46 protein-coding genes (1 of these 46 running past the window's edge) are annotated in these 57,671 nt (G+C 59.7%); 17 read left to right on the top strand and 29 right to left on the bottom strand.

Annotation, left to right across the window (positions count from 1 at the left end; genetic code table 11):
* A protein-coding gene (locus HDF15_RS20675) for a TonB-dependent receptor (protein WP_184259021.1) crosses the window boundary here: on the bottom strand, positions 1–2,610 show its 5' portion. It extends 417 nt beyond the left edge of the window; the window shows 2,610 of its 3,027 coding nt (coding positions 1–2,610); the start codon lies at positions 2,608–2,610; the stop codon falls past the left edge of the window.
* A 351-nt stretch (positions 2,611–2,961) separates the two neighbouring features.
* On the opposite strand from HDF15_RS20675, the gene HDF15_RS20670 reads away from it, so the two are divergent.
* Positions 2,962–3,888 carry an N-acetylglucosamine kinase gene (locus HDF15_RS20670; protein ID WP_184259019.1) on the top strand — a complete coding sequence of 309 codons (927 nt, stop codon included), beginning with the start codon at positions 2,962–2,964 and terminating at the stop codon, positions 3,886–3,888.
* A gap of 235 nt (positions 3,889–4,123) precedes the next feature.
* Here the strand turns inward: HDF15_RS20670 and HDF15_RS20665 are convergent, their stop codons facing one another.
* Together HDF15_RS20665 and HDF15_RS20660 are read right to left on the bottom strand one after the other, a co-directional pair.
* Positions 4,124–5,752 carry a multicopper oxidase family protein gene (locus HDF15_RS20665; RefSeq protein WP_260331209.1) on the bottom strand — a complete coding sequence of 543 codons (1,629 nt, stop codon included), beginning with the start codon at positions 5,750–5,752 and terminating at the stop codon, positions 4,124–4,126.
* A gap of 438 nt (positions 5,753–6,190) precedes the next feature.
* Positions 6,191–7,744, bottom strand: coding sequence for a phospholipase C (locus tag HDF15_RS20660; protein WP_184259015.1), 1,554 nt, complete (start codon positions 7,742–7,744; stop codon positions 6,191–6,193).
* A gap of 372 nt (positions 7,745–8,116) precedes the next feature.
* Between HDF15_RS20660 and lgt the strand changes: the two genes are divergently transcribed.
* From lgt to HDF15_RS20645, 3 genes are all read left to right on the top strand, one after another.
* A complete protein-coding gene (gene lgt, locus HDF15_RS20655; protein WP_221314539.1) occupies positions 8,117–9,001 on the top strand; it encodes a prolipoprotein diacylglyceryl transferase in 885 nt (294 codons plus the stop codon).
* A 94-nt stretch (positions 9,002–9,095) separates the two neighbouring features.
* On the top strand, positions 9,096–9,833 hold the full coding sequence (locus HDF15_RS20650) for a glutaminyl-peptide cyclotransferase (RefSeq protein WP_221314538.1): 738 nt from the start codon (positions 9,096–9,098) through the stop codon (positions 9,831–9,833).
* Between the two features lie 100 nt (positions 9,834–9,933).
* The gene (locus HDF15_RS20645; protein WP_184259013.1) at positions 9,934–10,311 is read left to right on the top strand and encodes a Fur family transcriptional regulator; all 378 of its coding nucleotides are present in this window, start codon (positions 9,934–9,936) and stop codon (positions 10,309–10,311) included.
* Here HDF15_RS20645 and HDF15_RS20640 read toward each other — a convergent pair.
* From HDF15_RS20640 to HDF15_RS20625, 4 genes are all read right to left on the bottom strand, one after another.
* Positions 10,232–10,891: a hypothetical protein gene (locus tag HDF15_RS20640; protein ID WP_184259011.1), complete on the bottom strand. Its 660-nt coding sequence runs from the start codon at positions 10,889–10,891 to the stop codon at positions 10,232–10,234. The genes HDF15_RS20645 and HDF15_RS20640 overlap by 80 nt on opposite strands.
* A 238-nt stretch (positions 10,892–11,129) precedes the next feature.
* On the bottom strand, positions 11,130–11,282 hold the full coding sequence (gene rpmG / locus HDF15_RS20635) for a 50S ribosomal protein L33 (protein ID WP_184259009.1): 153 nt from the start codon (positions 11,280–11,282) through the stop codon (positions 11,130–11,132).
* 3 nt (positions 11,283–11,285) lie between these two features.
* Positions 11,286–11,513, bottom strand: a complete 228-nt coding sequence (gene rpmB / locus HDF15_RS20630; protein ID WP_014263328.1) for a 50S ribosomal protein L28 — start codon at positions 11,511–11,513, stop codon at positions 11,286–11,288.
* Between the two features lie 10 nt (positions 11,514–11,523).
* Complete coding sequence (locus HDF15_RS20625; protein ID WP_311733164.1) at positions 11,524–12,732, bottom strand: GTP-binding protein; 1,209 nt, start codon at positions 12,730–12,732, stop codon at positions 11,524–11,526.
* A gap of 121 nt (positions 12,733–12,853) precedes the next feature.
* Between HDF15_RS20625 and HDF15_RS20620 the strand changes: the two genes are divergently transcribed.
* The 3 genes from HDF15_RS20620 (at position 12,854) to HDF15_RS20610 (ending at position 18,860) form a co-directional block, all read left to right on the top strand.
* A complete protein-coding gene (locus HDF15_RS20620) occupies positions 12,854–14,677 on the top strand; it encodes a Na+/H+ antiporter (protein ID WP_260331207.1) in 1,824 nt (607 codons plus the stop codon).
* A 140-nt stretch (positions 14,678–14,817) separates the two neighbouring features.
* On the top strand, positions 14,818–15,675 hold the full coding sequence (locus HDF15_RS20615; RefSeq protein ID WP_184259005.1) for a fumarylacetoacetate hydrolase family protein: 858 nt from the start codon (positions 14,818–14,820) through the stop codon (positions 15,673–15,675).
* Between the two features lie 275 nt (positions 15,676–15,950).
* Positions 15,951–18,860 (top strand): FAD-binding and (Fe-S)-binding domain-containing protein, encoded by a 2,910-nt coding sequence (locus HDF15_RS20610; RefSeq protein WP_184259003.1) that lies wholly within the window; start codon positions 15,951–15,953, stop codon positions 18,858–18,860.
* A 168-nt stretch (positions 18,861–19,028) separates the two neighbouring features.
* On the opposite strand, the gene HDF15_RS20605 is transcribed toward HDF15_RS20610, so the two are convergent.
* Entirely contained in the window at positions 19,029–20,372 is a 1,344-nt protein-coding gene (locus HDF15_RS20605; RefSeq protein ID WP_184259001.1) for a TonB family protein, read from the bottom strand.
* Entirely contained in the window at positions 20,365–20,763 is a 399-nt protein-coding gene (locus HDF15_RS20600) for a BlaI/MecI/CopY family transcriptional regulator (protein ID WP_184258999.1), read from the bottom strand. Before HDF15_RS20600 ends, HDF15_RS20605 begins: the two co-directional genes overlap by 8 nt.
* A gap of 253 nt (positions 20,764–21,016) precedes the next feature.
* Between HDF15_RS20600 and HDF15_RS20595 the strand changes: the two genes are divergently transcribed.
* On the top strand, positions 21,017–22,300 hold the full coding sequence (locus HDF15_RS20595; protein ID WP_184258996.1) for a glycosyltransferase: 1,284 nt from the start codon (positions 21,017–21,019) through the stop codon (positions 22,298–22,300).
* A 93-nt stretch (positions 22,301–22,393) separates the two neighbouring features.
* On the opposite strand, the gene HDF15_RS20590 is transcribed toward HDF15_RS20595, so the two are convergent.
* The 9 genes from HDF15_RS20590 to HDF15_RS20550 all read right to left on the bottom strand — a co-directional run bounded on the left by HDF15_RS20590 (position 22,394) and on the right by HDF15_RS20550 (position 37,912).
* On the bottom strand, positions 22,394–24,589 hold the full coding sequence (locus HDF15_RS20590; protein WP_184258994.1) for an acetylxylan esterase: 2,196 nt from the start codon (positions 24,587–24,589) through the stop codon (positions 22,394–22,396).
* 249 nt (positions 24,590–24,838) lie between these two features.
* On the bottom strand, positions 24,839–26,266 hold the full coding sequence (locus HDF15_RS20585) for a glycoside hydrolase family 28 protein (RefSeq protein WP_184258992.1): 1,428 nt from the start codon (positions 26,264–26,266) through the stop codon (positions 24,839–24,841).
* A 53-nt stretch (positions 26,267–26,319) separates the two neighbouring features.
* A complete protein-coding gene (locus HDF15_RS20580) occupies positions 26,320–29,877 on the bottom strand; it encodes a TonB-dependent receptor (RefSeq protein ID WP_184258990.1) in 3,558 nt (1,185 codons plus the stop codon).
* Between the two features lie 528 nt (positions 29,878–30,405).
* The gene (locus tag HDF15_RS20575; protein ID WP_184258988.1) at positions 30,406–31,578 is read right to left on the bottom strand and encodes a TIGR03118 family protein; all 1,173 of its coding nucleotides are present in this window, start codon (positions 31,576–31,578) and stop codon (positions 30,406–30,408) included.
* 377 nt (positions 31,579–31,955) lie between these two features.
* Entirely contained in the window at positions 31,956–33,185 is a 1,230-nt protein-coding gene (gene ilvA, locus HDF15_RS20570; RefSeq protein WP_184258986.1) for a threonine ammonia-lyase, read from the bottom strand.
* Between the two features lie 70 nt (positions 33,186–33,255).
* The gene (locus HDF15_RS20565; RefSeq protein ID WP_184258984.1) at positions 33,256–34,701 is read right to left on the bottom strand and encodes a hypothetical protein; all 1,446 of its coding nucleotides are present in this window, start codon (positions 34,699–34,701) and stop codon (positions 33,256–33,258) included.
* A 146-nt stretch (positions 34,702–34,847) separates the two neighbouring features.
* Positions 34,848–35,966: a D-alanine--D-alanine ligase family protein gene (locus HDF15_RS20560; protein WP_184258982.1), complete on the bottom strand. Its 1,119-nt coding sequence runs from the start codon at positions 35,964–35,966 to the stop codon at positions 34,848–34,850.
* A gap of 211 nt (positions 35,967–36,177) precedes the next feature.
* A complete protein-coding gene (gene ychF / locus HDF15_RS20555; protein WP_184258980.1) occupies positions 36,178–37,278 on the bottom strand; it encodes a redox-regulated ATPase YchF in 1,101 nt (366 codons plus the stop codon).
* A gap of 166 nt (positions 37,279–37,444) precedes the next feature.
* Positions 37,445–37,912 (bottom strand): MarR family winged helix-turn-helix transcriptional regulator, encoded by a 468-nt coding sequence (locus tag HDF15_RS20550; RefSeq protein ID WP_260331206.1) that lies wholly within the window; start codon positions 37,910–37,912, stop codon positions 37,445–37,447.
* Between the two features lie 78 nt (positions 37,913–37,990).
* On the opposite strand from HDF15_RS20550, the gene HDF15_RS20545 reads away from it, so the two are divergent.
* From HDF15_RS20545 to HDF15_RS20530, 4 genes are all read left to right on the top strand, one after another.
* Positions 37,991–39,016, top strand: a complete 1,026-nt coding sequence (locus HDF15_RS20545) for an LLM class flavin-dependent oxidoreductase (RefSeq protein ID WP_184258976.1) — start codon at positions 37,991–37,993, stop codon at positions 39,014–39,016.
* Positions 39,017–39,389: 373 nt separating this feature from the next.
* Positions 39,390–39,974 (top strand): DinB family protein, encoded by a 585-nt coding sequence (locus HDF15_RS20540; RefSeq protein WP_184258974.1) that lies wholly within the window; start codon positions 39,390–39,392, stop codon positions 39,972–39,974.
* 77 nt (positions 39,975–40,051) lie between these two features.
* Positions 40,052–41,014 carry a heme-binding domain-containing protein gene (locus HDF15_RS20535; protein ID WP_184258972.1) on the top strand — a complete coding sequence of 321 codons (963 nt, stop codon included), beginning with the start codon at positions 40,052–40,054 and terminating at the stop codon, positions 41,012–41,014.
* Entirely contained in the window at positions 41,011–41,502 is a 492-nt protein-coding gene (locus tag HDF15_RS20530) for a hypothetical protein (RefSeq protein ID WP_184258970.1), read from the top strand. The genes HDF15_RS20535 and HDF15_RS20530 overlap by 4 nt, the downstream gene beginning before the upstream one ends.
* A gap of 72 nt (positions 41,503–41,574) precedes the next feature.
* On the opposite strand, the gene HDF15_RS20525 is transcribed toward HDF15_RS20530, so the two are convergent.
* Entirely contained in the window at positions 41,575–42,549 is a 975-nt protein-coding gene (locus HDF15_RS20525) for a helix-turn-helix domain-containing protein (RefSeq protein ID WP_184258968.1), read from the bottom strand.
* 110 nt (positions 42,550–42,659) lie between these two features.
* Between HDF15_RS20525 and HDF15_RS20520 the strand changes: the two genes are divergently transcribed.
* The gene (locus HDF15_RS20520; RefSeq protein ID WP_184258966.1) at positions 42,660–42,830 is read left to right on the top strand and encodes a hypothetical protein; all 171 of its coding nucleotides are present in this window, start codon (positions 42,660–42,662) and stop codon (positions 42,828–42,830) included.
* A gap of 13 nt (positions 42,831–42,843) precedes the next feature.
* Here the strand turns inward: HDF15_RS20520 and HDF15_RS20515 are convergent, their stop codons facing one another.
* The 8 genes from HDF15_RS20515 to HDF15_RS20480 form a co-directional block, all read right to left on the bottom strand.
* A complete protein-coding gene (locus HDF15_RS20515; RefSeq protein ID WP_184258964.1) occupies positions 42,844–43,245 on the bottom strand; it encodes a PIN domain nuclease in 402 nt (133 codons plus the stop codon).
* Positions 43,246–43,247: 2 nt separating this feature from the next.
* A complete protein-coding gene (locus tag HDF15_RS20510) occupies positions 43,248–43,451 on the bottom strand; it encodes a type II toxin-antitoxin system VapB family antitoxin (protein ID WP_184258962.1) in 204 nt (67 codons plus the stop codon).
* Positions 43,452–43,574: 123 nt separating this feature from the next.
* Positions 43,575–44,888: a TROVE domain-containing protein gene (locus HDF15_RS20505; RefSeq protein WP_184258960.1), complete on the bottom strand. Its 1,314-nt coding sequence runs from the start codon at positions 44,886–44,888 to the stop codon at positions 43,575–43,577.
* A 169-nt stretch (positions 44,889–45,057) separates the two neighbouring features.
* Positions 45,058–45,318, bottom strand: a complete 261-nt coding sequence (locus HDF15_RS20500; protein ID WP_260331204.1) for a hypothetical protein — start codon at positions 45,316–45,318, stop codon at positions 45,058–45,060.
* 1,008 nt (positions 45,319–46,326) lie between these two features.
* Complete coding sequence (locus HDF15_RS20495; RefSeq protein WP_184258957.1) at positions 46,327–47,109, bottom strand: hypothetical protein; 783 nt, start codon at positions 47,107–47,109, stop codon at positions 46,327–46,329.
* A 237-nt stretch (positions 47,110–47,346) separates the two neighbouring features.
* Complete coding sequence (locus HDF15_RS20490; RefSeq protein ID WP_184258955.1) at positions 47,347–47,793, bottom strand: hypothetical protein; 447 nt, start codon at positions 47,791–47,793, stop codon at positions 47,347–47,349.
* Complete coding sequence (gene asnS / locus HDF15_RS20485) at positions 47,790–49,139, bottom strand: asparagine--tRNA ligase (protein ID WP_184258953.1); 1,350 nt, start codon at positions 49,137–49,139, stop codon at positions 47,790–47,792. The genes HDF15_RS20490 and asnS overlap by 4 nt, the downstream gene beginning before the upstream one ends.
* A 111-nt stretch (positions 49,140–49,250) precedes the next feature.
* Positions 49,251–50,135 (bottom strand): sugar phosphate isomerase/epimerase, encoded by an 885-nt coding sequence (locus HDF15_RS20480; protein WP_184258951.1) that lies wholly within the window; start codon positions 50,133–50,135, stop codon positions 49,251–49,253.
* Between the two features lie 285 nt (positions 50,136–50,420).
* On the opposite strand from HDF15_RS20480, the gene accD reads away from it, so the two are divergent.
* The gene (accD, locus tag HDF15_RS20475) at positions 50,421–51,281 is read left to right on the top strand and encodes an acetyl-CoA carboxylase, carboxyltransferase subunit beta (RefSeq protein WP_184258949.1); all 861 of its coding nucleotides are present in this window, start codon (positions 50,421–50,423) and stop codon (positions 51,279–51,281) included.
* Here accD and HDF15_RS20470 read toward each other — a convergent pair.
* On the bottom strand, positions 51,278–51,493 hold the full coding sequence (locus tag HDF15_RS20470; RefSeq protein ID WP_184258947.1) for a hypothetical protein: 216 nt from the start codon (positions 51,491–51,493) through the stop codon (positions 51,278–51,280). The genes accD and HDF15_RS20470 overlap by 4 nt on opposite strands.
* Positions 51,494–51,596: 103 nt before the next feature.
* On the opposite strand from HDF15_RS20470, the gene HDF15_RS20465 reads away from it, so the two are divergent.
* The 3 genes from HDF15_RS20465 (at position 51,597) to HDF15_RS20455 (ending at position 55,256) form a co-directional block, all read left to right on the top strand.
* Positions 51,597–52,454, top strand: coding sequence for a class I SAM-dependent methyltransferase (locus HDF15_RS20465; RefSeq protein WP_184258944.1), 858 nt, complete (start codon positions 51,597–51,599; stop codon positions 52,452–52,454).
* Positions 52,455–52,769: 315 nt separating this feature from the next.
* On the top strand, positions 52,770–54,191 hold the full coding sequence (locus HDF15_RS20460; RefSeq protein WP_184258942.1) for a folylpolyglutamate synthase/dihydrofolate synthase family protein: 1,422 nt from the start codon (positions 52,770–52,772) through the stop codon (positions 54,189–54,191).
* A 267-nt stretch (positions 54,192–54,458) separates the two neighbouring features.
* Entirely contained in the window at positions 54,459–55,256 is a 798-nt protein-coding gene (locus HDF15_RS20455; protein WP_184258940.1) for a 1-acyl-sn-glycerol-3-phosphate acyltransferase, read from the top strand.
* A 182-nt stretch (positions 55,257–55,438) separates the two neighbouring features.
* On the opposite strand, the gene HDF15_RS20450 is transcribed toward HDF15_RS20455, so the two are convergent.
* Complete coding sequence (locus HDF15_RS20450) at positions 55,439–57,451, bottom strand: lipopolysaccharide assembly protein LapB (RefSeq protein WP_184258938.1); 2,013 nt, start codon at positions 57,449–57,451, stop codon at positions 55,439–55,441.
* Positions 57,452–57,671 lie beyond the last annotated feature (220 nt).

Below are 57,671 nucleotides of genomic sequence, written 5' to 3'. Positions count from 1 at the left end.
CTCGGTAACGTTGACAGGCAAACCAGTGCGCACGGTAACGATAGCAGTGGCGCTCCAACGACCGAAGACTTCGCTCGCGATCCCCGAGTTGGAGAGGAAGGCCTTGCCGGGTCCAAACGGCAGATCGTATACGGCGTTCGAGTTGAAGACGTGACGAACATCGAAGTCTCCCGAGGCGCGCTCGCAGGAAGGGCACGCAGGGTTCTGGGGGAAGTCCGAGTCTCCGCCACCGGCTGAGTCCTGATCGATCTCGTGCGAGTAGGTGTAGTTCGCCGAGAGCAGAAGGCCATTGGTGAAGGTGCGCTGAAGGCTGGCTACGAATCCCTGATAGGAGCTGTTGTTCTCATTGCCGCGTGACTGGACCTGGCCAAACGCGGGATAGGGACGCAGGCCTGTAGCAGGGTCTTTGAGATTGATGTAGGAGGTGTTGAGCAGGTACGTTCCCTTGCTCCCCACATACGACAGCGTACCGACGAGCTCGTGCGGCAGAGCCTGCTGGACCGACAGCCCCCACTGGGCTACGTACATATCCTTGCGGTCGCGATCGGCTTCGCGCGGCGCGATGATACCGGGAGTATCGCTGAGAAATGGTGTGATCGGATAGGAGAGGTTGGCAATCGAGTTGAGCGAGTACTGCGCGATCTCGTTACTGATGGGGAAGTTCTGATCATCGAGCTGGCCGTCGCCGTGATAAAGACCGAAGCCGCTGCGAAGAACGGTCCTGCCTCCGCCGGCGTCAGGGGCCCAGGTGACCGAGAGGCGCGGATCGACGTCCAGCGTGTTCGGCTGGCCGAAGCTGGCGCCTACGCCGCAGTAGCCTTGCGGACCGCACGTCGCGAAGTCGAAGGGATTGGCGCGACCGAGCACCTCGTGAAAGATGTTGTAGAAGGTGTAGCGCACACCCGCGTTGAGGGTGAGGTTGTCGCGCACCTTCCACTCGTCCTCAACGTAGGAGTAGGTCTCCGTCTTGCGCAGACCGTTCACGGGAAGCTCTGCGGCGTAGGTTGCGGAGCTGACCAGGTTGTTCAGGAAGTTGGCCGCCGAACTGAAGGTGATGGTACCGTTGGCCGTGTTTCCCTGATTCAACTGGATACGCCGCACTTCGACGCCGAACTTGAGCGTGTGAGCGCCTTTAATCCAGGTGAGGTTGTCGATGTACGAATAGGTGTTTCCAACACCGGGCTTGTACTCGTTGCCTGAGAGCGTGGTGAAGCCGGAGATGGAGATGGCATAGGGCGTCTGCAGCACGCTCTGGTCGGTGGTGTAGACGTTGCCGCGATTGAAGCCGAACTTGAGCTCATTGACCAGGCGCGGAGAGAAGAGGTGCAGCGACTCCAGCTCGCCGTTAACCGGGCGAGAGGTTACGAGCTGGCGGTCGTTCAGGTAGGTCTGCCCTTCGATCAGAGGCACATCGCTGTAGGAGGCATCGAAGTTGAAACGGAGATAGACAGAATCCGCAGTCGAGAAGTGGTGGTCGAGCCGCAGCACGACGGAATCTTCGTGGTCCAACTGGCGGCCAGAGCCGATGGACTCCGAGACATTCGTGCTGGTCCCGGAAGGAAACTGTCCCTCGGGGAAGGCGTTCAGGATCGGAATCAGAGCAGGGCTCTGCTGCGCGACCATGGCGCGGAAGGAGTCGCTGGGGACGAGGCCCGGAAGCGTCTGACCCAGGGTCTGCCGGAGGCCTTCATACGCGAAGTAGAAGAAGGTCTTATCGTGAAGGATCGGTCCGCCGAGGCTGCCGCCGTACTGATTGAGGCGGAAGGCAGGCTTGTTCGGATTCAGGGTATCGATGGGCTGGCGCGCGTCGAAGATATCGTTGCGAAGAAACTCAAACAGGCTGCCGTGCAGGTTGTTCGTACCGGTCTTGGAGGCCACTGCAATCTGACCGCCGGGCGTGCTGCCGTTCTCCGCGGTAAAGAGCATGGTGTCGATGCGGAACTCCTGGATGGCCTCGGTCGGAATGGCCAGGCGCACGAAGGGCTGCTGGGCCTGGTTCACGACGTTGGTTGCGTCGATACCGTCGTAGGTGAAGTTGTTGTCGTCGAGGCCGCGGCCCGCAAAGCGGATGCTACGCTGATTGCTTCCGCCGGTATCGACCGCGCCCGGAACCAGCGCGGTGAGAGTGGACCAGTTGCGTCCGTTCAGCGGCAGGTTCTTTACCTGTTCCGGCGCTATACGCGCACCGAGAGCTGCGGAGGTCTCGTCCAGTTGCGTACCGACATCGGAGACCTCGACCTGCTGCGTCATACCCTCAACGGACATCACGACATTGAGCGTGCGCGTGTGGCCCACGGTCTGCTGGATGCCATCGATGATCTTTTCGTGGAATCCGGAGGCGTCGTACGTCACGCGATAGAGACCGAGGGGAAGCTCGGGGATATCGTAGGTTCCGGTCGCGGAGGATACCGTGTCACGCTGCTGCCCCGTGGCGATCTGCAAGGCGGTGATCTTCGCGCCGGCGATGCTTCTGCCGTCGGCGTCCTTCACCGTTCCATTGAGACCCGCACGATCAATCTGCGCGGACAGAAAGGGCGTCAGCAAAAGCGTGAGTACAAGGGATGTAGCCGGAACCAAAAACACACGAAGAAATCGTTTGCTGAGACGCATCTATGCCCTGATTGGAGATTGGATTAATGGCTTGCAAGAGATGAAACATAGCATGTCACTTTCAACGCCTTGTAAACGCACTGGCAGGCCAAGGGCACGTTATTGATAAAAGTGTCCGTTTATCGATAAAGAGGCAGAGGGCTGAAGGGGCAGCAGCAGGGGCCGGGGGAAATGCTCCGAGTCTCGAGATACGAGAGTTGAGATACGAGTTAATGTCTCGTCTCTCGCAACTCGTACCTCGCAACTCAACGCAAACAGCTTTGGTTCTATTTGCTTCCGCGATAGGCGGGACTTACTCTTAGAAACTGGACGACCTGCAATTCAAGAGAAAGTTTTAAGTGAACAGAACCCATGGCTTATTTTCTTGCCCTCGACGCCGGGGGAACCAAGACCGATTTCGTCCTCGCGGATGAAACCCAGCAACTCGGCCGTGTCCGTACAGGCACCATCAAGCGGATGCGAACCAGTGCCGATATCGCCGAACAGAACCTGCGCTCAGCGCTCGACGAGCTGATGAAACAGACCGGAGTGAACCCACGCGAGATCACGCGTACCTGCATCGGCACCGCCGGAGAATCTGTACCGCTGGTCGTGGACTGGCTTCGCGCTGCCTTTCATGAGCATGTCGGCGGAGAGTTGATCCTGGTAGGCGATGTGGAGATTGCGCTGGACGCGGCCTTCTTCGGCAAGCGCGGCGTGCTGGTGCTTTCGGGCACCGGCTCTAATACCGCCGCCAGAACCAGCGATGGGCGGATCGTAACGGCGGGTGGCTGGGGTCCGGCGCTTGCCGATCAGGGATCGGGCCATGGCATTGGGCACGAGGGCCTGCGCAATGTGTTCACCGCGTTGGATGAGGAGCGCGAGACCGCTCTGCTCGCAAAGATCCTGGAGTTCTGGAAGCTCGATTCCATATTCGCGTTGGTTGAGTATGCCAACCAGAGGCCGTCGCCCGATTTCTCCAAGCTGGCGGAGTTGGTCGTCACGTGCGCGAGACAGGGAGATGCCGTCGCTATCGCGACGCTGCAACAGGGCGGGCAAGAGCTGGCGGTCACCGTGGCGAACGTGATTCGCAAGGTGCAGAGGCTGGAAGGCAGCAGCGAACCGGCGGACGTTCCGCGGATTGCGCTTGCCGGAAGCATCATGGAGAAGGTGGAGCCGGTGCGGCGGGCGATGGAAGAGGCTTTGCGGAAGGTCTTCCCTGCGATTGAGGTGCTGCCGGGGGTGGTTGATCCTATTGCGGGTGCGGTTTGGCGGGCGCGTATTGGACAGGCGGCGTAGGAGCTCCTTTCGAACTCCCCCTAATTTGTCATCTCGACCGAAGCATGACGGCTTTATGTCATGCGTAGTGGAGAGACCCCTGTATTTCGAGGGTGTATCCGTCACCCACACCGCTCACGCCAAGCGATATTGCCTGCACGAGCAAAATACAGGGGTCTCTCCACTGCGGCGCAAAAAACGCGCCTTCGGTCGAGATGACAACGTTTGGGTGAGCTTAGAAAGGCCTGTGCACTAGCTACACAACCACTTCGTACGGCCGCATCATGTCGTTCGCCTCATGTTCGAGGATGTGGCAGTGCCACAGGTATCTTCCTGCGTAGCCGTGGAACGGGACGATGATGCGTGTGACCATTCCCGGCGGGCATTGCACGACGTCCTTCCAGCCCGCTTCGTGGGCCTGCGGCAGCATGACGTCACCGGTAACACGCAGCTTTTCGTCGGCCAGGTAGTCATAACTCGCGAAGCTCTGGCGGTCGAGGATCTGGAAGCGCACCAGATGCAGATGGATTGGGTGCGTGTCTTCCGTGAGGTTGACGAGGCTCCAGATCTCGGTGGAGTCCAGCTTAACGATCTCCGTTACCGGTTCGGCCCAGTGCTTGCGGTTCAGCAGCATCACCATCGCGTCGCCGTTGTCGCCATCGAACTCGTTCAGCGTCATCTCGCGTGTGCGGATCGATTGCTTCTCGGGGATGCGATCGACGGGCCGCAGGATTTCCGGCAGTAGACCGACATCCGAAGCCTTTTCTTTGGACACGCGGAACTGCATCAGCTCCAGACGATCGCTCATTAGCACCACGTTCTCGCCACGTGCCTGGCTGAAGTCCACGAGGATGTCGGTGCGCTCGGCCGGAGCCAGCACCAGGCGCTTCATCTCGACGGGAGCTGAGAGAAGTCCCTGGTCGGAGCCGATCACATGGAAGCTCTGGCCGTTCGACAGAGCCAGCGAGAAGAAGCGGGAGTTGGCCGTGTTGGCGACGCGCAGACGATAGCGCCGCGCTTCGACCTCGTGATACGGCCTCACCTTGCCGTTCACCACCATTGCATCGCCCAGGTACTCCTGGGACCAGACGCCTTCGTCCGGCGGGTTGGGATAGTAGAGCTGGCCCTGCGGGTCGAAGCTGCGGTCGTAGATCAGCAGCGGGAGTTCGTACTTGCCGGAGGGCAGCCCCAGCTTGTCCTCGACTTCGTCGCGGATGAGATACCAACCCATGAGCCCGGCAAAGACGTTGAGCCGGTTCACACCCATCGCATGGTCGTGGACCCAGAGCGCCGTGGCGTCCTGGTGGTTCGGGTAGAAGCACAGCTTGCTCTCGCCGGGACCGAACCAGTCCTCGGGATAGCCGTCGCTGTTGGTGGGAACGCGCGCGCCGTGCACGTGTGCGATGGTGCGGGTCTCGGGCGCGTTCTCCATTCCCTGCATGGGCGTGTCCAGGGGGAGAAAGTGTTTTTGGGGGAGATGGTTCCACCAGTCGATCAACACGCCCTGATCGCGGCGCGTCTCGAAGAGCGCCGGAGCGGCGCTCTCGCCGTAGCTCCACATTCGCGAGGGAGGAAGGTCGCGATGCATCTTGCAGGAGACCTCGCGAACATCCACGCGGTAGTAGGGAGCGTCGATGGCTTTGAGGGATTCTTCAGAGCGGCGGCCTTCAGGATGCATCCGCTGCGGGAGCGGCAGGGGATCGACGAAGGACTCCAGCTTCATCGCGTCCAGCGTATGCGGGCCATGAGTGGGTGTGGCGCTCCCCATCTTCATGCCGTGCATGCTTCCCTGTTGCAGTGCCCAGGCTCTATGCCCAAGCAGGCTGCTGCCCGCAGCCGCGATTCCGGCCTGGGTGATGAGTCGTCTGCGGGTCCAGGGTTTCAAAGGCTTCTTCTGCATCTCTTACAGATTAGTAGAGCGGCTCGGCGGAGCCAATGTGATGGTCTTTGTCGTTGCTTTTCTTGTTGTCATTCCGAGCGCAGCGAGCGAACCTGCTTCCTCCCGCTCTTCGTTCATGCCGCCCAGAAAATATGCGCGCTGGAACTGAAGACTGGTGTTAGCTAACGCATAACACTTGTGATGGCACTGGCAAAAAACGGGAGACAGCAGGTTCGCTCGCTACGCTCGGAATGACAACAAGAAAAACAAAAACGGCGTAACGGCAAAGGTAATCGCCAAGGCAACGCAGAAGGGCACGGCCAGCACCGTGCCCCTTCCGATGTTCTTGCCTCGCATCAGTCTGCGGGTGATACCGGAGGAAAGCAGATTCCCTGCGGGAATGACAAGCAAGAAAAGCAAAGGCAAGAGCCGAGTCGATTAGGCTTACTTTGCGGCCAGGCCTGTCTCCGGGTCCAGGAGGACTCGCTTCGCGTTCTGCGGCTTCTTCTTGCTGAAGTCCAGCATTCCGTTCAGCCCGCCCGCCTGGGCGTCGAACGATCCGCCGCCAACCCGCTTACCTGCCAGGAAGGAGTCTTCAATCAACCGCAGGATCGAGGTCTGGTCCGTGACCGTGTGGTCCACGTAGTTCGGCTTCGCCCACGGAGAGATCACCAGCAGGGGCAGGCGCGGACCGAAGCCGCAACGACCCTGCGCGTGCTTTGTCGCCGGATCGACGCCGCCCAGCGCCGTCTCGCCGTTGCCGCACTTGCCGGGACCGGTCAACTGGTCCATCTTGGTGGCCGAACCGTTTGCGATCGGGCCCATCACGTGGTCATACCATCCATCCGAGTCGTCATAGGCGATGATGACCACCGTGTGGTCCCAGTCCGGCTGCTGCTGGATCAGGTTGATCATCTCCACCACGAACTTCTGCTCGTCCAGCGGGTCGGAGTAGCCGGCGTGGCCGTCCTGATAGGCGGGAGCCTTCAGGAAGCTGACCGCGGGAAAGTTGCCGGACTTGAGTGCATCGACGAAGTCATGCGTATCGTACTGGTGGTTCGCCGCACCGTCGTCGTTGGTGCCGATCGTCTTCGTGGACTTCGGACGAACGTGCTCAGGGTTGGCTGTCGACTTGTAGTACTGGAAAGGCTCGTGGTGCGGCACATAGTCCCGCTTCTGCGCGCCCGCCACGGAGGCGGAGCTGCGGCGGCAGCCCGTGGTTCCATTCGAATTCACCGCCGTAAGATCGAAGCCGCCCTGAAAGAAGCCCCAGGAGATCTTCGACTCCGTGAGCATGTCACCGACGTTGCGGCCCGTCATGTGGACCAGCGCATCGGACGTGCTGGAGCAGACATCGCCGGAGGGCTGGGGATCGGCGATCAGAGTGAAGCCGCCGTTGCCGTCCGGCGCAATGCCGCCGCCGGCGTTCTGGTCGTTGACCACGCCGTTGGTCTGTCCTGAGATCAGGTTGATTGCACCCGGCGTCGACGGCCCAAAGTTCGTGTCGAACTGGCGGTCGCTCATGGCGAAGTGCTGCGCGTAGTTCCAGAACGCCGTCACGGTATTGCCGTCGTAGTAGCCCATCGTCAGGCCGGTGGTGGAGGGCACGCCCGCCTTTTCTCCGGGGACGCGGGGGCCGTCCGCGCTGCCGACGGACTTCGGAAAGAGGTCCATCTTGCCGTTGTCGTAGGCGAGCTGCTCGGCCTGATAGTTGTGGTCCTGGTCGGCCGTGATGGCCTGGTCGCGCCGCAGGCGGAACGGGTTCGACTTGCCCAGCCCGTTCTGCTCGTTCAGGGAGTTCGGATTGTTGGTCAGCAGATCGCCGGTCAGGCCATCGACCCTGGGGGTTCCCGGCAGGGCTGTGAACTGGGGATCGCCCGGCGAGTTCAACGCATGAGGATAGGTGGCGAAGTAATGATCGAAGGAGACGTTTTCCTGAAAGATAACGACGACGTGCCGAATTGCATCCTTTGGCTGCACCGTTTCAGCCCCGTACATGGGTCCAGATCCCAGAAGCCCTACCAAAACAGCTGCCACTCCACGATGCAACGACTTCACCTATTCATTCCTCCCGTCCTCGGAGCCCTGCGTTTGCTGCCCTGCCGCGCTCAAGGTAGAACGTGATTATACGGTGGCGAGATCAACGCCATAGAAACAGGAATGCCACGGGAGCGTGCCTCTTCTTCAACCTTTACGCAAATGAGAATTCATTCGCATTGACATATCCTGCTTCCCGGTGGAAGATGCTGGAATGAGGTCTTTGACCGTTAGACGCACGTTTTCGCAAAGGTTCGCAGGCGCGGCGGCGACTCCCGGCATGCTGTACTTCTCCCTCGCGACTCCGGCGCAAGCACTCGGCTGGCCTGTTCGATGAATCTTTCTTCCCTCGCCATGGCCGCTCCACGGCAGTACTGGGTCGACAATCTCGATCCCTGGATCATTCACTTTTCGGGTGGCCTTGGGATTCGCTGGTATGGCATCGCCTACGCCCTGGGAATTCTGCTTACCGCGTATCTTTTTTCGAGGTGGTCGCGCCAGGGACGGCTTCCGGTTTCGCTCCACCAGGTCGACACGCTGATTATCTATGGGGCGGCCGGGCTGCTCGTCGGCGGCAGGCTGGGCTACTGCCTCTTGTACGACTTTCACGAGATCAGCCATCATCCGCTACAGGTCTTCGCCGTCTGGAACGGCGGCATGTCCAGCCATGGCGGCATTCTGGGCATGGTGCTGGGGATCTGTGTCTTTGCCTGGCAACGGAAGCTCAATCCATGGTTCTTTCTGGATGCTGCCGTCGTTGCCGGTCCGCTGGCGATCGGCCTGGGGCGGATCGCCAACTTCATCAACGGCGAGCTGTGGGGACGTCCAACGACCGTTCCCTGGGCTGTCATCTTTCCGCGATCGCCGCTGGTCAACGGCATGGAGGTGCCTCGCCATCCCAGCCAACTCTACGCCGCGGCGATCGAAGGCCTGCTGCTGTTTCTCGTGGCGCGATGGCTCTATCGCAGCCATCCACGGCCGGGATTCACGACCGGTGCGGTGTGTGCGCTGTATGGCATCGGCCGTTTCATCGACGAGTTCTGGCGCGAGCCGGATGTAGGCCAGCCTGTATTCTGGGGCTGGATGAGCAAAGGCCAGTTGCTGACGATCCCCATGATTGTGGCCGGAATCGCGCTCGCAGTATGGCGCGCCCGCAGGACCGCACAAGATTCCCCGGACGCCTGGAGCACTGAACGTGATACCAAAGCAGCACACTGATTCCAGCAGGCCTGGTCAGCGCAAGAGAGGGGGTTGGCTACTGCCTGCGACTCTCGGGCTTGTCTTTCTTTCCTGCGCACTTTCCAGCTCACGGATGCATGCTCTCCCGGCGGATGCTCCCACGAAGGCGGACAGCTTCCACATCGTCCATGTCTATCCGCACGATCCACGGGCCTTCACCGAAGGATTCGTCTATGCGGACGGCATGCTGTATGAGAGCACGGGGTTGAAGGGGCACTCCACGTTGCGGGCGATCGATCCGAAGACCGGTGCGATTACGCGGAATCTCAATATTGCGGACACCTACTTTGGCGAAGGGATTACGGTCTGGCAGAACGAGGTGATCCAACTGACCTGGCAGACCCAGACAGGCTTTGTGTATGACCGCTCCAACTTCCATCTCCTGCGCACCTTTCACTACGACGGCGAAGGATGGGGGCTGACGCAGGATGGAACGAGCCTCATACGGAGCGATGGATCTCCGACGCTGCGCTTTTTCGATCCTCACACGTTCCGCGAGACCCGCCGTCTGAAGGTGACGGAGAACGGAGTCCCCGTTCAGAACGTGAATGAACTGGAGTACATCCACGGAGAGATCTTCGCAAATATCTGGCACTCCGACCGCATCATTCGCATCTCACCACAGACGGGAAAGGTCGTTGGCTGGCTCGACCTCAGCATGCTGCTGCCGCCCGATCAAAGGACCGACCCGGAGGCGGTGTTGAACGGCATTGCGTATGACGCGAAGACCAACCATCTCTTCCTCACCGGCAAGCTTTGGCCGCACATCTTCGAGATCGAGTTGAATGCTCCAAGGCAGAAAGAAAAGTAAGAGAGGCCAGCCGCGAGTCGATTCGCGTTAATATAGAACCAGCTATACCGCGATCAACCAGTGAAACACTCCAATTGAATTCAGTGGAGGAGAGAGAGTCATGCCTATACAGTCACGTAAAACACGTCAGAAAGATGCGATTCGAGCGGCCTTCATTCATGCGGACCGCCCCCTCTCGCCGGACGAGACGCTCTCTTATGCTCAAAAAGAGGTAGAGGGCATCAGCATTGCCACGGTGTATCGCAACATCGGTTCGCTGGTGGAGGACAAGTGGCTCACGCCGGTGGAGATTCCCGGGGAGTCGACGCGCTACGAAGTGGCCGGCAAGGAACATCACCATCACTTCCACTGCAACGAGTGCGGCAAGGTGTTTGAGATGCAGGGCTGTGGCGTACCGGTTAAGCCGAAGTTGCCGCGCGGCTTTCGCGTGACCGGCCATGAGTTCTTTCTTTACGGGGTGTGCGCGGATTGTAAGTAAGCCGTCCCTTGGCTGGCGCGATGCGGCAACCCGCGGCGCCTGGAATGGGCTGTGATCTCTCGACCTGTGCAGCTAGCTCATTCCAGGCTTCGGCGATCAGGCAGTGACTCGTAGCGGCACCAGGCCAGCCGACGAGGCATGCCTTTCGATGCTCCGGCCCGAGCGTGCGAAGAACCCAGGCCTCGTAGGCTCCGATCCATCGCAATGTCTGCGCGAGCAGAGAAAAATCCCTGGCTCTTGGCAGGGCGGTCATCTCCCGCGCCTGCCAGAGATCGGACCTTCGGGCTTCGCGAGGGATGAACTCAAAGCGGTTCAGGAAGATTCCCGTCCCCGCTCCGAAGTAGATGCCGAACCCCCAGAGCCTGACGCTGAGATCGTCTGCTACCGCGAGGGTGTACTGGCTGGAGCCCGCTACGCCGTCGGGCGGACGTATGCGCTCGAAGCCGTGGGCCAGGAGCAGATTGCCTTCAGCGCGTTTGATGTCCTGTCCCCAGAGCCAGCACTGCTGATGCAGGAGCGCGCTGCCACACTTTCGAATGGCGTTCGAAAGATATTGCCTGGGCGGTGGGCTGACGGGCATGCGGTGGGGACCTGGTTGAGATTGTGGGGCGTTTGTTGCTTGGTTGGGATTGCGTCGTTTGGATTGGGCGATTTCGTTGGAGATGGTTTCGTTAAGTGCACGGCTCCCTCCGTCCGCTGACGCTAAAGCGTCAGCGTTGTCGCGCTTCGCGCGATGTCCGACCGTAGAGGCAATACCGGCATGAAACGCGACACAAAACACGAGCCACGACAGAAGCATCAGGACAAGAGAACAGACTCTAGGCTTTCGATTCCCGATAAGGAACGTGCTTCCGGATCACGGGATCGTACTTGCGCAGTTCGAGCTTGCCGGTCTGCAGCTTGGGATTCTTGGTCGTCGTGTAGAAGTGCCCTGTGCCTGCGGTTGAAACCAGCTTGATGATCGTTCGCATTGCTTAACCTCTCTTTGCTGCTTTGAGCAGCGCGGCTTCTATCCCGAGCTTCTGGATCGTGCGGATTCCTCGTGCGCTGACGCGCATGCGCACGAAGCGATTCTCGCTGGGGATCCAGATGCGCTTCAGTTGCAGGTTGGGCTCCCAGCGGCGGCGCGTCTTGTTGTTGGCGTGCGAGACGTTATTGCCGGTGACCGTTCGCTTGCCCGTGATGGGACATACCTTTGCCATGCGTCTTCTCCTATGCCTCTACAGGTTCGCGATCGCGGAACATCTCCGCAAACGGATCGCTGAGTTTTTTCCATGCCTGCGGACCGCCTGCCATCTCTGCAGGCGTAAGCAGCGCGGCATTCATCTGTGCTTCGAGGGCCGCACGATCCATATCGGCGCCGATGAAGACGATCTCCTGGCGGCGGTCGCCGAACTCCGGCTCCCACACCCTGCCGATGTACTCCTTGGTATCGGGGTCGTGCTCTTCGTCGGGGTCTCCCGCGGCGAGCCATTGCGCCTGCGGCTCAACCGTAAGCGTTGCGCCCGCGATCGAGAAGAGGATCAGGTCGTCGTTGCAGGAGGCGAGCCAGAGGAAGCCCTTGGCGCGGAGCACATTGGGGAAGCCGCCGTTGGTCAGCTGCTCAAGGCGGTCGGGATGAAACGGCCTGCGCGCGCGGTAGACGAAGCTTGCGATGCCGTACTCTTCGGTCTCAGGCGTGTGGCGATTATTCAACTCGCGAATCCAGCCGGCGGAGCTCTCGGCCTCGTCCATGTCGAAGAGACCGGTGTGCAGAATGCTATAGAGCGGAACCTCGCCGCGCACGGAACGAACCTGCTCCGCGCCGGGGTTCAGGTGTTCGAGGATAGCTTCGAGCCGCTTCAGTTCTTCCTCGCTGACAAGATCGGTCTTGTTGATAACCAGCACATTGGCGAACTCGATCTGGTCGATCAGCAGGTCGGAGAGCGACCGCTCGTCGTCCTCGCTCAACGCCAGCTCGCGGTCGCGAAGGTCGTCAATGGAACGAATGTCCTGCAATAGCTTGGCGGCATCGACCACGGTGACCATCGTGTCGAGCTTGGCGACCTCAGAGAGCGACTTGCCGGTCTCGTCGATGAAGGTGAACGTCGCCGCCACGGGAAGGGGTTCGGAGATGCCGGTCGACTCGATCAGGAGGTAGTCGAAGCGGCCTTCGCGCGCGAGGCGCGAGACCTCCTGCAGCAGGTCGTCGCGCAAGGTGCAGCAGATGCAGCCGTTGGTCATCTCGACGAGCTTCTCTTCGGTGCGACTCAACCCCGCGCCGCTCTGCGCGATCAACTGCGAGTCGATGTTGATCTCGCTCATGTCGTTCACGATTACGGCAACGCGCATTCCCGCGCGATTGTTCAGCACGTGATTAAGCAGGGTCGTTTTGCCGGCACCGAGGAAGCCGGAGAGCACGGTGGTGGGGAGGGTTTTCACGGTTCCACTCATAATAATGAGAATACATAAGCAATAGTGGAGTTGCAAATTTCGTGATTGCTTGTTTTTCGTCGTCATCCTGAGCCGTAGGCGAAGGACCTCCGCATTGGCGCTGCCACCTATGCCTCGGCTGCGCAAAGAGAGTGCGGCCAGCTTTGCCTGCACAGGCAGTATTCGCTTCCTCTGGCATCGTGCAGAATGCGGGGGTCCTTCGCGTACCGCTCAGGATGACGACGAAAAACAGGCAACAACAACGACGAGAAATAAGCAACAACAGCGGCAGCAACAGGAGATACTGGAACGCACAGCTTCGTTGTCTGTTGAAGACAAAAAAGGACAGTCCGCCGAGGAGGTCACGATGCACGAAGGAATACGAGGGATAGAAACAGTCTTTCTGCTGTTGCTGCTCTTTGTGGTGATCTTCGGCGATCTGGCCCGCAGGCTGAAGGTGGCCTATCCGATCGTGCTGGTCATCGCCGGGCTGCTGGTCAGTTTTATACCCGGCCTGCCGAAGATCAGCCTGAACCCGGACATGGTCTTCCTCGCCGTGCTGCCGCCGCTGCTGTTTCACGCCGCCTGGGAGACCTCGTGGCGCGACTTCCGCTACAACATCGTGACCATCTTTCTGATGGGGTTCGGCCTCATCGGCTTTACCGTGCTCGGCGTGGCGCTGGCCGGGGAACGGCTATTTTCGCTTCTGTACTGGCGCACGGGATTCGTCCTGGGCGCGATCGTAGCGCCCACCGACGCCATCGCCGCAACCTCCATCGCAAAACGAGTGGGGCTGCCGCAGCGGATCACCGACATCCTGGAAGGAGAGAGCCTGGTCAACGATGCCACCGGCCTGCTGGCGCTGGAGTTCGGCGTAGCCATGGTGGTGAACGGCACAACGCCCTCGTTCGGCGCAGGGGCACTGCGGTTGATCTACCTGGTGGTGGCGGGTATCGGCATCGGAATCGTCGTGGGTTGGGTGGTGCACTGGTTTGAGCTCCACATCGACGATGGGCCGATCGAGATGACCCTCGGCCTCGTGACCGCCTATGCGTCCTATATCGCGGCGGAAGAGGCCCACGCCTCCGGTGTTCTCGCGGTGGTCGCTTGCGGCCTCTACCTGAGCCGGAAGAGCGCGAGCTTCTTTTCGCCGGGCGTGCGGCTGCAGGCCTATGCTCTCTGGAACGCGATCGACTTTGTGCTGAACGGCCTGGTGTTCGTTCTGATCGGACTACAGCTCCCGTTTGTCCTCGCCGGGCTGCACAGCTACAGCAAGGTGACCCTGATGGTCGATGCCGCGGCAGTCAGTGCGCTGGTCATCGCGTTGCGGCTGCTGTGGATCTATCCTGGGGCGTATCTGGCCTATTTCATCCGCAGACGGCTGCTGAAACAGGACGAGCCGATGCTTCCGGCAAAACAGATCTTCGTCACAGGATGGACCGGGATGCGCGGCGTGGTCTCGCTGGCAGCGGCGCTCTCCATTCCCGAGACGATGAAGAACGGCCAGCCGTTTCCCAGCCGTAACCTGATTATCTTTCTGACCTTCAGCGTGATTCTCGTGACGCTGGTGCTGCAGGGGCTGACGCTTCCGCCACTCGTCCGGGCACTGGGGCTGGGCGGAGCCGGCGAACCGGACCGAGAAGAAGGTGAAGCACGACGGTTGATGCTGGAAGCGGCCCTGGAGCATATCGAAGAGGCCCGCGAAAATGACCTGCCGGAGTTTGCGAGGTTCTATGACGATCTCGCCGAGCATCATCGGGAGCGTCTTGCCGCAGTGCTCGGCCACAGCGATACCGGGACGAATGCGAGGCAGTTTGCACGCCAGCAAGCGGTCGCACTGGAGCTGCTGAAGGTACAGAGAAAGATCCTGGTCCACCTGCGCGATGAGGGACGCATCAGCGACTCGGTACTGCGAAGACTGGAGCGTGAACTCGACCTGAACGAGACCACCTGAGGGCACCGCTCCAGTGGTCGAACGTGACGGCGATATCATGAAGCTGGATATAGAAGTGCCGGGAACCTGCGAACTCCCGGCCGGTCGCAGGGGCATCCCTGGACCATATTTGATTCGACCGATTGCAAAGGAGCAACGACTTGAAACTGTTACGCTACGGCCCCGCAGGCCAGGAGAAACCCGGCATCCTCGCACCCGATGGAACCATTCGCGATCTTTCCAAGGTTGTTCCCGACCTGAGCGGCAAGTTCCTCTCTCCCGATTCGCTCAAAGCCATCGCCCAGCTTGACCTGAACGGCCTGCCCGTCGTCGAGGGCAATCCGCGCTTCGGCTCGTGCGTTGCGCAGCCCGGCAAGTTTCTCTGCATCGGCCTCAACTACTCGGACCACGCTGCGGAGTCCGGCATGGCCGTGCCCGCCGAGCCCGTGCTCTTTATGAAGGCAGGATCATCCATCTCCGGGCCGGACGATAACATTGTTATTCCAAGAGGCTCGCTGAAAACCGACTGGGAGGTGGAGCTCGGCGTCGTCATCGGGACCACCGCGAAGTATGTGTCAGAAGAAGACGCGCTCTCGCGCGTTGCCGGCTATTGCCTGATCAATGACGTCTCGGAGCGCGCCTTCCAGCTCGAAGGCACAGGCCAATGGGTGAAGGGCAAGAGCGCCGACACCTTCGGTCCCACAGGCCCGTGGCTTGTCACCTCTGATGAAGTCCCCGACCCGCAGGCACTCGATATGTGGCTGGAGGTCGATGGCCATCGCTACCAGAATGGCAATACCCGCACGATGGTCTTTGGCGTCAAATTTCTCATCAGCTATCTCAGCCGTTTCATGAGCCTGCAGCCCGGCGATATCATCTCGACCGGCACGCCTCCCGGCGTCGGCCTCGGGCAGAAGCCGCCGGTGTATCTGCGTCCCGGCAATAAGATCCGGCTGGGCATCGGTGGTCTTGGGGAGCAGAACCAGCTTGTGGTTGCCGATCCCGGAGAGAAAAGCTAGTTCGACGATTTTGCTTTTCTGGTTGTCATTCCGAGTGGAACGAGGAATCTGCTTCCTCCCGTTTTTTTGCCCATACCGGCACGAACGCCAGGCATGGCAAAGCTGCACCCTTCGTAACTTGCTCCGCGCTTTCTCGGTGATGCGGACGAAGAACGGGAGGAAGCAGGTTCGCTCGCTGCGCTCGGAATGACAACCAGAAAAGCAAGTGCAAGTGCAAAGCAAAGGCGCACCTCGCATTCAGAGGACGTATTTAAAGGCCACGGAAAGGTCGACGAATGTCTACACAGCCGCTGACGATTCTCCACGCCCCTGCGGCGAAGACACCGTTCAATCCCTTTCCCGCAGCCACCGATCTTGAAGCGCATCTACGCCGCGCCGTTCGCGGCGAGGTGAGGTTCGACCAAGGCACGCGCGCCCTCTACGCAACGGACGCTTCGAACTATCGGCAGATTCCCATCGGCCTGGTGCTGCCGCTCGATAGCGCAGACATCGAAGCCACGCTGGCGGCATGCAGGGAGTTCAACGCACCTGTTCTCGCTCGCGGTGCGGCGACCAGCCTTGCAGGACAGTGCTGCAACACGGCCGTCATCCTCGACTTCTCGAAGTACATGCGCCGCGTCCTCGCCGTCGATCCCGAGAGCAGGACAGCGCGCGTAGAGCCCGGTGTGGTGCTCGATCGCGTTCGCGAAGCAGCAGAAGAGCACGAGCTGACCTTCGCACCCGACCCCGCCACGCACAGCCGCTGCACGCTCGGCGGCATGATCGGCAACAACTCCTGCGGCACCCATAGCCTTCTCGGCGGCAAGACCGTCGATAACATCGAGTCCCTCGACATCCTGCTGTACGACGGCACGCGCATGACCGTTGGCCCCACCAGCGAAGAGCAGCTTGAGGCGATCATCGCCGGCGGCGGACGCCAGGGCGAGATCTATGCGGGTCTCAAGAAGATTCGCGACCAGTACGCCACGCTTATCCGCGAACGCTTTCCGCGCATCCCGCGCCGCGTCTCCGGCTATAACCTCGATGAGCTTCTGCCCGAACAGGGCTTCAACGTTGCGCGCGCGCTCGTGGGCAGCGAGGGCACCTGTGTCACGATCCTCGAAGCGAAGCTGCGACTGGTGAAGAGCCCGCAGTTCCGGCGTCTCGTCGGGATTGGTTTCTCCGATGCCTTCATCGCAGCCGACAACGTTCCGCTGGTGCTCGAACACCACCCCATCGCGTTGGAGGGCTTCGACGGTCTGCTCGTCGAGTTCATGCAGCGCAAGAATCTTGCGACCGAAGAGGTGCGCCTGCTGCCCAACGGCAAGGGCTATCTCCTGGCCGAGCTGGGCGCGGACAGTGCGGAAGAAGCCGACGCCCAGGCCCAGGCACTGGCCGCAGCCGCGCTGGAGTTCGTTGCGCGACCTTCCGTTCGCCTCTACACGGAGCAGGAGGCTCGCAAGGTCTGGTTCGTGCGCGAGTCCGCGCTGGGCGCTACTGCCTTTGTTCCCGGCGAGCCTGTTGGATGGGAGGGCTGGGAGGATGCGGCAGTTGCTCCTCAGAAGCTCGGCGAGTATCTGCGCGCCATCTGCACGCTGATGCAGGAGTACGGCTACCGCTCGCCGATGTACGGCCACTTCGGGCATGGATGCGTGCATCTGCGCATCAACTTCGACTTCAAGAGCGAGCGCGGCATCGCGATCTACCGGGAGTTCGTCGACCGGGCTACCGATCTGGTTGTAAGCCTCGGCGGTTCGATCTCCGGCGAACATGGCGATGGCCAGTCGCGCGGCGCTCTGCTGGAGAAGATGTTCGGCGCGGAGCTGATGGAGGCCTTCCGTGAGTTCAAACGGCTGTGGGACCCGCTGGGCCGCATGAATCCCGGCAAGCTGATCGATGCCTACCAGCCGCATGACTACCTGAGGCTGAATACCTCACATGCTCCCATGCAGACCTCGACCCACTTCCACTTCGCCTCGGACGGAGGCTCGTTCGAACAGGCCGCGCTGCGTTGCGTTGGTGTGGGTGCGTGCCGCAAGGAAGAAGCCGGAACCATGTGCCCAAGCTACATGGCGACCAAAGAGGAGAAGCACTCCACGCGCGGACGCGCGCACCTGCTGTGGGAGATGATGCAGGGCGACGTGGTGCGCGATGGCTGGCGCAGCGAAGAGGTACGTGAGGCGCTCGACCTGTGCCTCGCGTGTAAGGCCTGCAAGACCGAGTGCCCGGTCAACGTCGACATGGCGACGTACAAGGCGGAGTTTCTGGCGCATCACTATGAGGGACGCTTGCGGCCGCTTGGAGCCTATGCGTTCGGCTTCGTCGATAAAGGTGCGCGGCTTGCCTCTCTGGCTCCGGGCATCGCCAACTTCATGGCGAGCTGGCCGCTGACCAGCAGGCTCGCGAAGGCCGCGCTGCATATTCATCCCAACCGCACGCTGCCCTCGTTCTCCAGCCAGACCTTCCGCAAGCGATCGAAGACACTGAAACAACCCCCGCAGCCAAGGGGCGATGTCCTGCTGTGGGCGGATACGTTCAACAACTATCTGCACTCCGACACAGCGGTGGCGGCGCACAAGGTGCTCGTCGATGCCGGCTTCCGCGTGCACGTGCTGCAGCAACATGTCTGCTGCGGGCGGCCGCTGTACGACTTCGGCCTGCTCGACTCCGCGAAGAAGTACCTGCTCAAGACGCTGGACGCGCTGGCTCCCTATGCGGAGATGCCGGTCGTCGTACTTGAGCCGAGCTGCGCGACGGTATTTCGCGATGAGCTCATGAACCTGCTGCCAAACGATCCTCGTGCAGCCGGACTGCGCGACCGGACATATCTGCTGAGTCAGTTTCTGGTGAAGCATGCTCCCGAGTACAAGCCACCGGCTATCGATGGCACCATTCTCGTGCAGGGCCACTGTCACCACCAGGCTGTGATGAAGATGACCGATGAGGTGCAACTGCTGCGCAGCACCGGAGCCGATGTGCAGTTGCTAGACTCAGGCTGCTGCGGCATGGCCGGGCCCTTCGGATTCGAGAAGGATAAGTACGAGGTATCGCAGACACTGGCCGAGCGTGTTCTTCTGCCTGCGGTGCGTGGTGCAAAGGCAGGGACTCTTGTGGTCGCGGATGGCTTTAGTTGTCGCGAGCAGGTGGCGCAGAACTCCGAGACGCGTGCGCTACATCTTGCGGAGGTGCTTGCGCGCGGGTTGTAGAGCGATTGAATTAAGGCTAGTGTCTTGTGTTGTTCATTTGTTGAACCATGATGGCCTGCTCAATACAGCGCGAAGCGCGTTCCCCATTCGCAGCATCCACATGTTTCAACAAACAAACGGGCGACCATACTAGGTTTGAAGGGCAAAATCTTATCGGCCCAGAATCTTTTAAAACCTTGCGAAATTTACTGCAATGATAAGGTCGACAGCCACCGGCTCGCCTGATCGCATGGCGGGCTTGAAGCGATACTGCTGTACCGCTTCAATTGCACTCGCATCGAAATCAGGGCTGAGAGAGTCTCTGACTCGAACGTCATGAACGGTTCCTGTCGAATCCACGATGAGACGAACGACACAAGTTCCGTTGAACTTACCCTTTTTCCCGCGAGCAGACTTTGGAAATTCAGGGTCTTTGGAAAAAATCACAACTGGCGCGCTTACGTCTTTGTCTTTGCCGACGTGATAGATCTGGCCATAGGGTTGCGCCTGAGAAGGAGATTGCGGTTCAATCACGACGGCCATCGCTGCTCCACCAGCTGCGATGGAAAGCAGGAAGAGCGTTGAGGGAAGGATCAGACCGTATTTCAAAACAGAGCTAAGAGGCTGCTTCTTGATGTTCATCATCATGACTCGCTTCTCCAGAATGTTGGCATCGAAGATCCCGATGGCGTGAAGTGTGGAGACTCGCGAGGCCATAGCGATCCTGGTTGCAAGTCGTAACAGGGATTGCGTGTAGCTGCGCGAATCGATCAGCCTTTCCGTGGCCATGCCGTCACAGACCATCTCGCGTGTCTGCGCGATGTGAGACTTGAGCATCCAGAGGACTGGGTGAAAGACAAGCAGGAGGCTGGCGACTTCATAGAAGATATTTTTCTGAAAGTCGCGACGCCTTATGTGGGCGCATTCGTGGGCCAGCGCCGCAAGAAAATCCTGCGGCGTACAGCCCTCCGCAAAGCCCACGGGAACGAGGAGCACAGGCTCTCGAAACCCCAGCGTGACAGGGCCGGAAACTCGCGACGAGCTCAAGATACGTGCAGCCTCTACGGAAAACGATCGTTTGCAGTCGCGCCAGATCTCTTCCTGCTCCGGCGAGAGAGAGATGGGGCTGGCTTGTTGAAGCAGCCTTGCAGTGCCCTGCAACGACCAGACGAGCCGCACGGCAAAGTAGAACAGCGAGCCTGCATAGAGCAGCAGTAAGGGCAGTATAAGAATCGCTGGCAGGACGTAGATGCCTCCTACATGCGCGGCGTCACCCTGTGCCGCAACCAACGTAATCGAGGAATTTCCAATACCTTTATCTGGAGCGTGAAGGAAGGCCATCAGCCAGCGAAAGAAAGGCAGCCCAGGCATAAGAATCGCAAGGGCCAGAGTGGAAACCCGGGTGACATGTTCGGCCTGCGGGCCAAGTCGCTTGAGCAGGCGGCTCACCATCCATCCCGCCGCCGCAATCAACGCAACCTCCCAGATAGCGTTGACGACATACGATGCCATAAAAACGCGCAGGCTACTCATCGTGTTCTCCTCCTTCCCGTGCCATCTTTCGGCCCAGATCCGCAATCCGCTCCAGATCAACCTGGCGGTTCTTGACCAGACTCATGACGAGATCTTCAGAGGACCCGCCGAACATGCGTTCTACGAGATCGCGTACCGCCTGGCCGAGGACAGTCTCCCTGGAGGCAACCGTGCGATAGACATAGGCACGCCCCTTCAATGTGCGCTTGACTCTCCCCTTGCGATGGAGAACGTTCAGCATGGTCTGCACCGTGTTGTAGGCAAGATCATTCTTGGGCGACAGGCTCTTCTGCACCTGCAGAACATTGCTTGGCCCTTCGGCCCAGAGCACCTGCATGATCTGCAGTTCGAGAGGGGTAAGGGCGGTGGAACCTTTTTTGCGACCGACCATGAGATCTCCTAAACAAATAGGAGTCTAGGTTCAGCCAGGAGGCTTGTCAACCTAAATTTTTAGGAGATTAATTTTGCCGCCTGCGAACTATCTATCTGCTGTGCGTGGAATAAAGCTCATGACTCGGGGTTTATAGAGATGTGAGTGCAGAGCCTCATGAGCCTTTTGCCGACTCACGGCCCTGACACTCCGGCGAAGCTATATTAACTCGATCTTCGCTGACTGACCTTCCCTCCCCCTACGAAAGGTATTCATGAAGATTCTGATTGCGTCGATTGGTGTTCCTGGACATTTGAACCCTCTGTTGTCTGCAGCAAGCATTTTTGCAAAGCACGGCCATGAAGTTGCCGTGCAGACCTCCAACGAAATGCAGGCCGTGATCGAGGCTGCTGGAGTTACCTTCCTTCCTGAGATTCCTGAAGCGAATACCTCAGGAGGCTACTTCTTCGCTAACTTTCCGGAGAGGCAGGAGAAGACTCCCGGCATGGAGATGATCGCCTTCGACCTCGAACACTTCTTTGCCAGAAATCTTCCTGCACAGGCAGCCAGCTTGAAAGCGGCTCTGCGTGATTTTCCCGCCGATCTCATCCTTGCGGATTCCATGTACTGGGGAACGCTTCCGATGCTTCTGGAGCCGCGTGAACAACGGCCTGCTATCGCTCATATGGGCATCTCGATTCTGAACCTGGGCAGTGGAAAGAATCTTCCCCAACGACCCGGATCTTCTGAAGAAGAGCGGAGCGCGGAACGTCAGCGGAGAGTACGTGTGATGCTGAAGCCCGGTCAGATGGCGGTCGATCGCGCGCTGGCATCGGTCGGCTGCTCCCCGCTGCCGTGCCCTGTGATGGAGAGTCTGTCTTCGCTTTCCGATCTCTATCTGCACCCCGGCATCGAGAGCTTCGAGTATCCGGACACGGACGGTGCTGTCTCGAAGGTGCGCTATATCGGACCTCTGCCTCTGGCGGCAGGACAAGCTCCTCTGCCGGAGTGGTGGGCAGACCTGGACAAGACAAAGCGCCTGGTCCTGGTGACCCAGGGCACCATCGCCAACCGGGATCTTGGACAGCTCATCGGACCGACACTGACCGCTCTGGCCGAGGAAGAAGACCTTCTCGTGCTGGTCACGACAGGCAATGCGCCCGCCGAGTCTATCCCCGTGGAGCTTCCGAAGAATGCGCGTGTAGCTTCGTTTCTTCCTTACGAGCAGGTTATGCCCCACATCGATCTGCTTATCACCAACGGTGGGTACGGCACCGTCAACATGGCGCTGGCCCATGGCATTGCTGTCATCTCCGCCGGTCTGACGGAGGACAAGGAAGAGGTATCGGCCCATATGCAGTGGGCAGGTGTCGGGCTCGACCTCAGAACCAACCAGGCGACGCCGGAAGCAGTACACGCGGCTACAAGAGAGATTCTCGATACTCCGGGCTACCGCGAACAGGCGAAGAAGTTCGCACTGGAGTTCGCAAGCCACGATGCTGAGGCGGAGTTACTTAGCGCAGTGGAAGCTTGCGTTCAGCAGCTGGTAGAAGCGTAAGAAAGCGCACCCGCACGTAAACAAAATGGGGTTCTCGCGCAGGAGGCAATTTGCTCCTGGGCGAGAACCCCGTTTCTATTTCGCTCTGCAGCTTTACTGATTCCGCAAGGTCTCCAGCGGCATCGAGGTTTGGCTCAGATCGTCGGTGCCTTTGAGGGGTTCCGTCTCTGTCAGACGAGTGCCAACAGCTTTAGCCAGATCGGGGATGTCGTAGTGAAGCAGCACGCCGGGAACTATGTCCTCTGACGCGCCGATGGGTAACGGCGCTTCGAGCAGGCCGTGGTAGCTGCTGAGGACGTGGTCGATCGTGATGTGCTTGAGGCGTGCGTCCAGAACAGCGGCGTGCAGCAGCACGAGGCCCATATGCCCGCTGCCGATGGCAGTGATCCTGCTGGCATCGACATCGGGACGGCTCGCGAGGGCATCGATGAGGCGGATCACGTCATCCACACGCATTCCTACCAGGGTGTGTTTTACCAGCTCGGCACGCAGGCTCAGCAGATAGAAGGGGCCGAGGATCGGCGACTTCATGTCGTCCGTTCCAGCAGGGGAAGGAGAGGGCGTAACCGCCAGGACTATGTTTCCTGCGGCGGTGAGCTTTTCAAACTCCGCTTTGTTCGCCTGCGCCCTGGGGTTATCGGCATCGATAGACTCCGGCACCAGGAGCAGGACAGCGGGATGACGTCCGGTGGTCTGCGGAACGGACAGCGTTCCACGAAGAGTTACGTTGGGGGCGGTCTCCAGGTGGAATTCGCCAGTCTTTGCAGATTGAGGGGCGGGCTCCTGCTTTGACGCGCCGGGCTTCGCCTTCGCGCCGGTCGCTTCGCGAATGGCGGAGGCCAGTTTTTCTCCCGTAAGGACAGGATGGTTCGAAGGGATCGCCTGAGCCGCATGTTTCAGGTTGAGAGTAAAGATGGTTTCAGCGTGCGGGTAGCTCGTCGCCACCTGGCCGGTGCTCGTGACTTGCAGAGCATCCTTGGGCAGACCGGTGGGTGCGCCGCGAGGGATGGGCGGCGGCAGCAAGGGGTGATCGGCGTCAGAGCCCGGCTGGAGGTTGCGCAGAAAGAAGCCGACGATATTGCCCATGATCGGGCTCAGAGCCCCGTGTCCACCGGGGCCGGTGATGAATTGCAGGCGCGCTGTCAGCGGCACGGCGTTGGGCGTGTCGATGTTGAGAGCAGGTGCCGTGGGGTGAGACTGAGCTGCCGCCTCTGCCGCAGAGGCCGAGGGCATGCCCGCGCTTGCAGGATCGAAGAGTGAGTAGAAGCGGCGTGCCTCCGAGACCGTTGCACGGGCGCCGGCGAAGGGGAACATGTCGGAGTAGGTCGCGACCGCAGCATAGGGGCGCGGAGCTACAAGTTCGATCCAGTCCGGGAAGTCCAGACCGGCGGCGATAAAGCCGGGAATGGATTGCTCGCCGTCCTGCGGGCCGATGGACGCGAGCAACGTATCGAACGAGGTGTTATAGCAGGCGACGGCGGTGGCGGCCACGCGGGTGTCGAGTGCGCCTGTAAGTGCGGTCATCGCTCCGCCGCCGGAGCAGCCGAAGGCTCCGATACGTTTGGGGTCCACCTCGGGACGCTGACTGAGGTAGTCGATGCCGCGCATGGCGTCCCAGACGAAGTAGCGAGAGATAGCATCGCCGATCAACGAAGGTTGCAGGCCAGCTTCGCCGTGCTCGCCGGTGGGACGCGAGGCGAGGCTGGCCTCGGGCTTGCTGGGGTCGGGATACTGGAGGCGCTCGCCCTGTCCGATTGGGTCGTAGGAGAGAACGACAAAGCCGTTACGCGCAAAGGTGGCTGCGGTAAAGTAGTCGCTCGCCTTGCCTGCCGGGCCGTGGCCGGGAGCGATGAGGATCGCGGAGAGCTTTTCTCCGGTGGGCTTGCCGTCAGGTAGATAAAGAAGCGCCGTGACGGGGAAGCCGGGCTGGCTCTCGAAGAGGACCTTCTCGATGCGGAAGCCGTCGGCCTGGGTGACTCCGAGAGTCTTCGCGTTGAGAGGCGTGCGCTCGGGGAGGCCTCCGATGAGGGAGAGAATCTTCTTGCGAACGATGGCCTGGCGGGCTTCCGCTTCGGCGCGGCTTGCGAGCGCGGCTACAGAGGCGTGGCGAGCGGCGGTGTCCTGCGCGGCAATGGTGTCGAGGTGTTGGACGAGTTCCGCGCGGCCGATATTGGCTGGGCTGTTGGGGTCGATCTTTGCGGGTGCGGCAGGAGCCTGGGCGTAGGCTAAGGTTCCGAGCAGAGCAGTGGTGGCGAAGCTGCGGAAGATCAAGGAAGAGAATCGGTACATCACTTCACCTATGCTTGAGAGGTTTTAAAGCAGTGTGATGCTTGGCCTGAGGAAGTCTTTTGTCTTTGCTTTTCTTGTTGTCATTTCCGAAGGGACTCTGCTGTCTCCCGTTCTTCGGTCGTATCGACGAGAAGGACGGGAGGTAGTTCGGAAGATACAGCCGGCGGTGGCATCGTTAAAAACGGGAGGAAGCAGGTTCCTCGCTACGCTCGGAATGACAACAAGAAAAGCAAAGACAACGGCAAAGGCTTAGTGCAGCATGTAAGGCTGTGCCGGTACTGGAACGGGCTCGGGAACTTTTGCGGCATCGAGAGTAGCCGCACCATTGAGTCCGGTTCCCGTTACGTTGTGGGTGCTAAGCAGAGGTCCGGTAAATCCAGTTACTTTGATATCGCGCACTACCGCGTGCTTGATATTCGCCAGAGAAATTCCCTTGCCGCACGTGCCCGTTACATTCGTCAGCGAGAAGCCTTCGAGCGGCTTGCTCGGATGGATTCCGACGCCATCGACCAGCACCGGCATGTCCGTCACGCGAATATTGCTGAAATGGAAGTTCCGAATCGTCGGAATGCCCTCTTCGCCGGGAACTGGGAACTCGTCCTGCTTGCCGCTGTCCAGAATGTTGAAGCGCAGGAACCCCTGCTTCGCGCCGGAAACTTCAAGGTCGTTCATCGAGATATCTTCGATGAACGCGCCACGGCCCGGGCGGCTCTTGATGTAGATCGCGAAGGTCCGCGCGCCGAGACACTTGCAGTGGTCAACACGGACGTTGCGAATGCCGCCGGAGGTCTCGCTGCCGATGCCGATGCAGGCCCAGAAGTGATCCATGAACGTGCAGTTGGAGATCTGCACATCCTCGGTCGGGCGAAGGATGGTGTAGCCCTCTTCACCGCGGCCTGACTTGAGCGAGATGCAGTCGTCATGGGTGTCGAAATCGCAGCCATCGATCACGACATGCTTGCAGGAGTCGACGTCGATCCCATCCGCTCCGCTATGAACCGTCACGTTCTTGAAGGTGATGTTCTCGCAGTAGGTTGGGTGGATCGACCACATGTCGTTCTGGCTGGTGAAGCAGTCTTCCACGCGCACGTTCTTGCAGCTAACAAACTCCAACAGCGCGGGATTGCGGAATTGGGTTGCGCGATCGACACGGCCTTTGATGGCGGTGTTGCCGATGATCTTGCCTTTTCCAACGATGCCGATGTTCTCGGCATCCATCGCGGAGATGAAGCCGATGGAACCCTTGATCCAGCGACCTTCCCAGCGAACCTGCGTCAGCGGATAGTCGGCCACGTCCGGCGAACCGAGGAGAGAGGCATCGCCATCGAGCCGCAGCAATGTATTGGAGCGCAGCACAAGTGCGCCACTCAGATACTCGCCCGCAGGGACGAAGACCTCGCCGCCGCCCAGCAAGCTGCAGCGGTCCAGCGCCTGCTGCAGAGCCAGAGTGTCCTTGGTCTTGCCATCGCCTACAGCGCCGAAGTCACGCACGTTCAGCTTGACGACAGGCTTGGGCGTAGCAGGCTCAGCATGGAGCTTGGCATGGCTCTCGGCGGAAGACTTCGCCGGTGTCTGCGCTTCAAGAAGTACGGGCAGAGTCGATAACAGGGGCAGAGAGGCCAGGCCTTGCCCGGCTCTCTTCAGGAAGGTACGTCGCGCCCACTCAGGATGATTCATAGTTGCTCTTTCCTTGTTCCGTTCTTGTTCTTACTGCGCGGAAACTACTCGACTTAGAAGGTGAGCTTGACCGCGCCCTGGAAGATTCTGGGAGCGCCTGGACCTGTGGTCGTGTTGTTTCCCTGGGACTGAGTAATCTGTCCGAAGGTAGACGAGAGCAGGCTGGTACTGGTGGGGTTGTTGAAGTTCGGATGATTCAGCACATTGAAGCTCTCAAGACGCAGAACCATCGCCAGCCGGTCGTGCAGCGGGAAGGCGCGGCTCAGGGTCGCATCCAGTTGGAAGAGCCTGGGACCGAAGAAGGCGTTGCGTCCAAGATTTCCATAGGTGCCGATCGCATTCTGTGTAAAAGCAGCGGGCGAGATGAAGAGGGAGTTTGTGCCCTCAACCTGCTGCGTCTTGGTTTTGGTGTAGGGCGTAACGGAGACCAGGTTGGGACGGTCGTTGCCGATATCGGTGAGGGAGTTGTCATTGCCCGAGGTGACGTTGAAGGGCGCGCCGCTGGTGATACGGAGCAGCGGTGCGAGCTCCCAGTGATTGATGGCATAGCCCTGCCAGCCCGAAAGACCGAAGTGGCTTTCGGCTACCAGGGAGCTGTTGATGATGTGGCGGCGATCGAATCCGCAGTTCGCCATGTCGCGGCGAATGTTGTTCGGATCCTCTACAGCCGTGCTGTTGAAGGCTCCCGGGTTGTCCTGGATGTCGAGGCAATGAGACCAGGTGTAGTTCGCGAGGAAGACGAAGCTGGCGGAAGCACGATGCTGGATCGTAGCCACCAGAGCGTTGTAGTGGGCCGTGGCTCCCGGAACCATGAGCACGGTGCCTGCACCGCCGCCCAGATACTTCACACCCTGGCTGGGGTTATCCAACGTGAGGAGAAAACGGCTGGCCTGATTGCCCGTGGTGGAGCATGCGGTACCGGGAGCAGGCGCAGTAGGCAGAGGAGCGCACGAGCCTGCACCAGTTGAAACACCGGGGATATAGACAGCCGGGTTCAGAGGATAGCCATAGGCTGCATGCGTGGTTTTGTTGCCGATGTAGTCGAGCTGGAACTGCCATCCACGCGGCAGCTCGTGCTGCAGGCTGGCCGTGTACTGAAGCACGTAAGGCGACTGGAAGTGCTTCGGGTACACGATGTACTGGCTCTGGTTGCTGAACGTGGTGGAAGAGGGCGGCGTAAACGGCATCGGGAAAGGATTGCCGGGGCTTGTTCCGCCCGACCAGGGGCTATCGAAGCTGATGGGTCCAGTCGCCGTCGCACTGTTGGTGACCTGGGTGGCGAAGGGCGGGTTGGCCAGCACTTCGGAGGCGTTGAACAGATTGGTCTCGTCATAGACCAGCGACGAACCGGCGCGGAATACGGTCTTGCCATCTCCGATGGGATCGTAGGTGATGCCGAATCGCGGCGAGAACTGGTTGAGAGAGTTCTGGGTAAAGTTCTTCGGCACGCCCGGATCGCCGTAGAAGAAGCTCCCGGCGGGAGCATTGGGAAATACGGTGCTGTGTTTGTTGGCCAGGAACGAGGCCATATCGAAGGTAGAGCCGCGACCGAAGTAATCGGTGGGCACATATTCCGGTCCCCAGCGCAGGCCGGCAGAGATCACCATCTTGGGAGTCGCGTGATAGGTGTCCTGAATGTAGAGGCTGGGGATCGGGGCGCGCAATGCGTTCTGCTGCGGCTTGCTCTGGGCGAAGCTGGGCATCGCACCGGTCAGGAAGTCGAGGTTGGCATCGGTGCCCGCTACATCCGTGCTGTCACCGGCGGGAGGGGTGAATTTAAGATTCTGCCCCGGACCCTTCTGGCTGAAGATGCCGGTGAAGTTGAAGGTGCCGTTCGACGTAAATGCATTGTTGACGTTGAGCTGGGCGCGAACGAACTCGCCACCGAAGACGAGCTGGTTCTTACCGAGCACCATGTTGACGTCGTCAGCTACAGAGAAGGCGTTGACGTTGAAGATGCCGGTGGCGCAGGTGCTGCAATAGGTGAGGAACTTGCCACCCTGCACACGCAGACCGATCGGAACCTCCTGAAAGACATCGACGCCCAGGTTTGTAGCGTTAATTCCCTGCGCAGCCGGACCGCGCTCGTTCGATCTCCGGGTTCCTGTCACGTGAACCGTATTCACGAGCTTGGGACTGACGACCCAGGTCTCACCGATGGTGAGAGTCTGTGCACGCTCGGTGTTACCGGGGTTAGCGGTCAGCAGGATATTGGTGGGGGAAAAGAATGCGGGAGTGTTGTAGCCGTCAATGAAGTAGCGGCCATAGAGACTGTGCTTCGGGGAAAGAGTCGAATCGATGCGGGTAATGAACTGGTTCTCCGTCTGCAGAAAGGGGATCGAATAGTTCACCTTGCCGCAAGGATCGGAGGTTGCAGGGAGATACTTCTCCAGGGCCAGGGCCGCAGGAGAGAATCCAGCGGGGTTCGCAACACTGATCGGGCTGATGTGATCGTTCTGAAGCAGAGCGCCAGTGATGGGATTGAAGAGCTGGATCTGCTGGCCTGCCTTGATGCTGGTTACGCAGGCACTGGAGTTCGTGTAGGAGAAATCACCCGCCAGGTTAGCTGCCGTGGGGACGAACGCGGTATTGGTTGCGCTGGACTGCGAGAAGTTCAAACGCTGGTAGCCGGCAAAGAAGAACAACTTGCCTTTGATAACCTTCCCACCCACAGTGCCGCCAAACTGGTTCTGATGCAGCGAATCCTTGGTGGCGGAGAAGAAGCTGTTCGCGTCGATAAAGTTGTTGCGAATAAATTCGAAGGCCGTTCCATGCCACTGGTTCGAACCGGAGCGAGTAACTACGTTGACGAGGCCGGCGGGGTGCAGGCCGCTCTGCGCGCCGAGCGCCGTGGTCTCAACGCTGAACTGCGAGACGGCATCCGGGAAGGGGAAGGCAAAGCTGGTGTTGGACTCGTAGTCGTTGTTATCGCCGCCGTCCAAGCGGTAGTCGGTTTGATTGCCCTGTCCGCCTGCGATGTTCGGCGAGACTGAGCTGAAGAAGCCCTTATTTCCCTGGGTCAGAGCGTTGCCCGGAACAGAGGCTCCGGAGAGTCCGATCAGTGACGTTACCTGACGGCCGTTGAGCGGCAGTTCTGTGAGGGTCTTCTGGTCTACGGTCTGCTTGAACGAGGAGTCTTCCGTCTGCAGGGCGATACCGTCGGCCTGAACCTCGACCTGCTGGCTGGCTTCGCCAACCGGCATCGTTACATTGATGCCGATGCTGCTGCCGACTTCCAGCACGATATTGTGCTGGCTGTAGGTCTTGAAACCCGGCGCGGTGACGGTCAGGTTATAGGTGCCGATATTGATATTGGGAAAGCTGTAGAGCCCGTTCTGGCCGCTGAGCGTGGTGTGCTTCACCTGCGTCGCGGCATCGACAACGGTCACGGGAGCGTTGGGGATCACAGCGCCGCTGGGGTCCGTTACCGTGCCCTGGATGCTGGCTGTACCGGCGATCTGAGCCTTGCCTGTAGCGGTGAACAGGAGCATCGCTGCTGCAAAAAGAGCCACCAACCAATGGCCACGCATCGTACCTGCGGTCTGAAACTGGTCCTTGCCTGACATTCTTTCAACACAGCGATGACCCAGCCGTATGCGATTCGCGTCCATAGGTTTTCCTCCAAATGGGCTGTCAAAAACAACAATGAAAGGCGAATCGTGAATCTCAATGGCTTCGCTTCAACGTGCCAACAACCTGAATTCTGTTCGGAGCAAATAGTAGAGAGGCCAGCAAAGACCTGTCAAGCAGGATAGAAATCGGACAGACATGCGGAGGAGATAAAATGCGAAATATAAGGATAAATTGCGGTTTTTCCAGGGACATCGTAGGCAGGCCCTCTGTCTTTGAGGCTTGTATCTGGTAAGACAGCTATTTGCGATCTCGCCAGCCGTTCCGTGCGGCGCCGCACTGCTGATTTCAACTCCACGATGTCGGCCGTCGGCCGGAGATAGAAGACTACAAGCCGATGAAAAAGAAGTTCAAAACCAACTTCTCCACCACACGATGGGAGGCAACCACCAGATTGCTTTCACTGGATTCTGAAAGCCTCGGATCATCTCCGAACTTCTAACTGAAATGCCGCGAATAAGCATTCGCGGCATTCCAGCTAAGAAAGCACTACAGATGTGCTGCTATTTTTACTGTCCGCCGCCTTCTACAAGCTCTGATGAAATCGCCGTCAGATAGCCGAACAATCCACCCGGGGCTCCGCCGTTCGTTGGAACAGCAGTGAAGTACAGCTCGGCTGCGGGTGAAGCCGCAGGATCGCTGTTCGCTGGAGCCACATTGCCGGGGCTGATGGCCCAGATGCCTGGAATGGCCAGCGTCTTGCCCTTGGCATCCTGCAACAATCCATCGAACCTTCCGGTGACAAGATCGAAAGCCGCAATGACGCCGCTGTTTTCGGTTGTGCCGCCGCCGGCAAATTGCGCAACCAGCAAGTCATGGCTGAAGCGCCCGAAATCGAGCGGAGCAAGAGCCACACCCCAGGGAGCGTTCATAAAATCTCCACTCTCCAGGCGTTGCAGCAATACGCCTTCTGAAGTGTAGATATCCACACGGCCAAGGCCTGGACCATCAGTTTCAACCTGTTTTCCCTCTTCATGAAGGACATAGGTTACGACGATATCGTTGCCGATTGCCTGTACGTTGAAGGGCACAAAATTACGGGGCAGCAGCTCGTCTCGGAAAGCATTTCTTTCTCCCCGCAGCTCCACACGATGAAACGCGTTGTCATAAACATCCACACGGCCTTTGCCAAAGTTAGCCGCATAGAGGAAGCGCTGGTTATCAATAAAGGCACTGGTCAGGCCCGTGTAGCTTGTTCCGTCTGTGTTTTTCGCTACGGTGATGGCATGGGTCGACGGCGCCACTGCTCCCGGTGCGATGGCTACATTCGCATTCCAGGCGACGAGGCTGCCATCGATGGTGCAGAAGAGAAATTCAGCAGCAAAACCGCCGGGCAATAAGAAATCGGTAGGGCTGGCGTTGAAGATCGTTCCCGTGGGAGAACCGATCGGAGTCTTCTTGTTATTCGGATCTGCAGGGGGAATGGTAACGATGAGAGAGTTCTTGGTTCCGGCACCATTGTAGAGAGTGCTGAAACCGGTCAGGTTATCGGAGACCCACCAATCGCCGCTGGAGCCGCGGGAGAGTCCCCAGGGATTGACCAACTGCGGGTCGGTAATGGGAGCCACTCCCGAGACATTGGAAACGAGATTCGTCTGGGTATAGTGCTGTCCGAAAGCAGCGGTAGCTGTAATCGATAAGGATAATGCGGTATAAACAGTGAGACGAGACAATGATTTCACGTACAAGCTCCTATTTGCTCATAAGCCCGCAGACATAGTGCTTGGCCCCTCGTACGGCGCTGTGCCGGAAGAGGGCTGAAATCGAAACGCAGGCGGGGAGAGCTGCATTTGATTCCGAGGGCAGCGTATCCGTCTTCTTGCTAACGGTATCTGTTGCCATCTTTAACACCTCTCGTTAGCGCTTTATTCCTGACTTTTTCTAATCGCTCAAATTTCCAGTGCGATGTGGCGTTCACGTGTTTGTCGTAACGGCGCAGGTCTCCTCATGCCTCTGGCCAACAGGCGAGCGATTATTAGCGGGAAATTTGATCTGAAGAGATCGCAAAAGCCTCAAGTAAGCCAAACCCTCCGGCACGGCTTTTCTGCCACAACCGCACTTACAGGACGCGGCTGTGGCGATAGCCTTCGGCGGTGAGAGCGGCGAGCAGCTCTTCGACCTGCTCGCGGCCGCGGGTCTCCATCGTAATGTCGATGGTCGTATCGCCCAGGTTCACCCCGTAGTAGGCGCGGTTGTACAGCGTATCGACGATGTTGGCGCGGTGCCGGGCGATGATCACCGTGAGATCGGTGAGGGCGCCGGGGCGGTCGAGCAGGTGGATGCGCAGGCGGATCATACGGCCGTCCTGCACCAGGCCTCGCTCGATGATGCGGCTCAGCAGGGTAACGTCGATATTGCCGCCGCTGACGAGGACCGCCGTGCGCATGCCCTTCGGCAGCGAGGTGCGCTGCTGCAACAGAGCGGCCAGCGCGGTGGCTCCGGCACCTTCCGCGAGCGTCTTCTCGCGTTCGAGCAGGGTCAGGATCGAGCTGGCGATCTCGTCCTCGTCGACGGTGACGATCTCATCCACATATTTGTCGACGACGGGGAAGGTAACTTCGCCGGCGCGGCGCACGGCGATACCATCAGCGATGGTAGTCGCGGGATCGAGCGTGGTGGGATGGTGGTCGCGGACGGCTGTCTGCATCGAAGGCAGACGCGAGGTCTGCACGCCGATAACGCGCACGCCCGGCTTCAGTTCTTTGACCGCGCAGGCGACACCGCCGATGAGGCCGCCACCTCCGATAGGCACAATTACCGCTTCAAGATTGTCGATCTGTTCCAACAGTTCGAGCCCGATGGTTCCCTGCCCCGCCATGACGAGGGGGTCGTCGAAGGGGTGGATGAAGGTCATGCCCTGGGCTTCGCACAGCCGGGTAGCCTCTGTGCAGGCCTCGTCGTAGTTCGCGCCGTGCAGCACGACCTCCGCACCGAAGCCGCGCGTGGCGGTGACTTTGACGAGCGGTGTGGTGATCGGCATGACGATGACGGCACGAATGCCGCGCCGCGTCGCGTGATACGCCACGCCCTGCGCGTGGTTGCCGGCGCTGGCGGCGACGACTCCGCGCGCGCCCTGATCCGGGGTCAACGTGGCGATCTTGTTCAGCGCGCCGCGCTCCTTGAAGCTGCCCGTCATCTGCAGGTTCTCGAGCTTCAGGAAGACTTCCTGCCCGGTAATGCGCGAGAGCATCTCGGAACGGGTGCAGGGCGTGAGGTAGATCGAACTGCCGATGCGTTCGCGGGCGGCGAGGGTATCGGCGAGCGTGAGAGCTGGGGTCGTGGAAGGCATTGCTATCTATGGTACCCCTGTGCGCACTTGCTCCCACCACGAGGCTGGCCACAGGCGTGACATCTTCAAATCACTTCACGGCAGGTAGTTGCAGGTGGCCTTCCAGAACAGAGCGCCACCGCTCAAGACTCCTACTCAAGATTACGACAGACGCCTCATCGCGAGAGAGGCCCTCGGCCTTCATCACCTCTTCGATGCGGGGAATCCGCTCTACATCCTCCGATGGCACCGTGAGATACGGAACAGTGTGATCTGTATTGAAATTGCTCAATCGTTTAACAACGATACCGGAGACGAAGTTATAGCCGATGCTCTCCGTTTGAATCGTTTTCATGTCAGTTGAATGAAACTCGCCGGGCAGGGCTTTTGCTGCGAACTCCACGGACTCCTGCTTACTGGCAATTGCATTCAAGTGACGGATAGATTCAACCAGCCCCTGATAGGCGCCGCGCCGCCATGCATAAAGAGAAGTCAGTTCTTGTAAATCTCCTTCGGCGTGGCCATCAGAGAAGATCGCAGCATCTACTCCGCCTGTGCATTTGGAAAGATCGCCCGCGCCAATGACAATTCCGTCTCCTGGCGGGGTAATACTATTTCCGAAGAGAAGTCCATCGTAGTGAAAAAGAGGGCCACCTCTGGGGCACTGATAGGGGGCATTGAAGGCAACGAGGTTGCTGGAACTTCGATTTTGAACCACTTCAAACCATCCTAACGTTGACGATTGATACGGGAATGGAACCCCTTCTTCAATACCAGGCAACAGAGCGGAACTTTTCCGAACGCCGGTCTGATTTTCAATAATAGAGACTGTATTCGCATCGAGCTGTTGATCAGTCATCGGGGAAGAATTCGTAGGGATTTCAAAGAGGTTCGTGTCGGGTTCTTCGCGCCGAAGATTGGTTAGGATAAAGGAATCCTGCTTATCTTCGCCCGGACATACTGTCTTTGAGCTGAGCATAAATCCTAAATCGGATCGCCAGAATTCCGATATGCATTTTCTTCCGTCAGTGTAAGTACGCTCAGAATGAAAACCAAAGAGTGTCATTCCCTCGCTGTTCTTTTCACCTAAGGAGACGTAGTGTACTTGCCCATTCGGCTTCGGACGATCTGGCTGCTCAACCCAGAATCTTTCGGTCCGCTTCAGTTGTTGATTGATTGCCTCAACTGAATCTGTCATGAACTTGCCACGTATAGGTTTGGATAACCTGTACACGTGATCGAATGGAGACTTGGCCAGTAGCGTGATATTGATACTCCGATTGTTCGGGATATCTTCTATTTCAATCGATGAAACTTCTCCGTTGGCCAGATACGTGGCGCGATAGGTGCTCCCATTGCTGGCTCTCGCTAACTGGATGGTCGATTGAGTGATCTTTCCATCTTTCGTGAACGTGGATGATACTGTCGCCGTAAAAGGAGCGCCTATCACGTGGTCTACGTTTTGCGCGAAAGACTGTCTTGAGGAAACGAGGCTTAAAGCAAGTGCCATCGAAGACCATTTAAGACGTTTTCTCATCCCGCACCTCCGGAAGTACGCTCCGTGCTACCTGGGCCCGAGGATCTTCGCGACAAGCAAAGAAACCGCTATTTGCCCGAGAGTATAGCAGTCGGCGGACACCCTTGTGCAGGACGTCCGCCGTTTGAGTTGAGGAGTCTAAATTGCTACCGGCTGAAGTGCGTCTGCTGCTTCTCGCGATGGCGTTCCAGCGCAAGCTCTATCAGGCGGTCGATGAGCTTCTTATAGATAACACCGCTCTCTGCCCATAGCTTGGGATACATGCTGATCGAAGTGAACCCCGGCAGTGTATTGATCTCGTTCAGCACAATCTCCGCAGGCTTGCCCTTGGAGGCTGGAGCCATCAGGAAATCGACGCGTGCCAGGCCCGCACAGTCGCAGGCGCGGAAGGCGGCGATAGCCATCGCACGAATCTTCTTCTCTTCGGCCTTCGTAAGCTTTGCGGGGATGATGCTGACGCTCTCGTCCGCGCCGTTGAGCTCGTACTTGGCCTCGTAGTCGTAGAACTCCTTCGCGGGCACGATTTCTCCCACCACCGAGGCCTCAGGTACATCGTTGCCCAGCACCGCAACTTCGAGCTCGCGCGGCTTGACTCCCGGGCCGCCGACTCCCTGCTCGATGACGATCTTGCGGTCGAAGCTCGCAGCGAGATCCATCGCCGTGGCGAGGTCGGCGCGCGACTTCACCTTGCTGATGCCGACCGAGCTGCCCAGGTTCGCGGGCTTCACGAAGACGGGATATTGCAGCGTCTTTTCGATGAGGCGCGTGGACTTCTTCGCATCGGCGCGCCACTCGCTGCGCAGCAGGGTGACGTGCGGCGTCATGGGCAGGCCCGCGGCGAAGAACATGCGCTTCATTGCGTCCTTATCCATACCCGCGGACGAGCCGAGCACGCCCGAACCTACATAGGCGATGTCAGCGAGTTCGAAGAGGCCTTGGATAGTGCCATCTTCGCCGAAGGTGCCGTGCAGCACCGGGAAGACCACGTCGAGGCCCGTGCCCGCAGCGGGTTCGGCGGCGGCAGCGGCGATAGTAAGACCGGTTTCACGGCTGAGGTCTTCGCTCGGCTGCGATTCTCCGCCGAGCAGCGCCTGGGCGGCGGAGCTCTGCAGCCAGCGGCCCTCTTTGGTAATGCCGAGCTCGACGACATCGTACTTTTTGCGGTCGATTGCTTTGAGGATGGAGCGAGCGGAACGCAGCGAGATCTCATGCTCGCCGCTTTTGCCCCCAAACAGAATGCCTACGCGTAGTTTTTTCTTTGCCATGTCAGTTCAAGTGTCGGACAGAGTGGGGCTGTGGGGATAGCAATACGAGTGGGTGAACCTTGGTGTGTACTCGCCTGGAGAAGTAACGGCAAAGGCCTTGACGCAAAGTGCGCAGAGGAAAGACGCAAAGGACGCCACGATAGCCGTGGCGAAACTTGTCGCTCTTCCTTTGCGCACTTTGCGTCAAGGCTTTTCAGGGTGCCCCGGGTGGCTACACGTTGAACTTGAAGAACAGGATGTCGCCGTCCTTCACGATATATTCCTTGCCTTCCGACCGCAGCAGACCTTTTTCCTTGACGGCCTGCTCGCTGCCCAACGCAAACAGATCGCTCGACGCGTAGCAGTCGGCTTTGATGAAGCCGCGCTCGAAGTCCGAGTGAATCACGCCAGCAGCACCGGGAGCCTTGGTGCCGCGCTTGATCGTCCACGCACGGACCTCCTGTACGCCGGAGGTGAAGTAGGTGATGAGTCCCAGCAGGCGATAGGCAGCGTGAATCAGGCGGTTGAGGCCCGGCTCTTCCAGGCCTGCGGCTTCCAGGAACTCAGCCCGCTCGGCTGGCTCAAGCTGTGCGATCTCAGCTTCCATCGCACCGCAGATGCGGACGACTTCGGAGTTCTCTTCGGCAGCGCGTTGCTCGACGATCTTCGTGTACTCGTTACCGGAAGCGATGCCGTCTTCATCAACATTGGCAACGTAGAGCTGCGGCTTCATGGTGATCAGGAAGAGATCGCGAGCCACCAGCTTCTCGTCGTCTTCCAACTCTGCGGTACGTGCGGGTTTGCCGGCGTTCAGAACGACAAGGAGCTTCTGGATGGTGGAGAGCTCCGACTTCTGCGCAGCGGTGGCGGACTGAGACTTCGCCGCCTTTTCCGCCTTTGCCAGCCGCTTCTCGACCGTATCGAGATCCGCCAACAGAAGCTCTGTATTGATGATGTCCATATCGTGTTGCGGATTGACACCGCCCGCGACGTGGATCACTTCCGGATCGGCAAAGCAGCGGACCACATGCAGAATGGCGTCGGTCTGGCGAATGTGGCTGAGGAACTGATTGCCCAGCCCTTCACCCTTGCTGGCTCCTTCTACGATGCCGGCGATGTCCACGAACTCCATCGTGGTGGGGACGATGGAATTAGGCTTGACCATCGTCACGATACGATCCATGCGCGTGTCAGGCACGGGCACGATGCCGACGTTGGGGTCGATGGTGCAAAAAGGGTAGTTCGCGGCCGCGGCCTTGGAGGCCGTCAGCGCGTTGAAGATGGTGGACTTGCCGACGTTCGGCAGACCTACGATTCCGCAGTTCAGGGGCATTCTGTTCAGTTTCCTTCTCTTCTATTGGAACATGGGCGGGGCGGGAACAAGCAAAAGCCTTGACGCAAAGTGCGCGGAGGAAAAACGCAAAGGACGCCCACGGTACCCGTGGCGAAACTTAGCGCTCTTCCTTTGCGCACTTTGCGTCAAGGCTTTTCAGGGATGCTTACGGTGTGGGAGGCCGCAGGCGTTCCGCCGCGTGTTTGCCTAATTTTTTCAGGGCTTTCGTCATCTTCCTGCGGTCCTCCGGGTCCAGGACCTGCATCAGGGCGTCGATCTCCCTGGCGTGCGCCGCAAATACCTGCTCGATCAGGGTGCGGCCCTTGGGCGTCAGATCGACGATGCGCACCCGGCGATCGGACTCGCTTTCGATCCTCGTTACCAGCCCCCGGCTATGCAGCCGGTCGACCGCAACGCTGATGGACCCCGGAGTCAGAAAGACCTTGGGCCCCAGGACATTCACCGGCAGAGGCCCCTTGTGCAGCAAGGCCTCCAGTACCCGAAAGTCAGAGTCACCTAGGCCGCTGTCGCGCAGCGTGTGCATGGCATACGCGGAGATCGACTGGAAGGCCTTCATCAGGACGAGCCACAGATGCACTCCGTCAGACTTCCTGTCCTTTTCTGGCTTTTGCATCGTTTTCATATATATTGACATCAATATACTTGATAACAAGGCAAGTGCGCCAAAGAAATAGACGCGGAAAGAGGAACGATGCAGATCGGTATCGATAGTTTTGTGGAGACAGTGACCGGCACAGGCCGCCCGGAGAGCGAGCTGGGAGTGCAGCGCGTTCGCGAGCTGCTGGAAGAGGTCGAGCTGGCGGACCGCGTCGGGCTGGATGTCTACGGCGTCGGCGAACATCATCGTGAGGAGTACATCGCCTCCTCGCCCGCCATTCTGCTCGCCGCTGCGGCGGCGCGGACGAAGAACATTCGCCTGACCAGCGCGGTGACGGTGCTCAGCTCCGACGATCCCGTGCGCGTCTTCCAGGACTTCGCGACGGTGGATTTGATCTCAGCTGGTCGAGCGGAGATCGTTGTGGGGCGCGGCTCATTCATCGAGTCCTACCCGCTGTTTGGGTATGATCTGCAGCACTATGACGAACTGTTCGCGGAAAAGCTCGACCTGCTGCTGAAGCTGCGCGAGGAGACTCGCGTGCAGTGGGAGGGCAAGCATCGCCCCTCGCTGACGGGCCAGGGCGTTTGGCCGAGGCCCGCACAGGACGTGTTGCCGATACGGCTCGGCGTGGGCGGAACGCCGGCGTCGTTTGCCCGGGCAGGCATGCTGGGCCTGCCGTTGACGGTGGCGATCATCGGCGGCGAGCCGCACCGGTTTCGCCCGATGATCGACCTGTATCGCCAGGCCGGTCTGCGGGCAGGACATGCGCCGGAGACGCTGGATGTTGCCATCCATGGAATCGGCTTCGTGGCCGATTCCACGGAGCAGGCAGCGGACGACCTGTGGCCGTATCTCTCAATGGCCTTTACCCGGATCGGGCGCGAGCGTGGCTGGCCTCCAACGACGCGCGCGGCCTACGATGCGCAGCGCAGTGAGCAAGGGGCATACTTTATCGGCGACCCGGAGACGGTGGCGAAGAAGATGCGGTATGTCGATGAGGTACTGGGCGGCGTCTCACGCATCACGCTGATGCTAAGTGGCGGTCCGCTGCCGCATGCCAAGATGCTGCGCACGATCGAGATGCTGGGGACGCAGGTGCGGCCATTGGTGAATCGGTAAGACAGTAATTGATTGCGGCGTTTCCAGCGATATACAGCGCTGGATAGTGCCTGCAATTGCGCGAAGCGCCTTCCGTGACGCTTCAGCATCGGGGAGACGGAGGGAGCCGTAGCCTTTAGGCTACGGAATAAGAGCCAGGCGAGAATCGGGCTTTAGCCCCGGGCCTTTTGTTCGCAGCCGAAAGAAGGCCCGGGCCTAAAGGCCACATTTTGCCTAAACCTGAATTCCGTAGCCTGAAGGCTACGGCTCCCTCCGTCTCCGTGACGCTGAAGCGTCACGGAAGGCGCTTCGCGCAATGGGACGACCTACTCCGACATAGGAACCCGCATTAAAAACCACACCCATGTTGTAGGCTGGTTGCGAGGTGAAGACGATGCAGCGTGTTCGAGTGATTTGTGTGACGGCAATTTTGGCTGGATTGGTTACAACCGGGGCGGCGATGGCGCAGGCCCATGCAGGCACACCCCCAACAGCACCTGTAGGCAGCGGCCAGGCCAATGTGCCGACGGGGCCAGCGGCTGAAGTGCAACATTACTACGCCGGTGTAAAAGCCAACATCCTTAAATCAGCCACCGAGATGCCGGATGACGCCTATACCTTCAAGCCCGAGCCCGACATTCGTACCTTTGCCCGGGTCGTGAACCACGTCACCGAAGCCCAGTTGCGGAGCTGCGGCGCGGTCAACCATACCGCCCCTGCCGATCTGTTCAAGGTCCCGGCGGAGACGGCAGACAAGGCCACAATCCTCGAAGCGCTGAAGGCTTCGTTTGCGGAGTGCGACAAGGCCTATGCGTCGGCGACCGATACCAACCTGGCCGAGATGTTTACGCTGGGCAAGGCGAGCCGTTCGCGCGTAGGACTGCTCTGGGGCAATGCGTCGCACGACAATGAGCAGTATGCGACCCTCGCGCTGTATATGCGCTTGAAGGGACTTACCCCTCCGAGCAGCGAGAAGTAGCGGCAGCTAAGCATCTTATTTCTGCGATCGAGCCGTCTATTTGATCTGACTACGATTCACCAGATGAGAGGTTCGGCATGGCATCGGCGTATGGGGCTCGAGTTCGAGCTGTTCTCTGGATCGCACTGGTTGCGGGCCTGGTCTTTGTCGGCCTGCAATTTGTTCGCCCCACGCTGACTAATCCTCCAGTCACGGCGGAGCTTCAGGCTCCGCCGGAGGTTCGCGCTGTGCTGCGGCAGTCCTGCTATAACTGCCACTCGAATGAGACGAAGCTGCCGTGGTTCGACCAGGTAGTGCCCGCGTACTGGCTTGTGAACAAAGACGTGAAAGAGGCGCGGGCGCACCTGAACTTCTCCGAGATCGGCAAGCTGCCCGCGGCCCAGCAGAGGGGTGCGCTGTTCGAGGCCGTGAACATGATCCAGATGGGCGCGATGCCGCTGCCGTCGTATCTGCGGGTACATCCGGGGGCTGCGGTTTCGGCGGAGAACCTGAAGGTGCTGCGCGACTACCTGATGCCGCCCACGCCCGCAGGCGCGACTCCGGCAGCCGATACCAGCGCGGCCGATGCGCAGTACAAGGGCTGGATCACAGCCAGCGGCGCGCCGTTGAAGGTGCAGGCGGAGTTCAACGGAGTCGAGTTCCTGCCGGACTATAAGAACTGGAAGGCCATCAGCAGCACCGATCGCCCCGACAACCACACGATGCGCGAGATCCTGGGCAACGATGTCGCGATCAAGGCTATCGCCGAGCACCACATCAATCCCTGGCCGGACGGTACGGCCTTCGCCAAGGTCGCGTGGGCCCAGCAGCCGGATGGCAAGGGAGCTGTACAGACCGGCGCCTTCATCCAGGTGGAGCTCATGATTCGCGACAGCAGGAAGTACGCCTCAACCAAAGGCTGGGGTTGGGGACGGTGGCGCGGCATGGACCTGAAACCCTATGGCAAGAACGCAGACTTCACCAACGAGTGCATCGGCTGCCATGAGCCGGTGCGCCAGAACGACTACGTCTACACGATGCCGCTGGGAGGTCAACAGTGAGAGTTCGACTGATGCTGTTAGCTCCCGGTGTCATTCTGCTGTGCGGCGTCGTTGGCTGTACCAAGACGAATCCCCGTGTGGTGACAACTCTCAACACCGGCGCGATGCTGGGCAGTGAGTTGCCCTCGAATCCCCTGCAGAACCGCGTCATTACCTCGTGGATCGACAAGAACGCAGGCACGATGTCGACGCTCTACGGCAACGATACGGCCGTGCAATATGCCCGGACGGGAGCGCAGTCGGGCTATCCGGCCGGGTCAGCGCTGTCGGTGGTGACCTGGACGCAGCAGGAAGATCCGCGCTGGTTTGGCGGGAATATTCCGGCGGCGGCGAAATCGGTGGAGTATGTGACGATCGCGCCGGACCAGCACTTTACCTATCAGCGGTATGAGGGTTCGCCGTTGAAGCAGGTGGATGAGGAAGCGGGCGTTGCACCGAACGAGCGGACGGCGTATCTGTTGGCGCAGCGTGCTGCGGTGATGCCGTAGGTTTTGTTTGTCTTTCGTCGTCATCCTTCGCGTACCGCTCAGGATGACGACGAAAGACAAACAAAAGCGCGATCAAACTTTCCGTCGCCACTCCGTCGGCGTAACGCCCGCGCTCTGCCGAAAGGCCCTCGAGAACTGACTCGCACCCGCAAATCCCGTGGCTGATGCCACCTGCTCGATGCTCCACTCCGGCCGTAGCAGGAGTTCCTTCGCGCGCTGTACCCTGCGCTGCACGATGTATTGATGCGGCGTCGCACCCACGCTCTGCCGGAAGGAGCGGGCAAAGTGGAAGGAACTCAGACCTGCCAGCTCCGCCAACTCCTGCAAGCGAATATCGCGGTCGAGGCTCTCTTCGATGTAGGCGAGCACATGCTTGAGGCGCGGTTGGGAGAGGCCGCCCTTCAGCGGAACCAGCGCCGACGAGGTGTGGCCGTACTTGCGGATCAGCGCAATCGACAGGGACATCCCCAGCAGGTCGCCATAGAGAGAGCCCATCGGCCAGCCCGCAGCCATCTCGCGATCCATTTCGGTTAATAGAAGCTGCAGTTGCTCGTCCTGAAACGACCACTGGTTGTCGAAGTCGTACAGGCCTTTGAGCTCCATCTGCTCTGCCGCCTGCCGCAGCAGCGTCGGCTGGATAGAGGTGACGATGCGATGCGAGGGGCCATGCCAGAGCATGCTGTCGCGCGTTCCGGGGCTGAGAAAGATGAGGTTCCCGGCTCCCGAACGCACCCGGCCACTGCGTCCGGAGGAGTGCCAGTCCATCTCCACCGGACCGCTGGTCTGCAGGTGCAGGCAGAAGGTGTCGTGCTCATGCACGGGGATGGCAACGGCCCCGAGGCGATGCTTCTCCATCACCAGGCCGGTCCAGGGTGAACGCGAGTTATCGATGAGCGGACGCCCAGGAAGGAGCGGTACGGACCTCGTTCCGACCAGCACGGATACCCGTTTCGCGGAGGGGAGATCGTGTCCTGCGGAAGAAGAAGACGCAAGCGGGCCTGCCTGCTGGCGCGTCCTGCTGTCCGCCATTTTCCCGGGCCGAGGCATTGGCTGTCTCCTGCTCCATCATAGTTCCCGCAAGAATCGTCAAGCCGCAGCAAGATCAGAGTAATGGCCTAACAGAGTATCCGTTATCTCTTTAGATGAGGTACACGAAGATGGGTCTCATCCAGGGCGTTGTCGATGGCTTCATCATGACGGTAGGCATTACCCCACCCACTCCCGAGAAAAAACGCGGCGCGACGATCTTTATCGCGACAGGGCTAATCGGGACGGTTGGAGGCGTTATAGCCTTATTCGTTTTTCTCGTTACGCGAGGCCTGCACTAGTCGTAGTGTGGCCTTAGGTCACCGGGTGAACCACGCGCAATCCAAGATGCTTCTCGAAGGGATTGAAGTCGTGGTCATGATGCAATAGCGAGTGCCCTTCGCGCAGGCAGAAGGTGGCGATGAGGCAGTCAATCGTCGTGCGAACGGTGATCCCGCGACGCCGCAGTGTCCGATAGTTCTGCGCCGAGGCTACCGCAAGGGCCTCCCCACCCGTAGAAAAGACTTCGAAGCGCGAGAGTTCGCGACGAACCTTTTTGAGATCGGCTTCGGCTCGAATTCCCTGCAGAATCTCGCAAAGGATGAGGTCTGTAAGGCCAAGACGCTGATGGTCTACCTGGGCGTCCAACCAGGCGGTCTGTGCGTTGGTTCTGCCCGCGAGGTAATCAATCCAGACCGTCGTGTCGACGATAACCATGATCAGTCTCGAACGCGGCTCCGGCGGAGTTCTGCGAGATCGCCTTCCCATTGAATCTTGCCGCGAAGCTTGCGGATGCCGGCCTGCGCCTTGGTCTGGATAAGCAGCCGCAAGGCCGCTTCGACGGCAGCCCGCTTGGTGGGTTCACCACTCGAACGCAAAGCTTCGGCCATCAGTTGGTCGTCGATTTCGATGTTGGTTCGCATAAAGACTCCGATGTGTAAGAATGGCACATTTTGGTGTATCCGTGCCACCATAAAGTCCGGTGCCTGTCTTAGCGTGATGCAACTCCCCTAATACAGGCACCAGGGCTTTATGAACTCAGTTCGTTAGTTCGCCCGCTCCAGCTCACGGACGTACTCGATGACGGCCTCGCTCCAGCCGTCGATGTGCGACCACGCTCCGTAGCCTACGCCGTTGCGCGCGCTGGCTACGTTGATCACATAGCCACGTCCCTTAGGCGCAGGTACGCGATCGTGCGACTGCTCGTCCGTGATGACGAGGATGCGGTCGTACTTCTCCTTCACCGCCTCCAGCGCCGCACCGAGATTCGTCCCTCCGTGCGGCTGGCTCGCCTCCATCGCATCGCGCAGCGCAAAGCCACGCCGCGGAGGAACCCGCACTGCACCGACCGAGAAGGTATAGACACTCACCTTCTCCGCGATCTCGCGCAGCAGCACCGCGAGACCGTAGGCCGCATCGGTGCGCAGCATCTCCGAACGGCGAGAGAGCGGCACGACCATGCTGCCTGAGACGTCGACGAGCAGCACGGTGTGACCGGCAAGCTTTTCGCGCTCGGCGACTGCGCGGAACATCGCAGCCTCCAGCTCCTCCTCCCACTGCGGGGCATAACGCGCCGCAGCAAGAAAGCGGAAGGGCAGGACACGGTCGGTCTTCATCGTGCCGAGAGCTGAGACCACCAGCTTCTCGTCGACTCCCGCGGCCTTCATGTTGCGAAGGTTGCGCAGCAGGGCGAGCGCGCCAAGCTTGTTCTCTGCAAGCAGACGCTCCCAGTGCGCACGCTTGTCGACCGCACCGGTCGAGAGTGCGACCTCCCAGGTATCGGGCGTCGCAAGCTCACCGTCTACCAGCCGCTTCCAGACCGCAGCCTGCTCTGCATCACGCGGCTTCGCGTGACACAGGAACAGAACGTCGCGAAGCCGAACGACGCCCGCGCGATCGTACTTCGCGAGCGCGTACTCGTCGAACTTCGGAAACGCCGCGGCGAGACCCTTCTTTACCTGTCCCGAGAGCGGCGCGCGGCCATCGGCCCAGTAGATTGCGACGAACTCAGCGAGCTCGTCAGCACGCTGGATCACGCGAGCCAGCGTCTCCGCTACAAACGCGCGGTGCGTGGCGTGGCGCGCCATCTCGCGGACGAGCAGCAGCGGCGCATGGCGCAGCTTCATCGCCGTGCGGGCTTCGACCGCGAGCGCAGCGACCTTTTCGGCCGCGACCTTCGGCACGAGTTCGCGGATGCGTCCCGCAATGGCGACGCCATCCTCGTAGAACTCGTTCTCCCACAGCATGCAGGCGAGCACGCTGCGCCGCAGCGCAAGCTCCGGGGTGATGGCCACAGCCGGCGCACCCTCATGGGTGCGGGGCCGAGCGAGATGGGCTAACTTCAGGATGTTCAGTTTCATTACGCACCTCCTTATAAAGTGCACTTACAAAAATCGCCGGAGAACAAAGCGGCAACAGCATAGCCAAGTGCTCTGCCAATTGAGCTACACGAGCTTGCGCTTGTGGCAGGATTCGAACCTGCAACACCTTAGTCCGAAGGAGCTGTTACCTACGCCACCGGCGAAGGTGTTAGTCGTCGTCATCGTCGTACTCGTCCTCATCGGGTTCTCCAACAGTGACCGCTGCTTCGCGGAAACCGATGCCGACTTTGAAACCCACGGGTTTCAAAGGACCGGGAGCTACATTGATGGCGAGCTTCTTCATCTCATCCCAGCTGGGACGGTTTTTGTCGTAGTAACCCGTGCATTCGTAAATATTGAACGGGACAACGATATTGGGGTGAACGTTGTTGCAGAACGTAACTAGCTCCGACTCCCGGTAACCAGTCATGATCTGTGCACTCGTACACGTTCTGCATAGCGACACCGAACCTACCGGTGTGCCGCCTTTGACGTAGGCCTTGCCCATAACAAAGCTCTTCTTTCTAACCAGCTCTCTCGCTGGAAGGTGTTACTGGCCGGGGAATAAATCGAGAACAGATCTACGAGGTGCTCTACCCACTGAGCTACACGGACTTACACCCGTGGCAGGATTCGAACCTGCGACCACCCGTTTATGAGGCGAAGTAACTGTTCTCTACGCCACCGGCCAAATTTTTCTCTATCGCAAACGATGCGTATTCCAGGGAACTACCGAGACGAGTTCGGAGGAAGTGCAACCGCGGAACCTTGTGCTTCGAGGCAACGCCTCCGTCCCGCAGTATCTTTTCTCTCCGGCAGGTCTTCCGAGCCTGCTTGGTTAGGTGTGGAAGTAACTCGTCTCTATCACCACTGGAACTTACCTTCGTGCAAACGCAGGTTCGCGGCTGCGCGAGAAGCGCATTCCTGTCAGGGAAAAGTCCCTCATGGCAGAGATGGGATTCGAACCCTATCCTTGCGGACCTACCGAGAAGTAGCCATGAAGTGCGCCACTGACAGGAAACTAGAGCAAATCTCCTGTTGCTGAGAAGTTGAACCGGACGTGCAGTACCGTTTTTCTGGGGAAAAACGGCCATAAAGGTCGCGGCTTCGCTATACACCTACAGGAGATTTGCTTTACCGGGGGAATCAGCGAAGACAGTGGTAGAGAATCGAGTGACAGTCGAAGTACCTGTCCTCTTTCACCACCCGGTAGATCTAGTTATGCGTGCGATTGTGCGTAGGATCGTCCGCCGAGGGCTAGGACCAGATTAGGAAAAGAGCCCGGCGATCGCCGCAGAGATATTGCTTCTCTGGGGACCTACGCATCGTGTTGTGCGATTGATATTTCATCGGGCTGCTCCTACGCAGATGTTACTTTGCCAGTTACTCAGGAAAAAGGCAAGTGAATTCATAGAAATATTTAATTTTATTTATTGGATCATTCTTGCGTTTTAGGAAGAACCTTATCGACATCCTTTGCCGAGACGATATAAGGCTTGTGGTAATTCTTATCGTGAAAGACCACGGCGATGTCTTCTCGCGACTTCGTTCCTGCCCAAACATAATGAAGCTGGTTGTAACGTTTGGATTCGACGAGAGAGTATTCAGCAGGTTCGTTCAGACGAACGATGTAAACCGCAGAGGGATCGTAAGTCGTGGCGTAGACAGAATCCTTCGCCGCCTCCGAGTAGGCTTGCGAGAGAGTGGCTTTACCGATGATGACCGGCGAACCGTCGTCGAGTTGAGTGAAGTTCGAAGTGTCGAATTGGTCGAGTTCGAGGACCTTATAGGGCGAGCTATCTTCGTGAAAGCCGACTACAAGAATAGACGAGGCATCGCTCGCATATTCTGCTCCAATGAAGAAAAGAAGGGTATGCGGTTTGGCTTCGGCGGTGTAGTGCGCGAGGAAGAAGAGGCGTGAAGGATCGAGAACGAGGCCATGAATGGGGTCGGCGGGGTGCATGCCTAGACCCTCTGGCTTGCTGAGGTACTGGAGGTCGCTCTTCGAGATGAGGCGATAGGTATGGCCGTCCATATCGAATTGGATCGTGCGAAAGGAGCCGCCAGGATCGGGCTGAAGCGTGACGTGGATAGAGATGTCAGCGTTGGTTTCCCGGAGACGCAGAACCGTGGAGAGTTCTCGCTTGGCAGAAACGTGCTGCGCTGGCGCGACGGTGAAAGTGAGGACGATTGCGGCAGCGAGGAGGCAGCGACGGATCATGGGTGTTCAGAATACATCCGTGGCCGCGCGAAAGAAGACAGATTGGTCGTTCCGGCTTCGCCTTCCCTCCGGCCTGCGGCAGCGAGGTAGATATCTTCGACGCGGGATTTGTGGCAGGGTTGAAACCCTGCCCTTCCGATTTATGCAAGACACAGAGATGGGCGGGAGCGGCTTGAGCTGTGACATGAATGCGCACTTATCGTAAAACGCGATAAGCGTGCAGTTCCGCAACGCTAACTAAATATTTCTGCCAAAGGTTTCGTCGACGCGCGAAGAGATACGGAAATAGAAGAAGATGGCAATCGCCGCCAAGATATTCATCGTGGAGTAGAAGGCTTCTTGCACGGCTTTTGACTGACCGAGGTTTGGATGTTGGAAGTATTGAAAGGTGAAATAGGCCTGGAGGAAGCCATAGAAAAGGCGTGCCAGCAAGTGAATTCTAAGCCAAGGAAAAGCTGCGTTTGACCTGGACCAAGTCAGGACACCGGCCACCAAGCTCGTAAGCGCAAGAATGGCATAGATCATCGTCATGTACCAGAACTCTGACGTCTGAAACATCTGGACCATTTTGAACGGTCCGAAGAATGTGAGCGCAATGCAGAAGTAAAGCAGCCATCCGCCCACTGCCCGACGCGATCGTGGCACTTCGGGAGTGAGCGGATTGGCGTAGTCACTCATCATCATGGGTAGATCCTATTCAGCGTCCTCGCAAACGGAATCGTCTCGCGCACATGCTCCAGCCCGCAAATCCACGCCACAGCGCGCTCGATGCCCATGCCGAAGCCCGAGTGCGGAACGCTGCCGTACTTGCGCAGGTCGAGATACCACTGGAAGGCTGCCAGCGGCAGGTTGTGCTGCTCGATGCGGGACTTGAGCAGGTCGTAGCTATCCACGCGCTGTGAGCCGCCGATGATCTCGCCGTAACCCTCGGGAGCAAGCACATCCACGCACAGAGCTTTCGTCGGATCATTCGGATCAGGCTGCATGTAGAAGGCCTTTACCTCGGCCGGGTAGCGGTGCACCATCACCGGCTTGTCGAACTGGTTCGAGATATAAGTCTCGTCGGGCGAGCCGAAATCATCGCCGTAGGTGTGCGCGTTTTCGATCAGGCCCTTGGCGTGGGCTTCGACCAGCATCTGGTGCGCTTCGTCGTAGCTGAGACGCGGGAACTCACCCGGAGCGGCAACGGCTTCCAGCCTGGAGACCTCTTTCCCAATCACCTTCAGGTCGGCGCGGTGGGTTTCGAGCACGCGCGTGACGATGTGCGTCAGGAAGCCCTCGGCCAGGCCCATCAGGCCGTCGAGATCGAGGTAGGTGACCTCGGGTTCGATCATCCAGAACTCCGTGAGGTGGCGGCGGGTCTTGGACTTCTCCGCGCGGAAGGTCGGACCGAACGAGTAGACCTTGCCCAGCGCGAGCGCCGTGGCTTCGATATAGAGCTGGCCGCTCTGCGTGAGGTAGGCCTTGTCGTCGTCGAAGTAGTCCATCTCGAAGAGCTCGCTGGTTCCCTCGCAGGCGTTGGGCGTGAGAATGGGTGGATCGGTGCGGATGAAGCCGTTGGTGTCGAAGTACTCGGCCGCTGCCCGCATGATCGTCGCGCGCACGCGCAGAATCGCCGACTGGCGCGGGGTGCGCAGCCAGAGGTGGCGATGCTCCATGAGGAAATCGACGCCGTGCTCCTTGAGCGAGATGGGGTAGGGTGTCTCGTCGGCGATGCGCTGCGTCACGGTGACGTTCTCGACGTCGAGCTCGAAGCCGCTGGGAGCGCGGCTATCGGCGCGGACCTTGCCGGTGACGACGACGCTCGACTCCAGCGTGAGGTTCTTGAGGGTCTCGAAGACCTCTTCCGACACCGCCGCCTTGGGGACGATGCCCTGGATGGTGCCGGAGCCGTCGCGGAAGGTCGGGAAGAGCAGCTTGCCTGAGGAGCGCAGGTTGTAGAGCCAGCCGCGGAGCGTGATGGTCTGGCCTTCGTGCTGGCCGAGGGTGGCAATGGTCGTGACGGGAGCAGTGGTTATTTCGGTGGACATGAGATGTCCAGTTTACGCGGAGGCTTGTATTGCCGTTGCTTGTTTTTCGTCGTCATCCTGAGCCAACGGCGAAGGACCCCCGCATTGGTGCAGCCACCGACGAAAAGCTATTTAGGCCACCCCAAGCTTTTTCCACGCTGCCCGGGACTCCGTCTCGATCTGCTTCATATCCTCGCCAAGCTCATGCGCGATCTCGAGGATGCCCACAGGAGGCTGCTTGAGCGCCGCAATCTGCTTCGCAACGCTATCCCAGTCGATCGTTCCGCTCCCCGGCCAGAGGTGCTCGTCCTTGCCGTTCTCAGGCCGATTGCCAAGGTTGTCGTGCAGGTGCAGCTCGACGATGCGGTCGCCGAAGTCCTCAAAGGCCTGCGTGATGCCGTCTCTCGCTTCGTGGTCGCGGGTTTCGAGCTGCGGTTCCACGAGGTTCGCGTGACCGGTGTCGAGGCAGAAGCCTACGTTGTCGAAGTGGCCTGCGCGAACGATCTCGACCAGATGCGCCGGCGTCGCGACTTCGTTGTTCAGGTTCTCGAGCAGCAATTGCATCCCGAGCGGCGAGGAGAAAGCCTTGAGGTGTTCGATCGCGGTCATCGAATCGTCAAGCGCGCGTGTGTTCCAGCGATCGCCCTTGAGTCCGAGATGGATCACGCAGGAGCGAAACGGTATCTGTTCGGCGGATTCGAGAGCGCGCTTGACCTCGTCCATGGCCTCGATGCGCGTGGACTTGTTCAGGTCGATGAGGTTGATGACAGGTGCGGTGTGGCGACTCCAGTTGGAGTCCTCGTCGCTACTGAAGAGCGGCATGTGCAGCGAGGCGTCGACGTTGTTGGAGCGGAACCAGTTGGCCAATTCACGCACGGCGCCGCGGTCCGCGTAATCGAAGTGGTGCCGTGCGGCAAAGACCTCCACGGCGGTGGCGCCACCGCGCGTGAGCGCATCGAGCAACCCCGGCGTGAGGCGTTGCGCCAGAAAGACGTGAGTCGAGATTCCCTGTTTCATGTGCTATACAGGCTACCGCATGGAAGTGTAAGTGGATGTGAATTGCGACGGGAATCCCTCGTACCTCCATGAAACCGCAGCCTCTTGTGCGTAAAAAACGCCGGCTTCGATACAATCGTAGGTTGGAAGAGGTTGCTGAAGGGTTGTAGCGCCTGAAAGCGTATTCCCTCAGCGGCTAAAGCCGCGTTGCAATGCAGGCATTTACGGCACGGGTAAACCCGTGCCCATAACGAAACGTGACTTCTTCAGCACCCTCTGGAAGCCACGAAGGAGCCGCACCCGCCGATGAGTTGGTTCAAGCGCGATACCCACGAGATCGTCCCCACACCGGACCACGAGGTCCGCACCCAGGGGCTCTGGACCAAGTGCGGCAACTGCGGCAAGACGCTCTGGAAGGCTGAACTGGAGAGCAATCTCCAGGTCTGCCCGCACTGCGGCTACCACTTCAAGTTCGACGCACGCTCCCGCATTGAGAACCTGCTCGAGCCCGGTTACGAGTTGGTCGACCTCGACCTGCGCTCGACTGATCCACTGAATTTCACCGATCTCAAGCCCTACAAACAGCGCCTGGCGCAGGCCCAGAAGAAGACCGGCCTGAACGATGCCATCCTCAACGCCGTCGGCAAGATCGGCGAGCAGGATGTCGTTCTCTCTGTGATGGAGTACGGCTTTATCGGTGGTTCAATGGGCGCGGTGGTGGGCGAGACGATCGCCCGCGCTGTCGACCGTTCGCTGGCGACGCGGCATCCGCTCATCATCATCTCGGCCTCCGGCGGAGCACGCATGATGGAGGGCATCGCCAGCCTGATGCAGTTGGCCAAGGTGTCGTCGGGCCTGGCGAAGATGGACGACGAAAAGATTCCGTACATCTCTCTGATGACCGATCCCACGACCGGCGGCGTGACCGCAAGCTTTGCCATGCTGGGCGATCTGAACATCGCCGAGCCGGGCGCTCTGATCGGCTTCGCAGGCCCGCGCGTCATCGAACAGACGATCCGGCAAAAGCTCCCCGAGGGCTTCCAACGCTCTGAGTTCCTGCTGCAGCACGGGTTTCTGGACGCGATCGTGCCACGCAAGGAGCTGAAGGGCTATCTGGCGCAGACGCTGGATTGGATGACACAGAAGACCAACCAGTCAGAGGGTTAAGCGATTGGGTCAAGACAGGCGATTGGGTCAAGACAGATGGTTATGGTGGGTGCCTTCGTTTGGCCCCGAAGTTTGGCAGTGCCAATGCCGAGGCGGCTTTCGGCGTTAGCGCTTTTGAACTCTTCCAGCATGAGAGGCTGATGTTCGAACCACCACTTGGCTTCTTCCGCTTCGCTGCCGAACTTGGGGACTGTTACTCGTTGCTGCTCCATGATTGCCTCGCTTTCTTCCGGGGTGCGAGTGCGGTCAGTGTAGTCGCAATGGAGCTACCCGGCAAACTTCCGGAGCTAACAGACAGGTATCTTACAAAGGACGATGCACGAAGCCCAGCCATCACGCACTGCACTGCGCGTAGCCCTGCGCCGCGCCGCACACCAGATCCACGATGCCCTACCTCTGGTCTTCAACGACCCGCTCGCAGTTCGCATCCTCGGGCCGGAGCACCGCGAAGAGCTGAACCGCACTCCCGATAGCATCAAACGCCCTTTTTCGGCGGCGTTACGAGCCTTTATGGTTGCGCGTGCTCGGCTGGCGGAGGACACACTCGCCCATAGCCTCACGGCCGACGGCACACGGCAGTACCTCGTTCTTGGGGCGGGACTCGACACCTTTGCCTATCGCAATCCTTATCCGCAGGTGCGGGTCTTCGAGGTCGACCATCCCGCGACGCAGGCCTGGAAGCGTGAGTGCCTGGCTGCTGCTGACATCGCTATTCCTGAGACGATGCGGTTTGTACCGGTGGACTTCGAGCGGCAATCGTTGACGGAAGAACTGCATGCCACGGGCTTCGACAGCACTCTGCCGACGGTGACCGCCTGGCTCGGCGTGGTGCCGTACCTTACGCTGGAGGCCTTTCGTGCGACGACCACGCTGCTCGGCAGCTTTGCCACAGGCAGCCAGGTGATCTTCGACTACGCGCAGCCACGTGAGGTCCTGCCTCCGGTCGAGCAGCAGATGCTGGATTCGATGTCTGAACGCGTCGCGCTAGCGGGAGAGCCGTTTCAGCGATTCTTTACGCCGGAGGCGCTGGTTGCAGAGCTTGCCCTGGCCGGATTACGAGTGGTCGAAGACCTCGATAGCACCTCCCTGACCGCGAGATACTTCAGCGGGCGGAGCGATGGTTTGTTGCTGCGCGGCAAGGGTGGGCGGATATGCGTGGCGCAGAGCGGGTAGGGTTTGGCTTTGGCCTTTCTGGTTTGTCATTCCGACCCTGAGCGTAGCCGAAGGAGAGCGAATCTGCTTCCTCCCGTTCTTCGCTCGTATCACCTAGAAGATGAAGGAAGGCTATGGCTTATGCCGATGTAAAGCATTTGCGGTGGCTCGGTCAAAAAACGGGAGGAAGCAGGTTCCTCGGCTGCGCCTCGGAATGACAACCAGAAAAGCAAGAGCAACAACAAAAGCAAGAGTGGCAACAGCAACAGCACCGACCAACAGCAAAACAAATACTTCGCTACGCTACTGAAGGACATCTAAAAGGCTGGAGAAACTGTGACCTACCTCGAAGCACTGAACCAATTAGCCGCCATGGGCCCTGAGCTGCGCACGGACAAGACCGGCGGCCCGCCCCGCAAGTTTTCACTCGACCACATCGGTGCGCTGTTGGAAGCGCTTGGTAATCCGCAACGCAACTTCGCCTCGGTGCTGATTGCAGGGACCAACGGCAAGGGCTCGACCGCCTCCACCCTGGCCTCGATCTCGAATGCCGCTGGCCTGCGCACGGGACTCTATACCTCGCCGCACCTGCTGCGCGTGAACGAACGTATCCGCCTCTCCGCTGGCGACAAGCTCGACGAAATCGCAGACGACGACTTCGCCCACAGCTTTACGCGCGTCGACAACGCCGCCAACGCGCTGGTCGAGATCGGCTCGCTGCCACACTACCCCAGCTTCTTCGAGATCCTCACCGCTGCTGCGTTCTTCTACTTCAGCGAGCAGAAGATAGAACTCGCAATCCTGGAGGTCGGTCTCGGAGGTCGGCTTGACGCGACCAACATCGTCGAGCCACTGATCTCGGTGATTACCGATATCGGCATCGATCACACCGACTACCTCGGCGATACACTCACGCTGATCGCCACTGAGAAGGCGGGCATCCTGCGCGACAATGGCGTGCTCGTAACGCTCTCCCAGCATCCTGAAGCCAATGCCGTCATCGGCGAAATCGCGGTTGCGAAGAACGTGCGCGGGGTCGATGCCGCGCGCTGCCTGCCGCCGAGAGAGCTGGAGACAGGGCATAGGGTTCAGGGCTCAGGGTTCAGAGGGCTCAATTCGCCGCTGGCGCCCAATCGCTACGATCTTTCTATCGATGGCGAGGTTTTGCATATCGACTCGCCGTTGGCAGGCCAGCATCAGCAGCGCAACCTTGCGCTGGCTGTGGCAACGGCGATCGAGCTGCGGACGAACCACGGCTTCGCGATCTCGAATACGGCGATCGAGCAGGGTGTCCGCGCTACCGAGTGGCCGGGACGGCTGGAGTGGATTCCCTCCCGCAAGGGCCACGCTCCGCTGTTGCTCGACGTAGCCCACAACCCCGCCGGAGCGTGGACGCTGCGGGCCGCGCTCGCGCAACTGCCCGAAGCGATGCCGCGCACGTTGATCTTTTCCTGCCTCGCCGACAAGCAGATCGACGAGATGGCACAGGTACTGCTGCCACTCTTCGACTCCACCTCAGGCGATCCGGCACGGGTGCGCGATCACGTGGTTCTCGCGCCGATTCAGAATCCCCGCGCGGCCAGCGTGGACGATCTGCTCGCTGCAGCACACAGGCTCGACGTGCCCGCCCATGCCGCGCCGCATCTGCCTGGCGCACTGGCTCAGGCCGAGGCGATTACACCTCCTGAGGGCGTGATCGTGGCGACAGGGTCGGTGTTTCTGGTGGGTGAGTTGAGGGCATTGGTGCTGGCGGAATAGTTGTTTTTCTGGTCTTTGTTTTTCTGGTTGTCATTCCGACCCTGAGCGTAGCCGAAGGGGAGCGAACCTGCTTCCTCCCGTTTTTAACGATGTCGGCACAGGCCATGCTCTTTGCTTTTTGCCCATGTTTTCTGGGTAGTGCGAGCAAAGAACGGGAGGAAGCAGGTTCCTCGGCTACGCCTCGGAATGACAAGCCAGAAAAGCAAAAGCACGGCCCTTCTGCGAGGTTTGGTGTAATCACGACGACCCGGTTTAGCATAGCCATAGATGCCAGCAGCCAATGAAACCCTTCAGCCTGAAGAACACACGGAACGCGAACCCGCGCCACGTTCACCCGTGCCCTTCGCCCTGCGCTGGCTTTCCTATCTGCTGCTGATTCCGCTGGTCGGGATTGCGACGATCTTCTTCGGCACCATCTCGCTCGCCTGCGGCCTGTGGGATAAGGACGGCAGCCAGCAGCACTTCATCGCTCGCCAGTGGGCGCGCGTGTTGCTGCGGGTCGCACTCTCACCCGTTACGCTTGAGCACGCCGAGCGGCTGCGGACGCACAAGACTGCCGTCTACGCCAGCAACCATCTCAGCTACTACGACACACCCGTGCTCTTCGCGAAGCTGCCGTTCCAGTTCCGCATCCTGGCGAAGGCCCCATTGTGGAAGATCCCGTTCATCGGCTGGTATCTCGACCGCTCGGGACAAGTGCCCATCGACCAGAGCTCTGCGCGCTCTGCCATTACAAGCCTCGGCCGCGGCGTCAAGACACTGGAGGCTGGGATGCCGCTGGTGATCTTCCCCGAAGGCGGCCGTGCCGCAACGGGTGAGCTGCAGACGATGGTCGCAGGTGCCGCGTGGCTGGCCATCAAGGCCCAGGTCCCGCTCGTTCCGCTGACGCTTGTAGGTACCTATGAGCTGCTGCCGATCCATGTGTATGCGCTGCGTCCGAGGCCGCTGAAGCTGATCGTCGGCGAGCCGATCTCTACGATCGGCATGACTACACGTGATGCCGATGCGTTGACGCAACGCCTGCGCGACGAGATTCATGCGACGTATATCGCGCACCACGGTTGATGTTGTTTGTTTTTCGTCGTCATCCTGAAGCGTAGCTGAAGGACCCCCGCATTTTGCACAATGCCCATTTGAGCGAACGCAGCTTCCTGGCCCCAGCATCGTTTGCCTGGGTGTTCCCCATGCGATAGTGCCGCTGCTAATGCGGGGGTCCTTCCCCTACGGCTCAGGATGACGGCGAAAAGCTACGCGGCTTCGCTCGTACTTCCCTCGCCCCCATAGATAGCCCGAAGCTGGCGCTCAAGAATAGCGTTCGCCTGCGAGTCCGGCAGCGAATAACGCTGCTGCAGTAGCTCTGTGGGTTGGCGGAACTCGGCCGCGATATGCGGCTGAAGATCACGAAGGCGCAACAACGTTTCGTGCAAGATCAAACGCGCGGGCAGGCTATGCGGAGTACTGAGCGCGAGATCCAACTCGCCGCGTACGATCTCGCGAAGACCGCTGAGAGAGTTCATCGCCTCGTCCTCGCTACCCGCGCAGCGTACGGCCAGCAGTTGTTCCAGTCGCAGCAGATAGGTCCCAAGGCCATTGTTGCCCGGTAGTGTGTAGCGCGAGGGCTCGACCGCCGCAGGCGTGTTCCCAAAGAGCTGCACCAGCCTGTTCGCCAGCTGCGACCAGATTCCCAACGCGCCGGTACCGGCCTGTTCGAAGCTGAAGGGCACCGTGAACTCCGCGAAGACCGCAGGCTCAGTGGATTCAGGCTGCGCACGGATGATGCGCAGCGTTACCTCTGCCGTTTGTTCGACGCAGTGGATGTGGACGCTGATCGCCGCATCGGAGTTCGTCTTGTGTGCGTACTCTAAGGACTCCTGTTCGCCCCACGGAGCGGAAACGATAGCAAATCCGCCGCGCTCTACCCAGGGAATGATCGTGTCCGTGTCGAGCCCGAGATGGAGGAAGGTACTCTCAGCGAGGAAGAGAGGCAGCGCACGGCTGAGGCGTCCCGGCGCATCCGGAAGCTGGCCGGCGAAGGACTGCTGCGGCTGCTGGCCAGTGACGCTCGAACCGAGGAAGACCACCTTGGCACGGCGCGGCGCAGGAAGCGCGAAGAGAATGCGCGAGGGTGCGTTCGAGGGCGACCAGACCGGGCCTTCGATGCTGTAGGTCGTCACCTTGGGCTCGGGCAAGGATTCAGGCTGGAGTCCATTTTGGGAGAGTTCCCTGCGGCGAATCTCCATCTCCCAGAAGTGGAGGTTATCGGCCCAGTCGGGATGGTTCAATGTGTAGAGCTCTTCGACCATGGCCCGCGCCGTGCCGATCTCACCGAGGTCCAACGACGCCTTGATGAGGTTGTTACCGACGGTGAGACCGTGGATCTTCGCCTCGTAGGCAGGGCGCGTGAGGGCCAGCGCCTCGCGTAGGTGTCCGGTCTGGCCGAGGTCGCCGCTCATCGATTGCAGCAGCACCAACGGAGCAGGCCTTCCGGCACGTTCGAGCGCCTGCCCATAGAACGTCATAGCTTGCGGCACGTCGTTGTGCTCCAGCGCCGCACGCGCCAACCAGACCTGCGGACGCCAGGCCGAGGGGAGGTCTGCCGCGCGGTGCATGGCCTCGATATAGGCTTCTTCACCGCCATGCTCGCGGGCCATCGCGATGTACCAGCCGAGCCCGTTCTCCTGGTTGGGATCGGCTTCGAGCGCACGCCAGAGCGTCGCCTCGGCCTCCGCTTCCTGCCCGAGAGCAGTCTGTGCCTTGGCAAGATTAGTCAGGACCACGCCGCTGGAACCCTTCTGCGCGAGGTAGCTCTCGAAGAGCCGGCTCGCGGCAAGCGGGTCGCCGCTCTCCATCAGCACGATGCCATAGATCGTGGTGCCGCGCTCGGGTAGAGGGTCGATCTCATGGAGACGCTCGGCGGCGGGGAGCATGTCGGAGGCGAGGCGAAGCTGAAGGGCGTCGACGATGAGGTTGTAGAGCTGGTTGGGGTCGTCCTTCACTCTCTCGAGCGCGGCAGGCAGGACGCTGGAACGCCAGGCCTCGACGGGAATGAGCACCTCACGGCCAAACTCGTCATAGGCGCGGACGGTGGCTGGGGTATCCTCGGAGCGCTTCGCCGGTGCGGGCTCGGGAGCCCTCTGGAGGAGGGTGCCTGCGGGAAGAGTTACGGTCTCCTGTGTCGTGGGGGACGGCATGGGTTTGGGGGTGGGTTCCGCTTTGGGTGTCGAGGACTTGGACTTTCCGAAGAGGTTGAAGAAGCTCATTGTGTCTATGGTGGCATGGGTGGGTATTTAGGTTTTCCGGCCTTTCCACAAATGTGTCATCTCTACCGAGGCATCGCGGCTTTTTGCGATGCACTCATGCTTTTTGTTCACGTCCCCACAGAAAGGTCATCCTTCTATGAAGAGAGGCGTAGTTGTCCAGGGGTATTTTGCGAACAGATTGCGTACAGACTTCTATTCGTGCTCATGGCACACAAGGGAG

The sequence above is a fragment of the Granulicella mallensis genome (assembly GCF_014203225.1).
GTDB classification, from domain to species: domain Bacteria; phylum Acidobacteriota; class Terriglobia; order Terriglobales; family Acidobacteriaceae; genus Granulicella; species Granulicella mallensis_A.
The sequence above is the reverse complement of the archived record's forward strand: the minus strand, read 5'-3'. Positions and strand labels throughout refer to the sequence as shown.

What these genes read in the sequence shown, in the direction of transcription:
- HDF15_RS20670 (WP_184259019.1), top strand. Translation starts at nt 2,962, where the DNA reads ATGGCTTATTTTCTTGCCCTCGACGCCGGGGGAACCAAGACCGATTTC.
- HDF15_RS20660 (WP_184259015.1), bottom strand. Translation starts at nt 7,744, where the DNA reads ATGTACGGGGCTGAAACGGTGCAGCCAAAGGATGCAATTCGGCACGTC.
- lgt (WP_221314539.1), top strand. Translation starts at nt 8,117, where the DNA reads ATGAATCTTTCTTCCCTCGCCATGGCCGCTCCACGGCAGTACTGGGTC.
- HDF15_RS20650 (WP_221314538.1), top strand. Translation starts at nt 9,096, where the DNA reads ATGCATGCTCTCCCGGCGGATGCTCCCACGAAGGCGGACAGCTTCCAC.
- HDF15_RS20645 (WP_184259013.1), top strand. Translation starts at nt 9,934, where the DNA reads ATGCCTATACAGTCACGTAAAACACGTCAGAAAGATGCGATTCGAGCG.
- HDF15_RS20640 (WP_184259011.1), bottom strand. Translation starts at nt 10,891, where the DNA reads ATGCCCGTCAGCCCACCGCCCAGGCAATATCTTTCGAACGCCATTCGA.
- rpmG (WP_184259009.1), bottom strand. Translation starts at nt 11,282, where the DNA reads ATGCGAACGATCATCAAGCTGGTTTCAACCGCAGGCACAGGGCACTTC.
- rpmB (WP_014263328.1), bottom strand. Translation starts at nt 11,513, where the DNA reads ATGGCAAAGGTATGTCCCATCACGGGCAAGCGAACGGTCACCGGCAAT.
- HDF15_RS20620 (WP_260331207.1), top strand. Translation starts at nt 12,854, where the DNA reads ATGCCTCGGCTGCGCAAAGAGAGTGCGGCCAGCTTTGCCTGCACAGGC.
- HDF15_RS20610 (WP_184259003.1), top strand. Translation starts at nt 15,951, where the DNA reads ATGTCTACACAGCCGCTGACGATTCTCCACGCCCCTGCGGCGAAGACA.
- HDF15_RS20605 (WP_184259001.1), bottom strand. Translation starts at nt 20,372, where the DNA reads ATGAGTAGCCTGCGCGTTTTTATGGCATCGTATGTCGTCAACGCTATC.
- HDF15_RS20600 (WP_184258999.1), bottom strand. Translation starts at nt 20,763, where the DNA reads ATGGTCGGTCGCAAAAAAGGTTCCACCGCCCTTACCCCTCTCGAACTG.
- HDF15_RS20595 (WP_184258996.1), top strand. Translation starts at nt 21,017, where the DNA reads ATGAAGATTCTGATTGCGTCGATTGGTGTTCCTGGACATTTGAACCCT.
- HDF15_RS20590 (WP_184258994.1), bottom strand. Translation starts at nt 24,589, where the DNA reads ATGTACCGATTCTCTTCCTTGATCTTCCGCAGCTTCGCCACCACTGCT.
- HDF15_RS20585 (WP_184258992.1), bottom strand. Translation starts at nt 26,266, where the DNA reads ATGAATCATCCTGAGTGGGCGCGACGTACCTTCCTGAAGAGAGCCGGG.
- HDF15_RS20580 (WP_184258990.1), bottom strand. Translation starts at nt 29,877, where the DNA reads ATGGACGCGAATCGCATACGGCTGGGTCATCGCTGTGTTGAAAGAATG.
- ilvA (WP_184258986.1), bottom strand. Translation starts at nt 33,185, where the DNA reads ATGCCTTCCACGACCCCAGCTCTCACGCTCGCCGATACCCTCGCCGCC.
- HDF15_RS20565 (WP_184258984.1), bottom strand. Translation starts at nt 34,701, where the DNA reads ATGAGAAAACGTCTTAAATGGTCTTCGATGGCACTTGCTTTAAGCCTC.
- HDF15_RS20560 (WP_184258982.1), bottom strand. Translation starts at nt 35,966, where the DNA reads ATGGCAAAGAAAAAACTACGCGTAGGCATTCTGTTTGGGGGCAAAAGC.
- ychF (WP_184258980.1), bottom strand. Translation starts at nt 37,278, where the DNA reads ATGCCCCTGAACTGCGGAATCGTAGGTCTGCCGAACGTCGGCAAGTCC.
- HDF15_RS20550 (WP_260331206.1), bottom strand. Translation starts at nt 37,912, where the DNA reads ATGCAAAAGCCAGAAAAGGACAGGAAGTCTGACGGAGTGCATCTGTGG.
- HDF15_RS20545 (WP_184258976.1), top strand. Translation starts at nt 37,991, where the DNA reads ATGCAGATCGGTATCGATAGTTTTGTGGAGACAGTGACCGGCACAGGC.
- HDF15_RS20540 (WP_184258974.1), top strand. Translation starts at nt 39,390, where the DNA reads ATGCAGCGTGTTCGAGTGATTTGTGTGACGGCAATTTTGGCTGGATTG.
- HDF15_RS20535 (WP_184258972.1), top strand. Translation starts at nt 40,052, where the DNA reads ATGGCATCGGCGTATGGGGCTCGAGTTCGAGCTGTTCTCTGGATCGCA.
- HDF15_RS20525 (WP_184258968.1), bottom strand. Translation starts at nt 42,549, where the DNA reads ATGCCTCGGCCCGGGAAAATGGCGGACAGCAGGACGCGCCAGCAGGCA.
- HDF15_RS20520 (WP_184258966.1), top strand. Translation starts at nt 42,660, where the DNA reads ATGGGTCTCATCCAGGGCGTTGTCGATGGCTTCATCATGACGGTAGGC.
- HDF15_RS20515 (WP_184258964.1), bottom strand. Translation starts at nt 43,245, where the DNA reads ATGGTTATCGTCGACACGACGGTCTGGATTGATTACCTCGCGGGCAGA.
- HDF15_RS20510 (WP_184258962.1), bottom strand. Translation starts at nt 43,451, where the DNA reads ATGCGAACCAACATCGAAATCGACGACCAACTGATGGCCGAAGCTTTG.
- HDF15_RS20505 (WP_184258960.1), bottom strand. Translation starts at nt 44,888, where the DNA reads ATGAAACTGAACATCCTGAAGTTAGCCCATCTCGCTCGGCCCCGCACC.
- HDF15_RS20500 (WP_260331204.1), bottom strand. Translation starts at nt 45,318, where the DNA reads ATGACTGGTTACCGGGAGTCGGAGCTAGTTACGTTCTGCAACAACGTT.
- HDF15_RS20495 (WP_184258957.1), bottom strand. Translation starts at nt 47,109, where the DNA reads ATGATCCGTCGCTGCCTCCTCGCTGCCGCAATCGTCCTCACTTTCACC.
- HDF15_RS20490 (WP_184258955.1), bottom strand. Translation starts at nt 47,793, where the DNA reads ATGATGATGAGTGACTACGCCAATCCGCTCACTCCCGAAGTGCCACGA.
- asnS (WP_184258953.1), bottom strand. Translation starts at nt 49,139, where the DNA reads ATGTCCACCGAAATAACCACTGCTCCCGTCACGACCATTGCCACCCTC.
- HDF15_RS20480 (WP_184258951.1), bottom strand. Translation starts at nt 50,135, where the DNA reads ATGAAACAGGGAATCTCGACTCACGTCTTTCTGGCGCAACGCCTCACG.
- accD (WP_184258949.1), top strand. Translation starts at nt 50,421, where the DNA reads ATGAGTTGGTTCAAGCGCGATACCCACGAGATCGTCCCCACACCGGAC.
- HDF15_RS20470 (WP_184258947.1), bottom strand. Translation starts at nt 51,493, where the DNA reads ATGGAGCAGCAACGAGTAACAGTCCCCAAGTTCGGCAGCGAAGCGGAA.
- HDF15_RS20465 (WP_184258944.1), top strand. Translation starts at nt 51,597, where the DNA reads ATGCACGAAGCCCAGCCATCACGCACTGCACTGCGCGTAGCCCTGCGC.
- HDF15_RS20455 (WP_184258940.1), top strand. Translation starts at nt 54,459, where the DNA reads ATGCCAGCAGCCAATGAAACCCTTCAGCCTGAAGAACACACGGAACGC.
- HDF15_RS20450 (WP_184258938.1), bottom strand. Translation starts at nt 57,451, where the DNA reads ATGAGCTTCTTCAACCTCTTCGGAAAGTCCAAGTCCTCGACACCCAAA.